The sequence below is a fragment of the Nocardioides sp. LHD-245 genome (assembly GCF_030929495.1).
Classification (GTDB): Bacteria; Actinomycetota; Actinomycetes; order Propionibacteriales; family Nocardioidaceae; genus Nocardioides.
Genome location: NZ_JAVFWN010000013.1, coordinates 1 through 56,735, shown reverse-complemented (window position 1 = coordinate 56,735; position 56,735 = coordinate 1). Strand labels below are relative to the sequence as shown.

Annotated in this window: 52 protein-coding genes and 3 tRNA genes (1 of these 55 running past the window's edge); 15 read left to right on the top strand and 40 right to left on the bottom strand. The window is 70.4% G+C overall.

Translation table 11 applies throughout. The features are described 5' to 3' along the window. The 7 genes from RB608_RS19260 to RB608_RS19230 form a co-directional block, all read left to right on the top strand. A protein-coding gene (locus RB608_RS19260) for an ATP-binding protein (RefSeq protein ID WP_308089668.1) crosses the window boundary here: on the top strand, nucleotides 1-1,717 show its 3' portion. Its footprint begins 320 nt before the window's first position; the window shows 1,717 of its 2,037 coding nt (coding positions 321-2,037); the start codon falls outside the window, past its left edge; it ends in the stop codon at nucleotides 1,715-1,717. Further along, entirely contained in the window at nucleotides 1,714-2,391 is a 678-nt protein-coding gene (locus RB608_RS19255) for a response regulator transcription factor (protein WP_308089667.1), read from the top strand. The genes RB608_RS19260 and RB608_RS19255 overlap by 4 nt, the downstream gene beginning before the upstream one ends. A 161-nt stretch (nucleotides 2,392-2,552) precedes the next feature. Next, a complete protein-coding gene (locus RB608_RS19250; protein WP_308089666.1) occupies nucleotides 2,553-3,266 on the top strand; it encodes a hypothetical protein in 714 nt (237 codons plus the stop codon). Then, nucleotides 3,263-4,765, top strand: a complete 1,503-nt coding sequence (locus RB608_RS19245) for a hypothetical protein (RefSeq protein WP_308089665.1) — start codon at nucleotides 3,263-3,265, stop codon at nucleotides 4,763-4,765. Before RB608_RS19250 ends, RB608_RS19245 begins: the two co-directional genes overlap by 4 nt. Then, a complete protein-coding gene (locus RB608_RS19240) occupies nucleotides 4,765-6,276 on the top strand; it encodes a hypothetical protein (RefSeq protein ID WP_308089664.1) in 1,512 nt (503 codons plus the stop codon). The genes RB608_RS19245 and RB608_RS19240 overlap by 1 nt, the downstream gene beginning before the upstream one ends. A 48-nt stretch (nucleotides 6,277-6,324) precedes the next feature. Beyond that, on the top strand, nucleotides 6,325-8,100 hold the full coding sequence (locus tag RB608_RS19235) for a hypothetical protein (protein WP_308089663.1): 1,776 nt from the start codon (nucleotides 6,325-6,327) through the stop codon (nucleotides 8,098-8,100). Continuing rightward, nucleotides 8,097-8,816, top strand: coding sequence for a hypothetical protein (locus RB608_RS19230; protein ID WP_308089662.1), 720 nt, complete (start codon nucleotides 8,097-8,099; stop codon nucleotides 8,814-8,816). Before RB608_RS19235 ends, RB608_RS19230 begins: the two co-directional genes overlap by 4 nt. A gap of 168 nt (nucleotides 8,817-8,984) precedes the next feature. Here the strand turns inward: RB608_RS19230 and RB608_RS19225 are convergent, their stop codons facing one another. From RB608_RS19225 to rplJ, 15 genes are all read right to left on the bottom strand, one after another. Beyond that, nucleotides 8,985-12,863, bottom strand: a complete 3,879-nt coding sequence (locus RB608_RS19225) for a DNA-directed RNA polymerase subunit beta' (protein ID WP_308089661.1) — start codon at nucleotides 12,861-12,863, stop codon at nucleotides 8,985-8,987. A gap of 89 nt (nucleotides 12,864-12,952) precedes the next feature. Further along, nucleotides 12,953-16,402 (bottom strand): DNA-directed RNA polymerase subunit beta, encoded by a 3,450-nt coding sequence (gene rpoB / locus RB608_RS19220; protein ID WP_392391019.1) that lies wholly within the window; start codon nucleotides 16,400-16,402, stop codon nucleotides 12,953-12,955. 394 nt (nucleotides 16,403-16,796) lie between these two features. Beyond that, the gene (locus RB608_RS19215) at nucleotides 16,797-17,657 is read right to left on the bottom strand and encodes a hypothetical protein (RefSeq protein WP_308089659.1); all 861 of its coding nucleotides are present in this window, start codon (nucleotides 17,655-17,657) and stop codon (nucleotides 16,797-16,799) included. Continuing rightward, nucleotides 17,654-18,397 carry a PT domain-containing protein gene (locus tag RB608_RS19210; RefSeq protein ID WP_308089658.1) on the bottom strand — a complete coding sequence of 248 codons (744 nt, stop codon included), beginning with the start codon at nucleotides 18,395-18,397 and terminating at the stop codon, nucleotides 17,654-17,656. Before RB608_RS19210 ends, RB608_RS19215 begins: the two co-directional genes overlap by 4 nt. A 22-nt stretch (nucleotides 18,398-18,419) precedes the next feature. Further along, entirely contained in the window at nucleotides 18,420-19,694 is a 1,275-nt protein-coding gene (locus RB608_RS19205) for an MlaD family protein (protein ID WP_308089657.1), read from the bottom strand. Nucleotides 19,695-19,720: 26 nt separating this feature from the next. Beyond that, nucleotides 19,721-21,181, bottom strand: coding sequence for an MCE family protein (locus RB608_RS19200; RefSeq protein WP_308089656.1), 1,461 nt, complete (start codon nucleotides 21,179-21,181; stop codon nucleotides 19,721-19,723). Next, nucleotides 21,178-22,326, bottom strand: a complete 1,149-nt coding sequence (locus RB608_RS19195) for an MCE family protein (protein ID WP_308089655.1) — start codon at nucleotides 22,324-22,326, stop codon at nucleotides 21,178-21,180. The genes RB608_RS19200 and RB608_RS19195 overlap by 4 nt, the downstream gene beginning before the upstream one ends. Next, complete coding sequence (locus RB608_RS19190; protein WP_308089654.1) at nucleotides 22,323-23,291, bottom strand: MCE family protein; 969 nt, start codon at nucleotides 23,289-23,291, stop codon at nucleotides 22,323-22,325. The genes RB608_RS19195 and RB608_RS19190 overlap by 4 nt, the downstream gene beginning before the upstream one ends. 16 nt (nucleotides 23,292-23,307) lie before the next feature. Further along, nucleotides 23,308-24,348 carry an MlaD family protein gene (locus tag RB608_RS19185; RefSeq protein ID WP_308089800.1) on the bottom strand — a complete coding sequence of 347 codons (1,041 nt, stop codon included), beginning with the start codon at nucleotides 24,346-24,348 and terminating at the stop codon, nucleotides 23,308-23,310. Then, nucleotides 24,348-25,607: an MCE family protein gene (locus RB608_RS19180; protein WP_308089653.1), complete on the bottom strand. Its 1,260-nt coding sequence runs from the start codon at nucleotides 25,605-25,607 to the stop codon at nucleotides 24,348-24,350. Before RB608_RS19180 ends, RB608_RS19185 begins: the two co-directional genes overlap by 1 nt. A gap of 7 nt (nucleotides 25,608-25,614) precedes the next feature. Beyond that, nucleotides 25,615-26,442: an ABC transporter permease gene (locus RB608_RS19175; protein ID WP_308089652.1), complete on the bottom strand. Its 828-nt coding sequence runs from the start codon at nucleotides 26,440-26,442 to the stop codon at nucleotides 25,615-25,617. A gap of 7 nt (nucleotides 26,443-26,449) precedes the next feature. Next, on the bottom strand, nucleotides 26,450-27,232 hold the full coding sequence (locus RB608_RS19170; RefSeq protein ID WP_282401246.1) for an ABC transporter permease: 783 nt from the start codon (nucleotides 27,230-27,232) through the stop codon (nucleotides 26,450-26,452). A 55-nt stretch (nucleotides 27,233-27,287) separates the two neighbouring features. Further along, the gene (locus RB608_RS19165; protein ID WP_308089651.1) at nucleotides 27,288-28,250 is read right to left on the bottom strand and encodes an ABC transporter ATP-binding protein; all 963 of its coding nucleotides are present in this window, start codon (nucleotides 28,248-28,250) and stop codon (nucleotides 27,288-27,290) included. Between the two features lie 249 nt (nucleotides 28,251-28,499). Further along, a complete protein-coding gene (rplL, locus tag RB608_RS19160; RefSeq protein ID WP_308089650.1) occupies nucleotides 28,500-28,892 on the bottom strand; it encodes a 50S ribosomal protein L7/L12 in 393 nt (130 codons plus the stop codon). Between the two features lie 155 nt (nucleotides 28,893-29,047). Continuing rightward, nucleotides 29,048-29,716 (bottom strand): 50S ribosomal protein L10, encoded by a 669-nt coding sequence (gene rplJ, locus RB608_RS19155; RefSeq protein ID WP_308089649.1) that lies wholly within the window; start codon nucleotides 29,714-29,716, stop codon nucleotides 29,048-29,050. Between the two features lie 267 nt (nucleotides 29,717-29,983). Between rplJ and RB608_RS19150 the strand changes: the two genes are divergently transcribed. Further along, nucleotides 29,984-31,267: an aminotransferase class I/II-fold pyridoxal phosphate-dependent enzyme gene (locus RB608_RS19150; protein WP_308089648.1), complete on the top strand. Its 1,284-nt coding sequence runs from the start codon at nucleotides 29,984-29,986 to the stop codon at nucleotides 31,265-31,267. A gap of 21 nt (nucleotides 31,268-31,288) precedes the next feature. On the opposite strand, the gene RB608_RS19145 is transcribed toward RB608_RS19150, so the two are convergent. From RB608_RS19145 to RB608_RS19115, 7 genes are all read right to left on the bottom strand, one after another. After that, a complete protein-coding gene (locus RB608_RS19145; RefSeq protein WP_308089647.1) occupies nucleotides 31,289-31,912 on the bottom strand; it encodes a DUF4232 domain-containing protein in 624 nt (207 codons plus the stop codon). 85 nt (nucleotides 31,913-31,997) lie between these two features. Next, on the bottom strand, nucleotides 31,998-32,711 hold the full coding sequence (rplA, locus tag RB608_RS19140; RefSeq protein WP_308089646.1) for a 50S ribosomal protein L1: 714 nt from the start codon (nucleotides 32,709-32,711) through the stop codon (nucleotides 31,998-32,000). Between the two features lie 63 nt (nucleotides 32,712-32,774). Then, complete coding sequence (rplK, locus tag RB608_RS19135; protein WP_257426648.1) at nucleotides 32,775-33,206, bottom strand: 50S ribosomal protein L11; 432 nt, start codon at nucleotides 33,204-33,206, stop codon at nucleotides 32,775-32,777. A 136-nt stretch (nucleotides 33,207-33,342) separates the two neighbouring features. After that, a complete protein-coding gene (gene nusG / locus RB608_RS19130) occupies nucleotides 33,343-34,194 on the bottom strand; it encodes a transcription termination/antitermination protein NusG (protein WP_308089645.1) in 852 nt (283 codons plus the stop codon). Nucleotides 34,195-34,244: 50 nt separating this feature from the next. Continuing rightward, nucleotides 34,245-34,508 (bottom strand): preprotein translocase subunit SecE, encoded by a 264-nt coding sequence (gene secE, locus RB608_RS19125; RefSeq protein WP_308089644.1) that lies wholly within the window; start codon nucleotides 34,506-34,508, stop codon nucleotides 34,245-34,247. Between the two features lie 59 nt (nucleotides 34,509-34,567). Continuing rightward, nucleotides 34,568-34,640, bottom strand: a tRNA-Trp gene (locus tag RB608_RS19120). Between the two features lie 248 nt (nucleotides 34,641-34,888). Further along, nucleotides 34,889-35,629, bottom strand: a complete 741-nt coding sequence (locus tag RB608_RS19115) for an SDR family oxidoreductase (protein ID WP_308089643.1) — start codon at nucleotides 35,627-35,629, stop codon at nucleotides 34,889-34,891. Between the two features lie 97 nt (nucleotides 35,630-35,726). Between RB608_RS19115 and RB608_RS19110 the strand changes: the two genes are divergently transcribed. Then, nucleotides 35,727-36,335: a helix-turn-helix domain-containing protein gene (locus RB608_RS19110; protein WP_308089642.1), complete on the top strand. Its 609-nt coding sequence runs from the start codon at nucleotides 35,727-35,729 to the stop codon at nucleotides 36,333-36,335. Nucleotides 36,336-36,524: 189 nt separating this feature from the next. On the opposite strand, the gene RB608_RS19105 is transcribed toward RB608_RS19110, so the two are convergent. Beyond that, the gene (locus tag RB608_RS19105; RefSeq protein WP_308089641.1) at nucleotides 36,525-38,831 is read right to left on the bottom strand and encodes a catalase; all 2,307 of its coding nucleotides are present in this window, start codon (nucleotides 38,829-38,831) and stop codon (nucleotides 36,525-36,527) included. A gap of 239 nt (nucleotides 38,832-39,070) precedes the next feature. Between RB608_RS19105 and RB608_RS19100 the strand changes: the two genes are divergently transcribed. Then, entirely contained in the window at nucleotides 39,071-39,487 is a 417-nt protein-coding gene (locus tag RB608_RS19100) for a hypothetical protein (RefSeq protein WP_308089640.1), read from the top strand. Between the two features lie 87 nt (nucleotides 39,488-39,574). After that, nucleotides 39,575-40,246, top strand: coding sequence for a DUF6766 family protein (locus tag RB608_RS19095; protein ID WP_308089639.1), 672 nt, complete (start codon nucleotides 39,575-39,577; stop codon nucleotides 40,244-40,246). Between the two features lie 80 nt (nucleotides 40,247-40,326). Here the strand turns inward: RB608_RS19095 and RB608_RS19090 are convergent, their stop codons facing one another. From RB608_RS19090 to RB608_RS19075, 4 genes are all read right to left on the bottom strand, one after another. Beyond that, a complete protein-coding gene (locus tag RB608_RS19090) occupies nucleotides 40,327-40,818 on the bottom strand; it encodes a CinA family protein (protein ID WP_308089638.1) in 492 nt (163 codons plus the stop codon). Between the two features lie 3 nt (nucleotides 40,819-40,821). Then, the gene (gene nadE, locus RB608_RS19085) at nucleotides 40,822-41,607 is read right to left on the bottom strand and encodes an ammonia-dependent NAD(+) synthetase (RefSeq protein WP_308089637.1); all 786 of its coding nucleotides are present in this window, start codon (nucleotides 41,605-41,607) and stop codon (nucleotides 40,822-40,824) included. A gap of 59 nt (nucleotides 41,608-41,666) precedes the next feature. Beyond that, nucleotides 41,667-43,154, bottom strand: a complete 1,488-nt coding sequence (locus RB608_RS19080) for an FAD-dependent oxidoreductase (RefSeq protein ID WP_308089636.1) — start codon at nucleotides 43,152-43,154, stop codon at nucleotides 41,667-41,669. A gap of 141 nt (nucleotides 43,155-43,295) precedes the next feature. Then, the gene (locus RB608_RS19075) at nucleotides 43,296-43,634 is read right to left on the bottom strand and encodes a PRC-barrel domain-containing protein (RefSeq protein WP_308089635.1); all 339 of its coding nucleotides are present in this window, start codon (nucleotides 43,632-43,634) and stop codon (nucleotides 43,296-43,298) included. 331 nt (nucleotides 43,635-43,965) lie between these two features. On the opposite strand from RB608_RS19075, the gene RB608_RS19070 reads away from it, so the two are divergent. Further along, nucleotides 43,966-44,166, top strand: a complete 201-nt coding sequence (locus RB608_RS19070) for a hypothetical protein (RefSeq protein WP_308089634.1) — start codon at nucleotides 43,966-43,968, stop codon at nucleotides 44,164-44,166. Between the two features lie 148 nt (nucleotides 44,167-44,314). After that, nucleotides 44,315-45,187, top strand: coding sequence for an alpha/beta hydrolase (locus RB608_RS19065; RefSeq protein ID WP_308089633.1), 873 nt, complete (start codon nucleotides 44,315-44,317; stop codon nucleotides 45,185-45,187). A 9-nt stretch (nucleotides 45,188-45,196) separates the two neighbouring features. On the opposite strand, the gene RB608_RS19060 is transcribed toward RB608_RS19065, so the two are convergent. Both RB608_RS19060 and RB608_RS19055 read right to left on the bottom strand, forming a co-directional pair. Continuing rightward, complete coding sequence (locus tag RB608_RS19060; protein WP_308089632.1) at nucleotides 45,197-45,781, bottom strand: hypothetical protein; 585 nt, start codon at nucleotides 45,779-45,781, stop codon at nucleotides 45,197-45,199. Beyond that, on the bottom strand, nucleotides 45,778-46,377 hold the full coding sequence (locus tag RB608_RS19055; protein ID WP_308089631.1) for a sigma-70 family RNA polymerase sigma factor: 600 nt from the start codon (nucleotides 46,375-46,377) through the stop codon (nucleotides 45,778-45,780). Before RB608_RS19055 ends, RB608_RS19060 begins: the two co-directional genes overlap by 4 nt. 141 nt (nucleotides 46,378-46,518) lie before the next feature. Here RB608_RS19055 and RB608_RS19050 point away from each other — a divergent pair, with 141 nt between their 5' ends. Then, nucleotides 46,519-47,538 (top strand): adenosine deaminase, encoded by a 1,020-nt coding sequence (locus tag RB608_RS19050; protein ID WP_308089630.1) that lies wholly within the window; start codon nucleotides 46,519-46,521, stop codon nucleotides 47,536-47,538. Between the two features lie 67 nt (nucleotides 47,539-47,605). Here RB608_RS19050 and RB608_RS19045 read toward each other — a convergent pair whose 3' ends face one another. The 7 genes from RB608_RS19045 to RB608_RS19015 all read right to left on the bottom strand — a co-directional run bounded on the left by RB608_RS19045 (nucleotide 47,606) and on the right by RB608_RS19015 (nucleotide 54,229). Then, the gene (locus RB608_RS19045) at nucleotides 47,606-48,622 is read right to left on the bottom strand and encodes a hypothetical protein (RefSeq protein ID WP_308089629.1); all 1,017 of its coding nucleotides are present in this window, start codon (nucleotides 48,620-48,622) and stop codon (nucleotides 47,606-47,608) included. Between the two features lie 186 nt (nucleotides 48,623-48,808). Next, a complete protein-coding gene (locus RB608_RS19040) occupies nucleotides 48,809-49,831 on the bottom strand; it encodes a hypothetical protein (protein WP_308089628.1) in 1,023 nt (340 codons plus the stop codon). Nucleotides 49,832-49,939: 108 nt separating this feature from the next. Then, a complete protein-coding gene (locus RB608_RS19035) occupies nucleotides 49,940-51,049 on the bottom strand; it encodes a hypothetical protein (protein ID WP_308089627.1) in 1,110 nt (369 codons plus the stop codon). A 181-nt stretch (nucleotides 51,050-51,230) separates the two neighbouring features. Further along, nucleotides 51,231-52,235, bottom strand: coding sequence for a hypothetical protein (locus RB608_RS19030; RefSeq protein WP_308089626.1), 1,005 nt, complete (start codon nucleotides 52,233-52,235; stop codon nucleotides 51,231-51,233). A 95-nt stretch (nucleotides 52,236-52,330) separates the two neighbouring features. Next, nucleotides 52,331-53,413 (bottom strand): UDP-N-acetylmuramate dehydrogenase, encoded by a 1,083-nt coding sequence (locus RB608_RS19025; RefSeq protein WP_308089625.1) that lies wholly within the window; start codon nucleotides 53,411-53,413, stop codon nucleotides 52,331-52,333. After that, a complete protein-coding gene (locus tag RB608_RS19020; RefSeq protein WP_308089624.1) occupies nucleotides 53,406-53,807 on the bottom strand; it encodes a MaoC/PaaZ C-terminal domain-containing protein in 402 nt (133 codons plus the stop codon). The genes RB608_RS19025 and RB608_RS19020 overlap by 8 nt, the downstream gene beginning before the upstream one ends. Continuing rightward, complete coding sequence (locus tag RB608_RS19015) at nucleotides 53,804-54,229, bottom strand: MaoC family dehydratase N-terminal domain-containing protein (protein ID WP_308089623.1); 426 nt, start codon at nucleotides 54,227-54,229, stop codon at nucleotides 53,804-53,806. The genes RB608_RS19020 and RB608_RS19015 overlap by 4 nt, the downstream gene beginning before the upstream one ends. Between RB608_RS19015 and RB608_RS19010 the strand changes: the two genes are divergently transcribed. After that, nucleotides 54,228-54,551: a hypothetical protein gene (locus RB608_RS19010; protein ID WP_308089622.1), complete on the top strand. Its 324-nt coding sequence runs from the start codon at nucleotides 54,228-54,230 to the stop codon at nucleotides 54,549-54,551. The genes RB608_RS19015 and RB608_RS19010 overlap by 2 nt on opposite strands. A 50-nt stretch (nucleotides 54,552-54,601) precedes the next feature. Here RB608_RS19010 and rpmG read toward each other — a convergent pair whose 3' ends face one another. From rpmG to RB608_RS18990, 4 genes are all read right to left on the bottom strand, one after another. Continuing rightward, a complete protein-coding gene (gene rpmG, locus RB608_RS19005; protein ID WP_028654832.1) occupies nucleotides 54,602-54,772 on the bottom strand; it encodes a 50S ribosomal protein L33 in 171 nt (56 codons plus the stop codon). A gap of 41 nt (nucleotides 54,773-54,813) precedes the next feature. Further along, nucleotides 54,814-54,887 (bottom strand) — tRNA-Met (locus RB608_RS19000). 90 nt (nucleotides 54,888-54,977) lie between these two features. Beyond that, a tRNA-Thr gene (locus tag RB608_RS18995) sits at nucleotides 54,978-55,050 on the bottom strand. A gap of 62 nt (nucleotides 55,051-55,112) precedes the next feature. Next, a complete protein-coding gene (locus RB608_RS18990; protein ID WP_308089621.1) occupies nucleotides 55,113-56,510 on the bottom strand; it encodes an amidase in 1,398 nt (465 codons plus the stop codon). Nucleotides 56,511-56,735 lie beyond the last annotated feature (225 nt).

Sequence of the window (56,735 nt, the reverse complement as noted above, 5' to 3'; positions counted from 1 at the left end):
CGTGGCGGAGCCCGGCCTGCCGGGCGCCGCGGTGGCCGCGCCGATCCTGCTGACCGGGTGGACGACCGCGACGCTGGTCTCGCTGCTGGTGCTGCCCTTCCTGCTCACGCCCGGAGCGCCGACCGGATGGGCCCGGCGGTTCGCCGTCGCGGGTGGGCTCGTGGTGGGCCTGGCCAGCGCTCTGCGGCTGCTCATCCAGACCCCCGGCGCGCCGACCAACCCGCTGTCCGGCGGCGCCGGGCTCGCCGACCTCGCCTACGACGCGGACTCCGCACTCATCCCGATCTACTTCCTCCTCGGCCTGGCCGGCGTGGGCTGGCTGGGTCACCGGCTGCGGACCGGCGACGCCGAGGAGCGGCGCGGCCTGGCGTGGCTGCTCGCCGCCCTGGTGGTCGTCGCGCTCGCGTACATGACCTTCGAGATCGGCATCAGCCTCGCGGGCACCTGGTTCGTCGCGGGCATCGTGCTGCTCTCGATCGCCGAGGTGATGCTGCTCGCGGCGGTGTTCGTGCTGATCCGCCGCCAGCCGTCCTGGCGCGTCGACCTCGCCATCTCCCGGACCCTGGTCGGTCTGCTGCTCACCACGACCCTGGTGGCGGCGTACGTCCTCGCCGTGTGGGCGCTGAGCATGATCGTGCCGTGGGGGGCGGAGTCGACGGGCCTGGTCGCGGTCGCCGCGCTGGCGCTGGCGGTGCTGCCGTTGCGGGACTGGCTCCAGGGGCAGGTCGAGCGGTTGGTCTTCGGATCCGGCGCCGACCCGTCCGCGCTGCTGGAGCGGGTCGCTCACGCGATCGACGCCGGCGATCCGGACAGCCCCCAGCTCAGTGGCCTCGTCGAGGCGCTCCGCAGCGCGCTGCGGCTGGCCAGGGTCGAGGTCAGCCTGCACGACGAGCTGGTCGCCGCCGCGGGCCGTCGTGCCGCGGACGACGACGCGCGTTCGCTGTGCCTCGACCTCCACCCGCGGGGCCGGACGGTCGGCGTCCTGACCGTGGTGCCGCCGCGCGGCGAACGACTCGACCCGCGGACCGTGCGGCTGTTGCGCCAGATCTCCGGACTGGTGGCGGTCGCCGCCCTCCTCGATGAGGCGAACCGGGCCGTGGAGGAGGCCCGCGCCCGCGTGATCGAGGTGCGTCACGAGGAGCGGCGGCTGCTGCGCCGCGAGCTGCACGACGGCCTGGGTCCCGCACTGTCCGGGACCGCACTGGCTCTCGCGGCGGTGCCGGCCACCTCGCAGCTGAGCCCCGACGACGCCGCCCTGCTGCGGCGGTTGGTCGGCGAGCTCAGCCATCGCGCCGACGACGTACGCCAGATGGCCCGCGTGCTCCTGCCTCCCGTGCTCGACGAGGGGCGACTCACCGAGGCGCTGACCCTGCTCGCCGACCGCTACACGATGCCGCGCTTCTCCGTCTCCGTCGAGGCGCCGAACGCCGACCGGCTCGACGGGATCCACCAGATCGTCGTCTACCAGGTGGCGGCGGAGGCGATCCGCAACGCCGCCCGGCATGCGGGCGCACGCCACTGCCGGGTCCACCTCACCCTGCCGGTGCACGGCGGCCTCCGGCTCGAGGTCTCCGACGACGGCCGCGGGATCGAGCGGTCCACACCCCCCGGGGTGGGCATCATGTCCATGCGGGAGCGAGCCGCCGAGCTCGGTGGCACCGTCGAGGTGCGCGCCCGCCAGGAGAAGGGGACCCGCGTGGTCATGACGCTGCCGTGAACGACCTCGAGCCGATCCGCGTGCTGGTCGTCGACGACCACCCCGTCTTCCGGATCGGGATGGCGGCGCTGCTGCGATCGCTGCCGGACGTCGAGGTCGTGGGCGAGGCCGCGGACCGGGCCGAGGCCCTCGCCGTGGCCGAGGAGCACACGCCGCACGTCGTCCTCATGGACCTCGACCTCGGCGGCGACTCGGGCGTCGAGACGACCCGAGAGCTGTGCCGGCGGGATCCGACGCTCGGGGTGCTGGTGATCACCATGCTCGGCGACGACGACTCGCTGTTCGCCTCGATCCGCGCCGGCGCCCGCGGCTTCCTGCTCAAGGGCGCCTCCCCCGACGAGGTGGCCCGGGCGGTCCGCTCGGTCGCCAACGGGGACTTCCTGCTCGGGCCGCAGCTCGCCCAGCGCGGCGCGCTCTACCTCTCCGGTGCCCGCACCCGAGGCACGCTGCCGTTCCCCGAGCTGACCGACCGCGAGCGCGAGGTCGTGGACCTGGTCGCCCGCGGCCACGACAACGCGACCATCGCCCGGCGCCTGGTGCTGAGCAGCAAGACCGTGCGCAACTACGTGTACGGCGTGCTCGCCAAGCTCGACGTACCCGACCGGGGGCAGCTGATCGTCCGTGCCCGGGAGGCCGGTCTGGGCGGCGAGGAGCCCGACCCGGCGCCGCGATGACCCGGCCCAGGAGGCCCGGCGGAGGTGTCCCGGGAGATGTCCCGCGAGGTGTCCCGCGAGATGTCCCGGAGATGTCCTGGCGGGATGTCCCGGACGACGGCCCAGGAGATCGTGACGAGGGGACCTGATACCCGGGCCGTCGGTCCTCCGAGCCTGGGGGTATGAACGAAACCACTCCCCTGTCCCCGTCCGTGCCCGCAGCGTCGGGCACGGAGGGCCGCGCCGGCTTCACCGCCTGGCCGCTGCTCATCTCGCTGTGCGGTGTGCTGGGCGTCATCGCCCTCTTCCTCGAGGGCCGGCCCGACGCCAACGGCAGCGATTTCGACTACCCCGTGACGGCCGAGGACATCCTCGGCCTGGACCACGTCCCGTACCGGCTCTCCGGCGCGGTGGGCTACATCCTCGCGCTGCTCCTGATCGCGGCCGCCGTCATCTGGCGCCATCGCGTCGAGCGTCGCTTCCCCGGCTCCTCGGGTGCGACCGCCGTGTCGTACGGCGTGATCGCCACCGCTGCCCTGGTCACGCTGACCTACGGCTGGCGCGGGGCGGTCGGCAACTACCTCCCGACCGGCGCCGAGGGCGACACCTACGACGCGGCCGGCCTCTACAGCTACTACATCATGACCGACTTCAGTCCCTACATCGCGTTCATCCCGCTGCTCGCCTCGTCGTACGGCCTGGCCTGGATGGCGTTCCGCGAGCGCCTCGTCTCCCGCGGCCTGGGCACCCTGGCGGGTCTCTTCTCCAGCGCGCTGCTGGTGGCTGTGTTCGTCACCGGCGTGCCCGGCCTGCCGGCGATGATCATCGTGGGTCTGATCGTGGCCGGCATCTGGCTGGCCGTCGGCCGCAGCCCGATCACGGCGGCCCAGCCGTGAGGTGCCGTGCCATCGCCGCGGCGGTCGTGGCGACCGCTGCGGCCGCGGCGGCGTCGACCGCCGCGCCGGCACAGGCCGAACCCGGCCTGTGGGACTCCGTCCCGCCCGAGATCCAGCTCGGCATCCCGGCCAGCCCGGGCCAAGGAGCCTGGGCCGGCTGGTACAAGGAACCGGTCACGATGACGGTCAACGCCACGGACAACATCGGGGTCGGCGTCATCGAGTGGACGCGCACCGGAGCGCACGAGGACTCCGGCAAGGTCGGCGGCGCCGGCACCTCCCTGACCTTCACCCAGCAGGGCGTCACCAACGTCGACGTCGTGGCAACCGACTTCGCCGGGCTCGAGGCGGGAGCGGAGTACGGCGTCGGCCTCGACCTGACCGACCCGACCATTGCCTTCGGGGGCAGTGCGGCCAACGGCCAGCCGATCCGGCGGGGCGAGGAACGGCGCCTGGAGATCGGCTGCGCCGACGTGCCCACGGCGATCATCTCCTGCCAGGCCCGCATCGGGCAGGACAGGTTCGGCTTCGGCGAGCCGGTCCCGACCGCCGCCAATGGCACGTACGCGGTCCACGTGACCGCCTTCGACGCCGTCGGACGGTGGACGGAGAAGACCTTCACCTACACCGTGGTCGATCCGCTCCTCCAGGTCACCGGCGACCCCGCCATCGCCGGGAACCCGACGAGCGCCACGGTCGGACAGACCCTCACGGCGACGGGCGGCGCCTTCGCGCCGGCGGCGACCCGCGTCGACTACCACTGGCAGGTGGCGGGACAGCCCGCCGCCGTCGCGCCGACGTACGTCGTGCGGGCCGAGGACGTGGGCAAGCGCATCTCGCTCTACGCCAGCGGCCACCGGGCTGACTACGTGGTGGCGAACACGCGCACGGTCGGGAGCGTACTCGCGACACCCGGCGCCTTCGAGGTGGCCGGCCGACCGACCGTGTCGGGGACGGCACGGGAGAACGAGACCCTCCGCATCGTCCGACCCGCCGTCACACCGGCACCGCAGATCATCGCGAACTACTGGACCATCGACGGCTCGGTGGTGGAGACCGACTCGCCGAGCCTTCCGCTCACCGGGTCCCACGTCGGCAAGACGATCGAGTGCCACCAGACCTACGCGCTGCCCGGGTACGCCGAGGTCCGGGTGCCGTGCGTCTTCGCCGACGGGTCGACCAGCGTCACGGTGGTCGGGATTGCCGCACCGCCGTCGGGCACGGACTCGGCCTGGAGCGTGCTGGTGCCCACCGCCCTCAAGGGCAAGGCGACGGTCGGGAAGAAGCTGCGTGCCGTCCTGCCTCAGCTGTCCGGCCCGGCCGGCGGCTACGCCTACCAGTGGCTGCGCAACGGCAAGCCCATCGCGGGCGCCACCGGGGCGTCGTACAAGGTGCGCAAGGGCGACGCCAAGCGGAAGATCGCCGTGCAGGTGACCGCCTCCACGCCCCACCGTCCCGACGTCGTCTCCGTCTCATCGGCGAAGAAGGTGCGTCGCTGATGAGCCCACGACCCCGGACCCGCCACCTGCTGGCGACGCTCGCCCTGGCCTGTGCCGGGGCGGGCGTCGCCGCCCCGGCACACGCCGACCTGCCACCCGGCGGCGGTGACAACACCCCACCCAAGATCACCGTCACCATTCCCCCCAGCCCCTGGGAAGGCTGGTACCCCGGCCCCGTCGACGTCACCATCTCCGCCACCGACGCCGCCGGCATCGAAGGCCTCTCCTACACCCTCACCGGCGCCCAGACCGGCGGCGACCACTCCGACTTCGAGCCACTGAACCTCACGATCTCCCAGCCGGGAACCACGATGATCACCATCACCGCCACCGACACCAACGGCATCCAAGCCACCGCGAAGTACGGCGTCGGCGTCGACCTCACCGACCCGAGCATCGAGGTCGGCGGGAGCGTCACGGACGGGGGAACCATCCGCCAAGGGCAGGTGCGGACCCTGACCTACGCGTGTGGCGACGCGCCGACCGGCATCGCTTCCTGCGCCGCCACGGGCGGCCTCGTCTCCGGCGGCGCGGTCCCGACCGACACGCTCGGCGCCCACCGGATCACCGTCTCCGCCGTCGACCACGTGGGCCGCAGCCGGACCCGGAGCATCGACTACACGGTCGAGATGCCGCTGCTGGTGATCAACGAATCGCCCGTCATCAAGGGCGCCCCGGCCAGCATCAAGGTCGGCCAGACGCTGGAGGCCACGGCCGGGCTCTGGACCCCGTCCGCGGAGCGGGTCACCTACGTGTGGACGCGCTTCGGCAAGGTCGTCGGCACCGGCCCGACCTACACGCCGACCGCCGCCGACGTCGGCGGCCGGATCTCGCTGCAGGCGACCGGGCACCGCGACGGCTACGCCGACACCACGGTCCCATTCACGACCGGGTTCGTCCTGGTCGAGCGGGGGGACTTCGCGGTCGGTGGACCGACCGTCGTGACCGGCAGCGCCCACGTGGGCGGCACCCTGTCGATGACCAGGCCCACGGTGGAGCCGGCCCCGTCGATCACCAACCTGTGGACGATCGATGGAGAGGAGTACGAGACGGACTCCCCATGGCTCGACCTGACCGCGGAGCATGCCGGCAAGACCATCGGCTGCGTCCAGATCTTCTCCCGGGCGGGGTACGTCGACGCGACCAGCCCGTGCGTCTTCCCCGGCGGTGCCACCAGCGTCGTCGTGCCCGGCCCGACAGCTCCGGGGGCCGGCGGGGGCGCCGGGGGCAGCACGGACGCCGCATGGAGCGTGCTGGCCCCCACCGCCCTCAAGGGCAAGCCGGTGGTCGGCAAGAGACTGCGCGCCGTCCTACCCCAGCTCTCCGGCCCAGCACAGACCTGGACCTACCAGTGGCTGCGCAACGGCAAGCCCATCGCGGGCGCCACCAAGGCGACGTACAAGGTCCGCAAGGCCGACCGGAGGCGGAAGATCACCGTCCGGGTCACCAGCACCAGCCCTACCGGCACGGTCCTCGTCTCCACCGCCACGCCCAAGCGCATCGCCCGCTGAGCGCCACCCGCCCCATCTGATCTCTCGAACGGCCAAGGAAACCCATCCATGAGGCAACGCCTGCTCGCCGCTCTCGCCCTGACCATCGCCACAGCCCTCGCCGTGGCACCCGGTCCGCGCGCCGACGCTCTCGCCGACACCAGCCCACCGGTGATCACGGTCGACATCAGGGCCAGCGACGGCCACGGCCCCTGGATCGGCTGGTACAAGGACTCCGTCTCGGCCGAGCTGAGGGCGACCGATGAGGACGGCATCGGCCGCCTGTCCTACCGGCTCACCGGCGCCCAGACCGGCGAGGGCAGCTCTGCCGGCCCGCCGCTGCCAGTCACCATCTCCGCCGAGGGCCTGACCACCATCGAGATCACCGCGACCGACTTCGCCGGAAAGACCAGCACCCGCAGCTACGGCGTCGGCATCGACCGCACCAACCCCACCGCCACGGCCGCCAACCTCAGTGCGGAGCTGGGAGTGCCCCGCAACGAGAACCGCACCATCGACTACTCCTGCGCCGACCCCGGCGGTCCCACCAGCGCGATCGTCTCCTGCACCGCCGCCCACGACGGCATCCCCTTCACCTCGGGCAGCCGGATCGACACCTCCCAGAGCGGCGCGCACACCCTCGTCGTCACCGCGAGGGACCGGGTCGGCCGCACCGCCCAGCACACCGTCACCTACCAGGTCAGCAGCTACGCCCTCGTCAGTCCCCCCGTGCTCGAGGGCAACCCCACCATCGTCAAGGTCGGCCAGCAGCTCCGTGCCAGCGTCGCGTTCGAGCCCACCCCGGGCTCGATCAACTACGCGTGGTACCTCGATGGCGTTCACGCCTCCAACCAGGCAACCTTCACTCCAAGGGTCGCCGAGCGCGGCAAGCGGATCTCGCTCCGCGTGACCTGCTCGGATGGAAGCCCCGGCTTCGACAACAAGACGAGTCCGCTACCCACAGCAGGCATCCTCATCCAAGACGACCTGCGGGTGGACAAGCAGCCCACCATCGCGGGCGACCCGGCCACCATCCGCGTCGGCTCCGTGCTCCGGGTGACCGATGCCGAGTTCGCCCCCCGTCCCAGCAGCATCGCCTATCGGTGGTACGCCGACGGCCGGCAGGTCGGCACCGGCAAGGAGTACACCGTCCAGTCGGCCGACCTCGGCAAGACCATCGCCATGGACGCCTTCGCCGTCGCCCCCGACCCGAGCTACCTGGACACCGTCAGCGCCCGCGTCGGCTCCGTCAAGGTCGAGCCGCACGTCTTCCAGACCCAGAAGTCGCCTGCGGTCACTGGCACGGTCGACGTCGGCGGCACCCTGACCATCACCGACGGCACCGTCACCCCGACCACCCCACCCGCAGGCAGCCATTGGACCGTCGACGGCGCCGTTGTGGCCACCGGCAACCTGCTCACCCTCACCCGCGCCCACGCCGGAGGCGTCGTGGCCTGCTACCAGGTCTTCACCAGACCCACCTATGCCGATCTCACGCTCCCCTGCATCTTCCCCGGCGGCACCACCACCGTCACCATCCCCGGCACCCGCACCGGCGGCTCCGGCAGCGACGCCGCTTGGACCATCGATACCCCGGCCGCGATCAAGGGCAAGGCCAAGCCCGGCAAGACTCTCCGCGCGGTCCTCCCGCAGGTCTCCACGCCGGCTGCCGGCTACCGCTACCAGTGGCTGCGCAACAACAAGCCCATCAAGAAGGCCACCAGAGCGACGTACCAGATCCGCAAGGCCGACCGCGGACGCAGGATCGCCGTCCGCATCACCGCGATCTCGCCCGGCCGACCCGACCTGGTCTCCCTCAGCCCGGCGAAACGAGTGCCCCGATGACGATCCACCGACGACGTGCGCTGCTGCTTCCTCTCCTGCTCCTGAGCGGTGTGCTCACGACCACGGCAGGCCAACAGAGCGCGGCGGGCGAGGACCTGAAGAACTTCTACTACTACGGCCCCAACCCCTCGGTGCCGGAGGTCCCCTATGTCGGCGAGGCGCTGACGGTCACTCGCGCTGGCCTCCTCCCCGACCCGCAGTACGTCGAGACGCTCTGGACGATCGACGACACCACGCGGGGCGACACGGGCCATCGACTCCTGCTCACCGCGGAGCTGCTCGGGTCCCGGATCTCCTGCGAGCAGTCCTACAGCCATCCGGGCTACCGCTCCGTCACGCTGCCCTGCGCGTTCAACGCAGGCAACGCTGGGCTGCCCTGGGTGATCGTGCAGGCCCGTCCGGGCGGGCCGACCACGCCCACCCCGACCACGCCGACGACCGATTCGGCGTGGATGGCCACGACGGCCGCCGCGCTCAAGGGCAGGGCCGAGGTCGGTGCGAGGCTGCGCGTCATCCTCCCCCAGCTCACCGCACCCGCCAGCACGTACTCCTACCAGTGGCTGCGCAACGGCAAGCCCATCAAGAAGGCCGCCAAGGCGACGTACCGGATCCGCAAGACCGACCGCGGGCGCAAGATCAGCGTCCGAGTCACCGCCGCCGCCCCGCATCTTCCCGACCTCGTCTCGGTCTCACCGGCCAAGCGGGTCCGGCGCTGAACCCCCTCCCCCACAGAGGAATGTCCCGAGAGGAAAGGACAAAGGCCCTCCCGAGCAGAGCTCGGGAGGGCCTTTGGCGTCAGGGCCGGTCATCGACCGGGATCCGATCAAGCAGGTTGATCGGATCCCGGTCGTTGTCCGCGCGCTCCGCGCTCGCGCCGGTTCGACTCAGTTCTGGTAGGAACCGAAGTCGAAGTCGTCCAGCGCCACGGCCTGACCCTGGTTGCCGAACTCGTAGTCGTAGGACTCGTAGCCCGTGACGGCGTACGCCGCGGCGCGCGCCTCCTCGGTCGGCTCGACCCGGATGTTCCGGTACCGCTCCAGACCGGTGCCGGCCGGGATCAGCTTGCCGATGATCACGTTCTCCTTCAGGCCGCGCAGGCTGTCGGAGCGGCCGTTGATCGCGGCGTCGGTGAGTACCCGGGTGGTCTCCTGGAAGGAGGCCGCCGAGAGCCACGACTCGGTCGCGAGCGAGGCCTTGGTGATGCCCATGAGCTCGGGCCGACCCGAGGCCGGCTTGCCGCCCTCGGAGACCACGCGACGGTTCTCCTCCTCGAAGCGGACCCGGTCGACGAGATCGGACGGCAGCAGGTTGGTCTCGCCCGACTCGAGCACCGTGATCCGGCGCAGCATCTGCCGCACGATGATCTCGATGTGCTTGTCGTGGATAGACACACCCTGCGACCGGTAGACCTCCTGGACCTGGTCGACGAGGTGCTGCTGCGTGCGGCGGACGCCGAGGATGCGCAGCACCTCCTTCGGGTCCTCCGTGCCGGCGGTGAACTTGTCGCCCACCTCGACCCGACCGCCGTCCTCGACGAGCAGGCGCGAGCGGCGGGAGACGGGGTACTCCTTGACCTCGCTGCCGTCGTCGGGGGTGACCACGACGATGCGCGCCTTGTCGGTCTCCTCGATCGCCACGCGGCCGGCCGCCTCGGAGATCTGGGCGTGACCCTTGGGGGTGCGCGCCTCGAAGAGCTCCACGACCCGGGGCAGACCCTGCGTGATGTCGTCGGCCGAGGCCACACCACCGGTGTGGAAGGTACGCATCGTCAGCTGCGTGCCGGGCTCACCGATGGACTGCGCCGCGATGATGCCGACGGCCTCACCGATGTCGACGAGCTTGCCGGTGGCCAGCGAACGGCCGTAGCACTTCGCGCAGGTGCCGGTCCGGGCGTCGCAGGTCAGGACCGAGCGGACCGTGACCTCCTCGATGCCGGCCTCGATGAGCTCGGCGATCTTGACGTCGCCGAGGTCGTCGCCCGCACCGGCCAGCACCTCACCCGTGGTCGGGTGGGCGATGTCCTTGGCGGCCGAGCGGGCGTACGCCGCGGTCTCGGCGTTCTCGTCCTTGACCACGACGCCGTTCTCGTCCTTGACGCCGATCACCTTGGGCAGGCCGCGCTCGGTGCCGCAGTCGTCCTCACGGATGATGACGTCCTGCGACACGTCGACCAGGCGACGGGTCAGGTAGCCCGAGTCGGCGGTCCGCAGCGCGGTGTCCGCCAGACCCTTGCGGGCACCGTGGGTGGAGATGAAGTACTCCAGCACGGAGAGACCCTCGCGGAAGTTGGCCTTGATCGGCCGCGGGATGATCTCGCCCTTCGGGTTGGCCACCAGACCACGCATGGCGCCGACCTGGTTGATCTGGTTGAAGTTGCCCGAGGCACCCGAGTGCACCTGCACGTAGATCGGGTTGGTCGGGTTGGCCTCGAAGGTGGCACGCAGGGCCTTGCCGACCTCCTGGCTGGCCTTCGTCCAGATCTCGATGAGCTCCTGGCGGCGCTCCTCGTCGGTGACCAGACCGCGCTCGTACTGCTTCTGGATCTTCGCCGCCGACTCCTCGTGCACGGCCAGGATCTCGGCCTTGTTCGGGGGCGTGATGACGTCGTCGATCGACACGGTGACACCGGAGCGGGTCGCCCAGTGGAAGCCGTTGTCCTTGAGCGCGTCCAGGGACGCCGCGACGACGACCTTGGGGTAGCGCTCGGCGAGGTCGTTGACGATGGAGCCGAGGCGCTTCTTGCCGACCTCCTCGTTGACGTACGGGTAGTCGGCCGGCAGCGCGTCGTTGAAGATCGTGCGGCCCAGGGTGGTCTCGACCAGGGTGGTCACGCCCTCCTCGACGCCCTCGAGCGCGACATCGGTCAGGCGGATGAGCGCCCGGTCCTGCAGCGTGATCTCGCCACGGTCGTAGGCCATGATCGCCTCGGCCGGGGAGGTGAAGGAGCGCAGCCGGGTCTCGCCCTCGATCTCGACCGTCGCCTCGCCACGCTCGGTGGTGAGGAAGAACAGGCCGATGATCATGTCCTGGGTCGGCATGGTCACCGGACGGCCGTCGGACGGCTTGAGGATGTTGTTGGTCGACAGCATCAGGATCCGCGCCTCGGCCTGGGCCTCGGCGGACAGCGGCAGGTGCACGGCCATCTGGTCACCGTCGAAGTCCGCGTTGAACGCGGTGCACACGAGCGGGTGGAGCTGGATGGCCTTGCCCTCGATCAGCTGCGGCTCGAAGGCCTGGATGCCGAGGCGGTGCAGGGTGGGCGCACGGTTGAGCAGCACCGGGTGCTCGGTGATGACCTCTTCGAGGACGTCCCACACGACCGGGCGCGCGCGCTCGACCATCCGCTTGGCGGACTTGATGTTCTGCGCGTGCGAGAGGTCGACGAGCCGCTTCATGACGAACGGCTTGAAGAGCTCGAGCGCCATCTGCTTGGGCAGACCGCACTGGTGCAGCTTGAGCTGCGGACCCGACACGATGACCGAACGACCGGAGTAGTCGACGCGCTTGCCGAGCAGGTTCTGACGGAAGCGACCCTGCTTGCCCTTGAGCATGTCGGACAGCGACTTCAGCGGCCGGTTGCCCGGGCCGGTGACGGGGCGACCACGACGGCCGTTGTCGAACAGCGAGTCGACGGCCTCCTGGAGCATCCGCTTCTCGTTGTTGACGATGATCTCCGGCGCGCCGAGGTCGAGCAGCCGCTTGAGGCGGTTGTTGCGGTTGATGACCCGGCGGTAGAGGTCGTTGAGGTCGGAGGTCGCGAACCGGCCACCGTCGAGCTGCACCATCGGGCGCAGGTCCGGCGGGATGACCGGGACGGCGTCCAGGACCATGCCCTCCGGCTTGTTGCCGGTCTTGCGGAACGCGTCGACGACCTTGAGCCGCTTGAGGGCCCGGACCTTGCGCTGGCCCTTGCCGGTCGCGATGGTCTCGCGCAGGTTCTCGACCTCGGCGGCGATGTCGAAGTCCTGGAGCCGCTTCTGGATCGCCGTGGCGCCCATGTGGCCCTCGAAGTACTTGCCGAACCAGTTCTTCATCTCGCGGTACAGGATCTCGTCGCCCATGAGATCCTGCACCTTGAGGGTCTTGAACGTGTCCCAGACCTCGTCGAGGCGGTCCAGCTCGCGCTGGGCCCGGTCGCGCAGCTGCTTGAGCTCGCGCTCCGCGCCGTCGCGGACCTTGCGGCGCTGGTCGGCCTTGGCACCCTCGGCCTCGAGGGCGGCCAGGTCCTCCTCCAGCTTCTTGGTGCGGTCCTCGAGACCGGCGTCGCGCCGCTTCTCGATGGACTGGCGCTGCAGGCCGATCTTGCCCTCGAGGTCGGACAGGTCGCGGTGGCGCGCGTCCTCGTCGACGGAGGTGATCATGTAGGCCGCGAAGTAGATGACCTTCTCGAGGTCCTTCGGCGCCAGGTCGAGCAGGTAGCCGAGGCGGCTCGGGACACCCTTGAAGTACCAGATGTGGGTCACCGGGGCGGCGAGCTCGATGTGGCCCATCCGCTCGCGGCGCACCTTGGACCGGGTCACCTCGACGCCGCAGCGCTCGCAGATGATGCCCTTGAAGCGGACCCGCTTGTACTTGCCGCAGTAGCACTCCCAGTCCCGGGTGGGACCGAAGATCTTCTCGCAGAAGAGGCCGTCACGCTCCGGCTTGAGCGTGCGGTAGTTGATGGTCTCCGGCTTCTTGACCTCGCCGTGGCTCCACGTCCGGATGTCGTCCGCGGTGGCCAGGCCGATCTGAAGCTGGTCGAAGAAGTTCACGTCGAGCACGATGGCTGCAACCCTTCGTTGGATCTGAGAAAAAGTGAAGTTGGTTGGGGCGGAGGCGAGGCGCGCCCGGGTCGGGCGCGCCTCGCGGCTCACACCTCTTCGACCGAGCTGGGCTCGCGGCGGGACAGGTCGATGCCGAGCTCCTCCGCCGCGCGGAAGACGTCTTCCTCGGCGTCCTTCAACTGGATGGTCGAGCCGTCCTGGGACAGCACCTCCACGTTGAGGCAGAGCGACTGCATCTCCTTGACGAGGACCTTGAACGACTCCGGGATGCCCGAGTCGGGGATGTTCTCGCCCTTCACGATGGCCTCGTAGACCTTGACGCGACCGGGCACGTCGTCGGACTTGATGGTGAGCAGCTCCTGGAGGGCGTAGGCGGCGCCGTACGCCTCCATCGCCCAGACCTCCATCTCGCCGAACCGCTGGCCACCGAACTGGGCCTTACCGCCCAGGGGCTGCTGCGTGATCATCGAGTAGGGGCCGGTCGAGCGCGCGTGGATCTTGTCGTCGACCAGGTGGTGGAGCTTGAGGATGTACATGTAGCCGACCGAGACCGGGGACTGGAACGGCTCGCCGGAACGACCGTCGAAGAGGTTGGCCTTGCCGTCCTCCTTGATCATCCGGTCACCGTCACGGTTCTTGTGCGTGACGCGGAGCAGTCCGGTGATCTCGTCCTCGCGGGCGCCGTCGAAGACCGGCGTGGCCAGCTTCGTGTTCGGCGCGGCCTCGTCGGCACCGATCGAGATCAGGCGCTGGGCCCAGTCCTCGTCGCGCAGGTCGGCGTCGATGTGCCAGCCCTGCTTGCCGAGCCAGCCGAGGTGCAGCTCGAGGATCTGGCCGATGTTCATCCGTCGCGGCACACCCAGCGGGTTGAGCACGACGTCGACCGGCGTGCCGTCCTCCATGAACGGCATGTCCTCGATCGGCAGGATCTTCGCGATGACGCCCTTGTTGCCGTGACGGCCGGCGAGCTTGTCACCCACGGAGATCTTGCGCTTCTGCGCGACGTAGACGCGGACCAGCTGGTTGACGCCCGGCGGGAGCTCGTCGCCCTCCTCGCGGTCGAAGACGCGGACGCCGATGACCGTGCCGGACTCGCCGTGCGGCACCTTCATCGAGGTGTCGCGCACCTCGCGCGCCTTCTCACCGAAGATCGCGCGGAGCAGGCGCTCCTCGGGGGTCAGCTCGGTCTCGCCCTTGGGCGTGACCTTGCCGACCAGGATGTCACCGGTCGAGACCTCGGCGCCGATCCGGATGATGCCGCGCTCGTCGAGGTCGGCGAGCATCTCCTCGCTGACGTTCGGGATGTCGCGGGTGATCTCCTCCGGGCCCAGCTTGGTGTCGCGGGCGTCGACCTCGTGCTCCTCGATGTGGATCGAGGTGAGGACGTCCTCCTGCACCAGACGCTGACTGAGGATGATCGCGTCCTCGTAGTTGTGACCCTCCCACGGCATGAACGCGACGAGCAGGTTGGTGCCCAGCGCCATCTCCGCGTTGTCGGTGCACGGACCGTCGGCGATCGGCGAGCCGACCTCGAGCCGGTCCCCCGCCTCGACCAGCGGGCGCTGGTTGATGCAGGTGCCCTGGTTGGAGCGCTTGAACTTCGCGAGCCGGTACGACGAGTAGGTGCCGTCGTCGTTCATCGTCTCGACGAGGTCGGCGGAGACCTCCTTGACGACACCGGCCTTGTCGGCCACGACCACGTCGCCCGCGTCGACCGCGGCGCGGAACTCGATGCCGGTGCCGACGATCGGGCTGTCGCTCCGGATGAGCGGCACGGCCTGGCGCTGCATGTTGGCGCCCATCAGCGCCCGGTTGGCGTCGTCGTGCTCGAGGAACGGGATCAGGGCCGTCGCGACCGACACCATCTGGCGCGGCGAGACGTCCATGTAGTCGACGTCGTCGGCCGGGACCTCGGCGACCTCACCGTTGCGCTGGCGCACCAGCACGCGGTCCTCGGCGAAGCGGCCCTTGGCGTCGAGCGCCGCGTTGGCCTGCGCGATGACGTAGCGGTCCTCGTCGTCGGCGGTGAGGTAGTCGATCTGGTCGGTGACCACGCCGCTCTCGACCTTGCGGTAGGGCGTCTCGACGAACCCGAACGGGTTGATCCGCCCGTAGGAGGCCAGCGAGCCGATCAGACCGATGTTGGGGCCTTCCGGCGTCTCGATCGGGCACATCCGGCCGTAGTGCGACGGGTGGACGTCACGGACCTCCATGCCGGCGCGGTCACGGGACAGACCACCCGGGCCGAGCGCGGAGAGGCGACGCTTGTGCGTCAGGCCCGCGATCGGGTTGGTCTGGTCCATGAACTGCGAGAGCTGCGAGGTGCCGAAGAACTCCTTCAGCGCAGCGACCACCGGACGGATGTTGATCAGGGACTGCGGCGTGATGGCCTCGACGTCCTGGGTCGTCATCCGCTCGCGGACCACGCGCTCCATCCGGGCCAGGCCGGTGCGGAGCTGGTTCTGGATCAGCTCCCCGACCGTGCGCATGCGGCGGTTGCCGAAGTGGTCGATGTCGTCGGCCAGGACCGGCAGGTCCTTGCCGTCGGCGTCCTTGCGGATCTCGCCGCCGATGGCGGCGACGAACTCGTCGTTGTTGTGCAGCTGGACGATGTACTTGATCGTCGCGACCATGTCCGCGATGGTCATGGTCTGCTGGTCGAACGCCTCGTGCTGCCCGAGCTTCTTGTTGACCTTGTAGCGGCCGACCTTGGCGAGGTCGTAGCGCTTCGGGTTGAAGTAGTAGTTCTTCAGCAGCGTCAGCGCGGCCTCGCGCGTCGGCGGCTCGCCCGGGCGCAGCTTGCGGTAGATGTCGAGCAGCGCGTCGTCAGGACCCTGGGTGTTGTCCTTCTCCTCGGTCAGCTGGATCGACTCGAACTGGCGCAGGTCGGCCATGACGGCCTCGTAGTCGTACTCCTCGCCGGTGTCCTCGGCGATGGCCTGGAGGGCCTTGAGCAGGACCGTGACGTTCTGCTTGCGCTTGCGGTCGAGGCGGACGCCGACCAGGTCGCGCTTGTCGATCTCGAACTCCAGCCACGCGCCGCGGCTCGGGATCAGCTTGGCCGTGAAGATGTCCTTGTCGGACGTCTTGTCGGCCGTGCGCTCGAAGTAGACGCCCGGCGAGCGGACGAGCTGGGACACGACGACCCGCTCGGTGCCGTTGATGACGAAGGTGCCCTTGGGGGTCATCAGGGGGAAGTCGCCCATGAAGACCGTCTGGCCCTTGATCTCACCGGTCTCGTTGTTGGTGAACTCGGCGGAGACGTAGAGCGGGGCGGAGTAGGTGAGGTCCTTCTCCTTGCACTCGTCGACGGTGTACTTCGGGTCGTAGAAGACCGGGTTCTCGAACGAGAGCGACATCGTCTCGGAGAAGTCCTCGATCGGGGAGATCTCCTCGAAGATCTCCTCGAGCCCGGACTTGTGGGTGGCGTCCTGGCCCTCGGCCAGACGTGCATCGATCCGGGACTTGTGAGCCTCGTTGCCGATCAGCCAGTCGAAGCTGTCGGTCTGGAGCGAGAGGAGCCTCGGGAGCGCCATCGGCTCCTGGATCTTCGCGAAAGAGATGCGGGACTTACCGGGGGTGGTGCGCGCGGCCAAGAGTTGTCCTTCGACGGGTTCGACTCTTCGAGAGCGCCCTGACCCACCACGTCATCGGCCACCGGGCAGGCCGAAGCGCATCTGAGGGTAGGCGCAAGGAGCCACGATACACCACATACGAGCGCTCGACAATATCGACTGCGCAACCTCGCACAGCCGGTGAGTGGCTCCGCCGGCCCCGGCGAGGGGACCGGGTGTGATCCGGTCCGCCGATCATGCTGTGCGGACCCGCTCAGGTCAAGCGGCCCCGCCGCGTGCCGGGCCCCGTCGACCATCGACCCGTCGCGTTCGAACGCGCCGGGTCGGCGTCGTTCTCGCGTTCAGATACGACGGGTCAGCCGCAGTCCGAATCGACGCAGATGCCGTCGAGCAGCCAGCCCTGCTCGCTGCCGGAGTCGCGGACCAGCTGCAGCGTCGCCCACATCCGCAGCGTGCTCCGCTCGCCCTCGGCGCGGACGCTGTCCTGCCGGATGAACACCACGACGGAGGCCAGCCTGCCGTCCGCGCTGAGCCTGGTCAGCGCGACGCCGTCGGCCGCGGCCTCGACCACGATCTTCTGCTTCGTGGCCTCGTCGGTCAGCTCCGGCCAGAGCTTGGCCTGCTTGGCCGCGAGCGCCGGAGTGAGGTACTGCGTGACCCGCTCCAGGTCGGCGTCCATGGTCTGGTAGCCGTAGGAGAAGGCCGGTGCGACGATCCGCTCCGCGGCGTTCTCGACCTCGACGGAGGTCTTCTCGAAGCCGAGGTTGCGCTCGGCCACCTCCTTCGCACTCTGGTCGCCACGGGCGCCGGGCAGGAGTGCCAGCGTGACGGCGAGGCCGACCGCGAGCACCGCGGCCACGCCGGCGGCGACCAGGGCGACCGTGCCCGGTGCCCGGCGCGGCGCGAGATCCGACGGCGCGGGATCGGACAGCGCGGGATCGGACGGCGCTGGATCGGCCTCGGCCGGATCGGCGACCGCTGGGACGACGGGGGCGGGTTCGGCGGCCGCGGCCTCGGCGGCGCGCTCGGCGGCCAGCTCGGCGTCGTACGCCGCCCGCTTGTCCGGGGCGAGCAGCACACCGGCGGCGTCGCTGTAGGCGCGGAACCGGCGCTCGGTCGGGTCCAGGTCGGCGATCGCGGCCTTCCACGCGGCGCGGATCTCGTCCTCGGTCGCGCTCTCGTCGACGTCGAGGAGGTCGTAGAGGTTGGTGGTCATCGGCCCTCCCCCGTGCTCGGCGACACATCGTCGGACGGCTGCCGGGACGCCTGCTCGGACGGCTGCTCCGAAGGCTGGCCGGAGGGCTGGCCGGAGGGTTGGCCGCTCGGCTGGCCGGCCGGTGGGCCGCCCTCGGGGATCGAGGCCTCGCCGAAGGACGGCAGCTCGTCGTCGAGGTCGTCGAGGTCGTCGACCAACCAGGTGCCGTCCTGCTTGACCAGCGAGACCTCGTAGCGGAACCGGAGCGGCTCGAACGGGATCCGCTGGGTGCTGTCGGAGGGGTCGGGATAGGAGAACTCGACGACGCCCGCGACCAGCAGCTCGGCCGAGTCGTCGTCGATGCTGGCCACGCCGACGGCGTACGGCGTGCCGACCCGGTCGATCTGGGTCTGCTTGACCGTCTCCTCCGCATAGCCGACGTTCTTGTCGAACACGGTCCGGAACTTGGCCGTCATCAGCTTGCCGACGCCCGCGTAGTCGGGCATCTTGCCCGCGGGGTCGAGCAGGTCCGGGCCGTAGGTGTTGAACCGCTGGACGAAGGTGCGACCGGCGGCCAGCGCCTTCTCGCGATCGCCGGACGCGTCGCGCGGCGGGTCGATGAGGGAGTCGAGCTTCTCGCCGGGGTTCGAGCCGGCACCCTTGTCGACCAGCGTCCACACGCTGACACCGAGCGCGGCCACGACGACGCCGAGCAGCAGCCCGATCACGCTCCAGCGGAGCGTGGCGTTGGATTCCTTCACGCGGCGTGCCTCGGTGGCCGGCTCATCGAGCGGGGTCGAGCAGCGGTTGGAGGTAGAGCCACTTCCACGAGTCCTCTCCCAGCGACGGAGGCGCCACGTTACCCCGCACGCTGGTCGTCTCCTCCGCCTGGCCGGTCACGCCCCAGGTCAGCTCGCCCGTCTCGTCGTCCACCCGGACGCCGATGTCGTAGCCCTGCACGCCCGGCGCGACGCGCGGCAGGTTCTGCGTGCCGCGGGGGTTGCTCTTGGTGATCGGCTCGGTGCACCCGACGTTCTCGGGCATCGGGGCGTTGCCGCGGTCGGACTCCGGGTTGCGGCGGGTCTTGAGGTAGCCGGCGTAGCAGGGCGTGCTGGTCAGGGCGAGCACGAGACCGAAGTGCGCGTCCCAGAACCCGCTGCCGCCCTCCTGCTTGGACCGCTTGCCGACGACGACCTGACCGGCGCCGATGGCGTACGGATAGACGACCAGCAGCTGCTTGAGGGCGTCGAGGTGCTTGACGACGACCTCGCCGGTGGCGACCAGGTTGGCGAGCAGCTCGCTGATCTCGACGCCGTTCTGCTCGAGGAAGGTCCGCAGCTGGGTCGCGGCGACCGAGCCCGAGTCGATGACCTTGCGCAGCGCCGGGTCGGCGCCGGCGAGCGCGGAGCTGAACAGCGACAGCTGCTGGGCGAAGGTCCGCAGCGAGGACTCGGAGGCGACCTGGCCCTGCAGGACGGTGTTGCTGTCCCGGATGAGGGCGGTGGTCAGGTCGAAGTTCTCGTCGGCGGTCTCGATGAACGAGTTGCCGGTGTCGATGATCCGCTGCAGGTCCGGGCCGGTGCCGGCGAAGGCCTGTCCGAGCTCGCTGACGGTCGTCTGCAGCGCCTCGCGGTCGACGCTGGCGACGGTCGACGAGAGGTCCCCGAGCAGCTTCTCGGTGGCGATCGGGGTCGCGACGTCGGTGATCTCCGAACCCTCACGGAGGTAGGGGCCGTCGTCGGTCTGCGGCTGCAGCTCGACGTACTGCTCGCCGACGGCCGAGCGGTTGCCGACCAGGGCGAGGGTGTCGCTGGGGATCTTGTCCCACTTCTTCTCGATGTCGAGGTGGACGTCGACACCCGCCTCGGTCAGCTTCAGCTCGCCGACGGTGCCGACCCCGACACCGCGGTAGGTGACCTCGGCGCCGGTGAAGATGCCGCCGGACTCCGGGTAGTGGGCCGTCACGGTGTAGCTGCGGTCGACGACGAGGCGGTCGAGCTTGGCGTAGCGGGCGCCCACGAAGGAGACGCCGAGCAGCGTGATGAGGGCGAAGACCATCAGTTGGATCCGCGTGCGACGGGTGATCACTGCGCCGGCCTCGCCTTCCGCGCCCGGGGCGCCTGCTCGGTCAGCGGCGCGGCGTACAGGCTGACCAGGTCGGTGTCGTAGGCGTCGTCGAACTCCGACCACATGGTGTCGACGTCGCTGTGCCCGCCCGGGGCGGGACGGCCCAGGCCACCGCCCCCCAGCACGCTGGAGAGCAGGTTCCGGATCGGGTTGCTGCTCGTCGGCGCGCCGCCGGCCGCAGCGCCCTTGTTGCCGCCGCCGAGCAGGTTGCAGAGCAGCTTGACCGCCGAGCAGACGTCGTCGAGGAGGTACTGCGGCAGCAACAGGCACTTCTGGGGGTCCGGCGGCGTCTTCAGGCAGCCCTGCAGCGTCTTCCACGCGCTGTCGCAGAGGTTCTTCAGGTTGACCAGCTGGTCCAGGGGCGAGTCCGGGAGCTCGTTGACGAGCAGGCACGGGAGGTCGGGGAGGTTCAGGTTGCCCACGTCGAGCTGCAGGTCGATCGAGAGATTCACGTAGTCGCCCATGTGGAGGTTGCGGGCGACCTGCGGGTCGCGGCCGACGGACTCGTCGATGAACGGGTAGGTCAGGAACGTGCTGAAGCCCTTGGCGAAGTCGTCACCTGCCTGCGCGATCTGGAAGAGCACCGGGTCGAGCATCTTGAGCGTGTCGATCGTCGCGGCCTTGGTGGTGTTGATGACCCGGACCCCGACGTCGCTGAGCTGGGTGAGCCCGTCGAGCATCGCGACCAGGTCCTCGCGCTGCCGGTCCAGCGAGTCCAGCGCGCTCGGCAGCTCCTCGAGGGCGAGGTCGATGCTGTCCTGGTGCTGCTTGGCCGTGACCGCGAGCCGGTTGACCGACTCGATCGCGTCGACGATGTCCTGCTTGCGCTGGTCGAGCTGGCCCATCAGCGAGGAGACCTGGGTGAGGACCGACTTGGCCGAGTCCTCCCGGCCCTCGAGAGCGAGGTTGAGCTCGGTCGAGATCGTCTTCAGCTGGGCGATCCCGCCGCCGTTGAGGACCAGGCTGAGCGCGCCCAGCACCTCCTCGACCTCCGGGTTGCGGCCGCCGTCCTCGATGACGTCGCCGTCGGAGAGCCGGCCCTGGGCGCCGGTGGCGGGGGCCGCGAGGGAGACGAACTTCTCGCCCAGCAGGCTGGTCTGGCGGATCGACGCGACCGGGTTGTCGGGCAGGTCGACGTCCTTGCGCAGCTCGAGACCCACGACCGCCCGGTAGCCGTCGAGGCGGACCTCGGTGACCTGCCCGACCGCGACGTCGTTGACCTTGACCGACGACTTGGGCACCAGGTCGAGGACGTCGTCGAAGCGGACGCTGACCTGGATCGGGTCCTTGCCCGTGTCGGCACCGCCGGGCAGCGGCAGCTCGTAGACGTCGAAGTCGCAGCCGGTGAGCAGCACCGCGCCGGCCAGCAGGGCGACCAGCGCCCGCATCCGACGGCGGAACCTCGCGCGGTGGTTCATCGGTCCACCTCCACCAGTCCGTTGAGCGTCGGGTCGTAGGCCTGGGCGTACCAGGAGCCGGTGCCGAAGGGCGCACCGCGCGGGAGCAGGGTCTCGATCAGCCCGCAGATGTCGCCCTTGGCGTCGGCGCCCGACACCAGGGCGCAGAGCACGGCGCTCGGGTTGGAGGTCAGCTCGTGCAGGATGTTGCCGAGGTTGGCGTTGGTGTCGAGCGTGCCGTCCTTGGGGTTGTAGGTGTGGTAGAGGTTGGTGATCGCGAGCGGCCCGGCCTGCAGCAGCTCGTCGAGGGCGCCGCGCTGGCGGACCAGCACCTTCGCGACCCGGTTGATGTCACGGATGTTGCGGCCGAGCACCTCGCGGTTGCGCTTCACGAAGCGGGCGACATGGTCGAGCGCCGTACCGAGGTTCGACAGCGCGGTCGTGAGCTCCTGCCGCTCGTCGGCCAGCAGGCTCGACACGTCGCCGAGGGACCTGCTGAAGTCGCGCACCGTGGTGTCGTTGTCGGCCAGCGTCTTGAGGAAGGACTCGAGCTGGCGCGCCGACTCGAAGAGGTCGTCCTTGTTGTTGTCGAGGGTCTCGCTGAGCCGGCCGAAGTCCTTGATCGTCTGGTGGAACTGGGCGCCCTGGCCGCCGAAGTTCTTGGCCGTCTGCTCGAGGAGATCGGTCAGCGCGCCCTCCTTGTTGGCGCCCTCGGGGCCCAGCGCGACGGTCAGCTTGTCGATGCTGCCGTAGATCTCGTCCAGCTCGAGCGGGATCGCGGTCTTGGTCTCGTCGATGACGGTGTTGTCGGCCATCACCCGGTCGCCGTCCTCGAAGGCAGGCGACAGCTGGATGTAGCGGTCGCCGACGACCGAGGGCGACACGATGACGGCGTCGGCGTCGGCCGGAACCTTGAGATCGGAGTCGTAGGCCATGACGACCTTGACCTTGGTGCCCTCGGGCACGACCTCGCGGACCTGACCCACGGGGATCCCGAGGACCCGCACCTCGCTGCCCTCGTAGACCGACACCGCCCGCGGGAAGTAGGCGGTCACCGTCTTGTCGTTGCCCGACCCGCCGAACATCCAGACCAGGCCGGCGACGACCAGCACCCCGATGACGGCCAGCGGGAGCCAGCGGCGCACCTTGCTCACCGAGTCGTTCACGGCGTCACCGTCCCGGGCACCGGCGGCAGGTTGAAGATGTAGGTGTCGAACCACGGCCCGTTGCCGAGCGTGCTGGCGAAGACGCGGTAGAACGGCGCCATCAGGCGGATCGACTCCTCGAGGTTGTCCTCGTTCTTCTTCACGACCTGCAGCACCGAGTCGAGACTGTCGAGCGCCGGCTTGAGGTCGGCGCGGCTGTCCTTGATCAGGCCCGTCAGCGTGGTGCTCAGCGTCGAGGTCGACTCCAACAGCCGGTGGATCTGCGCCTTGCGCTGGATCAGCGCGGTGAACAGCGAGTCGGCGTCCTTCATCAGCGCGACGATGTCCTCGTCGCGCGAGTCGAGCACCGTCGAGACCCGGTTGAGGTTCTTCAGCAGCGAGTTGATCTCGTCGTCGCGCGAGGCCACCGTCTCCGCGAGTGAGGACAGGCCGTCGAGCGCCGCACGGAACTCCTCGGGCGTGTTGCGGGTCAGGTCGGCCAGCGTCGTGAGCGCACCGGCGAGCTGGTCGGTGTCGATGTCGGCGGACGTCTCGGCCAGGCCGGTGAAGGCCTCGACCACGTCGTACGGGGAGCTGGTGCGCTCGACCGGGATGACCGCGCCCTCCGCGAGCTGGCCCGCGCCGGCGGGGTCGAGCGCGAGGTACATCGACCCGAGGATGGTCTTGACCTTGATGTCGGCACGGGTGTCGGTGCCGAAGGGCGTGTCGGTCTTGAGCTTGAACGCCACCTTGACGGAGTTGCCGTCGAGCTCCATCGAGGTCACCTGGCCGACCCGGACCCCGGCGATGCGGACCTCGTCCTTGGGCTTGAGGCCGCCGGCCTCGGAGAAGGACGCGTAGTAGGTGTCTCCGCCGCCGATCAGCGGCAGGTCGTTGGCCCGGAAGGCGGCGACCAGGCCGAGCAGCAGCACGGCGATGCTCACCGCGCCGATGACCACGGGGTTGCGCTCGCGGAAGGGCTTCATGTCAGCGGTCCTCCCCTCATCCGAGCGTGCAGCGGTCGGCGGTCGCACCGTAGGTGGCGCTGACCGGGTTGGGCAGGAGCGGGACCTTGATGGTGGCCTTGAAGTGGCACAGGTAGAAGTTGAACCACGAGCCGTAGGTCGCCGTACGGCCGATCTTGGTGAGCTTGATCGGCAGCACCTGCAGGGCCCGGTCGATCTCCGCGCGGTTCTTGTCCAGCGTGCCGGCGACCTTGCGCAGCTCCTTGATGTCCTTGATGAACGGGTCCTTGATGTCGGTGACGAGCGCGGCGGTCTGCACCGACAGCTCCGAGATCGAGTCGAGGGAGGACAGGATCGCCTCGCGGTCCTCGTTGAGCCCACCGATGAGGGAGCGGAAGCTGTCGATCAGGTTGGTCAGCTGCTTGTCGCGGTCGGCGACGTGGTCGAGGACGTAGTCGAGGTTGGTCAGCAGGTCGCCGATGACCTGGTCGCGGTCGGCGAGGGTCTGGGTGACCGACGCGGTGCTCGACAGCAGGCCCTCGACCGTGCCGCCCTCGCCCTGGAAGACCTGGACGATCTCGTAGGACAGCTTGTTGATGTCGTCGGGCGACAGCGCCTCGAAGAGCGGCTTGAAGCCGTTGAAGAGCACGGTCAGGTCGAGCGCCGGCTTGGTCCGGTCGACCGGGATCGCGTCGTCCTCCCCCAGGCGGCGGCCGCCGTCGCCCTCCTGGGTCAGCGAGATGTAGCGCTGGCCGATCAGGTTGCGGTACTTGACCGTGGCGTGGGTGGCGTCGTCGAGCCGGGTGTCGGCGTCGACCGAGAAGGTCACCCGGGCCCGGTCGGCGTTGATGATCCGGATCTCCTGGACCGTGCCGACCTTGACGCCCGCGATGCGGATGTCGTCGCCCTTGTTGACCCCGGTGGCGTCGACGAAGTCGGCCGCGTAGTCCTTGGTCGCGCCGAAGGAGAGGTTGCCGATCGTGATGATCAGGACGCTCGTCGCGAGGGCCGTCGTCACCATGAACACGACCAGCCGGACGAGGTCGCCACTGGTCTTCTTGTCGAGTCCGCGCAGCATCACGACGACGCACCCCCGGCGAGGAGCGGGCCCGCGAGGAGCACGTTGAGGTCGGTTCCGGCGCCGGCGTACGCCTGGTCGAGCGCGCCGCGCAGGGCGGTCACGTCGTCGGGGCTGCCGGTGTAGTCGGCGTACGCCGGGGCCGGGCGCAGGTTGCCCTTGCCGGTGTCGCCGTTCATGCCGTCGTTGAGGTGCGGCAGCGGCGGGAAGGGGTTCTGCTGGCTCCACGGGATGTCCGGCAGGCCCAGGCAGTCGGGACCGCGGTCCTCCCCGAAGATCGGCGCGTCCGCGGGCGTGTACTTGCGGGGCTGGTCCTGCAGTGTCTCGAGGACGATGTGCAGCTCGAAGCCGCGGAACGCCTCCGCGAGGCGGCCCTGCGCCTTGACGATGCCGGCGGACATGCACGGGATGGTCGGCGCGTAGCGGGCCACGGCACGCAGGGTCTCGGTGGTCAGCTCGCCGGCGCGCTTGAGACGGTCGGCGTTGGCGTCGAGGAAGGACCGCGCGGTGTCGGAGAAGCTGCGGATGTCGCGCAGGGTCGCGGTGAGGGCGGCCTCCCGCTCCTCCAGCGTGCCGGTCGTCTTCACGGTGTCGTCGAGGATCTGGGCCACCTGCGGGAGGATGTCGGCGTAGGTGTCGGAGACCTGCGCGGTCAGCTTCAGGTCCTCGAGCAGGGCCGGGATCTGCGGGTTGATCCGCTTGAGATAGCCGTCGAGCGTCTCGAGGTTCTTGCCGAGCAGCTCGCCCCGTCCCTCGAGGGCGGTCGCCAGTGCGGTCAGCGTCGCGTTCAGCTCGGCCGGTTGCACCGTGCGCAGCAGCGGGTAGAGGTCGGAGAGGACCTCCTCGAGCTCCGTCGAGACCACGGTCCGGTCGATGGTCCCGCCGGCGCGCATCGTCCCCGACGGGCCGGTCTCGGGAACCACCAGCGACACGTACTTCTCACCGAACAGCGTCTTCGGCACGATCGATCCGGTGACATTCGCCGGCACCACGCCGATCTTGTCGGGGTAGATGCCCAGCGTCAGCTCGGCACCGCTGGTGCCGGTCCGAGCCTCGAGCACCTCGCCGACGATCACGCCGCGGACCTTGACGTCGGCCCGGTTGGGCAGCTGGAGACCGATCGACGAGGTCTTGAGGGTGACCCGGTCGTAGTCGGTGAACTTCTTCGTGAACGTGGCGTAGGTCAGCCACACGCCGAGCAGCAACAGCGCGACGAAGACGACGCCGAGCGCCTTGTGGGCCGAGAGGATCCGGTTCATCGCCCGATCACCCCGCCAGCCTGACGGTGGTCGAGGCACCCCAGATGGCCATCGACAGGAACAGGTCGATCACGTTGATCGCCACGATGCTGGTCCGCACCGCGCGCCCCACGGCCACGCCCACGCCCGCGGGTCCTCCCGAGGCGGTGTAGCCGTGGTAGCAGTGGATCAGGATCACGACCACCGCGAACACCAGCACCTTGCCGAAGGACCACAGCACATCACCGGGTGGCAGGAACTGGTTGAAATAGTGGTCGTAGGTGCCCGACGACTGCCCGTAGAACTGGGTGACCACCAGCCTGCTGGCGACGTACGACGACAGCAGGCCCACGACGTAGAGCGGGACGATCGCGATGAGTCCGCCGATCACCCGGGTGGTGACGAGGAACTGCATCGAGGGGATCGCCATCACCTCGACCGCGTCGATCTCCTCGGAGATCCGCATGGCGCCGAGCTGGGCGGTGAACCCGCAGCCGACGGTCGCCGCGAGGGCGATGCCCGCGACCAGCGGGGCGATCTCGCGGGTGTTGAAGTAGGCGGACACGAAGCCGGCGAAGGCGGCGGTGCCGAGCTGGTTGAGCGCGGCGTACCCGGACAGGCCCACCTGGGCGCCGGTGAAGAAGGTCATCCCGATGATGACGCCGACGGTGCCGCCGATGACCGCCAGCGCGCCCGAGCCGAGGGTGACCTCGGCCAGGATCCGCAGGATCTCGCGCGGGTAGCGCTTGACCGAGCGCGGCAGCGCCAGCAGCACCTTGAGATAGAAGGACAGCTCGTGGCCGAGGTTGTCCAGGCCCTTCAGGGGCCGGTCGTAGATCGCCTTGATGCTCGCCATGTCTCCGCTAACCCGTCTTCGGGGGCACGACCTGGAGGTAGATCGTGCTCAGAGTGAAGTTGACGACGAACAGGAGCAGGAAGGTGATGACCACGGACTCGTTGACCGCGTCACCGACGCCCTTCGGGCCGCCACCGGCGTTCATGCCCTTGTAGGACGCGACGATCGCGGCGATCAGACCGAAGACGAGGGCCTTGATCATGCCGATCCACACGTCGGGCAGCTGGGCGAGCGCCGTGAAGCTGGCGAGATAGGCACCGGGGGTGCCGTCCTGCAGGATGACGTTGAAGACGTAGCCGCCGCCGACGCCGACGACGCTGACCATGCCGTTGAGGAAGACCGCGACGAGCATGCACGCGAGCACACGCGGCACCACGAGGCGCTGGATCGGGTCGATGCCCAGCACCATCATCGCGTCGAGCTCCTCGCGGATCTTGCGCGCGCCGAGGTCGGCCGCGATGGCCGACCCACCGGCGCCGGCGATGAGCAGCGCGGTCGCGATGGGGCCGGCCTGCTGGATGACAGCCAGCACCGAGGCGGAGCCCGTGAAGGACTGTGCACCGAACTGCTTGATCAGGCCGCCGACCTGCAACGCGATGACCGCACCGAAGGGGATCGCGACGAGCGCCGTCGGGATGATCGTGACCGAGGCGATGAACCAGGCCTGCTGGATGAACTCGCGGCCCTGGAAGGGACGCCGGAACAGCCCCCGTCCCACGTCCAGCGCGAAGGCGAACAACTTGCCCGCGGTGCCGAGGGGTGCGATCACGCGTGCAGCGGTCAGCGACACCTGGCGCCCCTTTCCATCCTGATCCTGTGTCGACGTCCCTCGGTGTCGTGCTCGTTCAGCTGGCGCTGCTTCCGGATGCGTGCTCCGCCTCGCGGGTGAAGGACCCGGGCGGCGGCGTGATCCCGTTGGCCCGGCACCAGGCCCCCGGGGCGGCCTGCGCCCGCCGCGGGATGCCGTTGGACGGCTCCATCTGCAGCGGGATCGGCGGCAGCGGCGGCAGGTCCATGTCCTTCTCGGCCGCGAGCTGGTCGGCGTCCTTCTCCTCCGACATGCCGATCGGGCCGATCGTCTGGGCGTTGAGGAACTGGCGCACCACCGGCTCGTCGGAGGACAGCAGCATCTCGCGCGGGCCGTACATCGCGAGGTGCTTGTGGTAGAGCAGGCCGATCTGGTCGGGCACCACCCGGACGCTGTGGATGTCGTGGGTCACGATCAGGAAGGTCGCGTCGATCTGGGCGTTGAGATCGACGAACAGCTGGTTGATGAACGACGTGCGCACCGGGTCGAGTCCGGAGTCGGGCTCGTCGATCAGCAGGATCTCGGGGTCGAGCACCAGCGCGCGCGCCAGGCCGGCCCGCTTGCGCATGCCGCCCGAGATCTCGCCGGGGAGCTTCATCTCCGCACCGAGCAGGCCGACCATGTCCATCTTCTCCATGACGATGTCACGGATCTCGGACTCGCTCTTCTTGGTGTGCTCGCGCAGGGGGAAGGCGACGTTGTCGTAGAGGTTCATCGAGCCGAACATCGCGCCGTCCTGGAACAGCACGCCGAACAGCTTGCGGATCTCGTAGAGCTCCTTCTCGGAGCAGCTCGCGATGTCGGTCCCCTCGATCACGATGGAGCCCTCGTCGGGCTTGATCAGGCCGATGAGGGCCTTGAGGAAGACGGACTTGCCGGTGCCCGAGGGGCCGAGCATGACCGAGATCTCGCCCGCCGGCAGGGTGAGCGACACGCCCTTCCAGATGAGCTGCTTCCCGAACTGCTTCGTCAGGTTCGTGACCTGTACGTCGACGCCCATGTCTTGCCCTCTCCCTCGTGCGCTCGCCAGCACCGGCTGCGAAGGAACAACGCTGCCGCGTGGCGCACGTTACGCGGCCTGCGTGGCCTGCGTCACGCCGACCCGACCATCACGACCCGCAAAGTACTGGCGAGTAGGCCTAGCGTCCAACTCGCGAGTAGTGATACGCGACGACACGAAAACGCACGAGGCCGGCAGGGCGGATGCCCTGCCGGCCTCGTGACCGAACGGTGTTCCGTCAGGAACAGGTCACTTCAGGGTGACCGTGGCGCCGGCGCCCTCGAGGGACTCCTTGGCCTTGTCGGCGGTCTCCTTGTTGACCTTCTCGAGGATCGCCTTCGGGGCGCCCTCGACGAGGTCCTTCGCCTCCTTGAGGCCGAGGGAGGTCAGCGCGCGGACCTCCTTGATGACGTTGATCTTCTTGTCACCAGCGGCCTCGAGGATGACGTCGAACTCGTCCTGCGCAGCGGCCTCGTCGCCACCAGCGGCGGCACCGCCGGCGGCGGGAGCGGCGGCAACGGCGACCGGGGCGGCGGCGGTGACGCCGAAGGTCTCCTCGAACTGCTTCACGAACTCGGAGAGCTCGATGAGGGTCATCTCCTTGAACGCGTCGAGGAGCTCGTCGGTGGTGAGCTTCGCCATGGTGGCGTCTCCTTCTTGATGCTTGTGGCCCGCGGCTGGCGCCGTGGTCCGGGTTTCAGGTGGTGGGTTACGTCAGCCTGGATGCTGACTACGTCAGCTACCCTCAATCGCCTCGGCGGACGAGCAAACTCGTCTGCGCTCGGCTCGATCGGGTCTCAGGCGTCGGTCGGCTCGGCGGCCTCGTCGGCAGCAGCCTCGGTCGACTCCTCGGCCGGAGCCTCGGTGGTCTCGTCGGCGGCTGCCTCCTCGGCGACCGGAGCCTCCTCGGCGGCGGCCGGCGTACCAGCACCACCTGCGAGGATCGAGGGGTCCTCCTGGGCCTTCGCCTCCAGGGCGCCGGCGAGCCGGGCAGCCTGGGCGAGCGGGGCGTTGAGGAGGTAGACGGCCTGGCTGAGCGAAGCGAGCATCGCGCCCGCGAGCTTGCCCAGGAGCACCTCGCGCGACTCGAGATCGGCCAGCTTGGCGATCTCCTTCGCGTCGAGGAGCGCGCCGTCGAGAACGCCACCCTTGATCACAAGGGCGGGGTTCGCCTTGGCAAAGTCACGCAGACCCTTCGCCGCCTCGACGACGTCGCCCTTGATGAAGGCGATCGCGGTCGGGCCGGTCAGCAGGTCGTCGAAGCCTTCGATGCCCGCCTCGTTGGCGGCCAGCTTGGCCAGCGTGTTCTTGACCACGGCGTAGTTGGCGTTCGCACCGAGGGAGCGGCGAAGGTCCTGCAGCTCCTTGACGGTGAGACCGCGGTACTCGGTCAGCACAGCGCCAGCGGACTCGCTGAAGGACTCAGCGATCTCCGCGACGGCGGCCTGCTTGTCTGCCCGCGCCATGGGTCTCCTTCCGGATGGGGACCGCCGCACTCGTCCGGGAAAGACGAACGCCCCGAGCGCAGGCGCTCAGGGCGTGGACTCCGCGGGCCGAACCCGCGTCGTTGCTGCTCTGATCCCCTGCGCAGGCCGTCCACTCTCGCGGAGCCTTCGGTCCGGACTGGTAGTCCGGACAACCGGCGGTCTTAAGGTTTCGAGGAGCAACGGTACGGCGCCCGACCGTCCCGGGCCAAATCGCGAGCCGTCGAAGTCGTGCGGCACGATGGTCCCGTGACCACCACCGCGACGCCGCTGTCCGCCCTCTCCGCCGACGACCTCGCCGCGCGCCTGACGACCGTGCGCGCCGCCTACGACGAGCTGAAGTCCCGCGGTCTCACGCTCGACCTGACCCGCGGCAAGCCGTCGGCCGACCAGCTGGACCTCGCCAACGAGCTCCTCGACCTGCCGTCGTCGTACCGCGACCGCTCCGGCGCCGACGTGCGCAACTACGGCGGCCTCGACGGCCTTCCCGAGATGCGGGAGATCTTCGCCGACCTGCTCGGCGTCGACGCCTCGGCCGTCGTCGCGGGCGGCAACTCGAGCCTGACGATGATGCACCAGGTGTTGACCTCCCTGTTGCTCAAGGGCGGCCCCGACTCGCCCCGGCCGTGGATCGAGGAGCCGGTGGTGAAGTTCGTCTGCGCCGTGCCCGGCTACGACCGCCACTTCACGATGCTCGCCGAGCTCGGCATCGAGATGGTGACCGTGCCGATGAACGCCGACGGCCCCGACGTGGCCGCGGTCCGGGCGCTGGTCGCCGACGACCCCGCCGTCAAGGGCATGTGGATCGTGCCGACGTACTCGAACCCGACCGGTGCCGTCTGCTCCCCCGAGGTCGCCGCCGAGTTGATGGCGATGCCGACGGCGGCGCCGGACTTCCGGATCCTGTGGGACAACGCGTACGCCGTGCACCACCTCACCGAGGAGGAGACCAAGAGCGCCGACGCCCTCGGTCTCGCCTCCGCCTCCGGCCACCCGAACCGGCCGATCGTCTTCGCCTCGACCTCCAAGATGAGCTACGCCGGTGCCGGGGTCTCGGCGCTCGCCGCCTCCCCCGAGAACCGGGCGTGGTACCTCCAGCGCCTCGGCTTCGCGGCCATCGGCCCCGACAAGGTCAACCACCTGCGACACGTGGAGTTCTTCAAGGACGCCGACGGCGTGCGCGCCCACATGCGCAAGCACCGCGCCCTGCTCGCACCCAAGTTCGCGGCCGTCGAGGAGGCCCTGTCCACGCGGCTCTCGGGTCTCGGCATCGCCGAGTGGACGGTCCCGACGGGCGGCTACTTCGTGAACCTCGACGTCGTCGACGGTACGGCGGCGCGCGTGGTGCAGCTCGCCAAGGACGCCGGCATCGTGCTGACCCCCGCCGGCTCGGCCTTCCCGCACGGCAACGACCCCTACGACCGCAACATCCGCCTCGCGCCGTCCTTCCCCGTGCTGGACGAGGTCCGAGGCGCCATGGCCGGCGTCGCGCTGTGCGTCGAGCTCGCCGCCCTGGAGAAGCTCAGCGCCTGACCGGCACGGCGAGCGGGTCCGCTACGGCTTCTCCGGGCGGACGGGCTCGTCGCGGGACCGCGGCGTGCGGCTCGCCTCCTCCGCGGTCAGCGCCGTGAACGGCGCGAGCCGCAGCGTGGTGAGCGGGCCGATGTCGAGCGGGTCCGTCTCCTCGGTGTCACCGACCAGGCGGGCCGGGACGGACACCGGCGGCTGGTCCGCGGCCAGCTGCAGGACCAGCAGCGACGCATGCTCGGAGTCCGCGCCGGCCAGCTCGCCAGTCCACTCCAGAGCGCTTCCGGCCGCAGCGCCCGGCGCCAGCTCGACCGGGGTGGCGGCGGGCGTGTTCGCCTGCTCGACCGCCGGCTCGAAGGTCGACCCGTTCGCGCCGCGCGCGCCGATCCCCGGCGCGCCCTCGAGCCGGCACGGCCGGTCGGAGAGGTTGCGGACCGTGATCCGGGTGTAGCGGTGGCCCAGCGCGACGTCGTAGCCCTCGAGGGTGACGGCGACCTGCTCGGGCCCGCAGCTGCCGGGTCCACCCGCGGTGGCTCGGGTGCGCAGCAGGGACGCGAGGTCGTCGGCAGGTCGGGGTTCCGGGTCCGCCGGCGCGCCGGAGCAGCCCGTCGCGGCCACGAGCAGCAAGACGGACCCGAGGAGACGCTTCACGACGGCCACCCTAGGAGGCGGGGAAATGCGCGACGCCCACCGTCCCCGGGGGAGCGGCGGGCGTCGTACCGAACTGGTGCCTGGATCAGGCGTCGTCCTCGACCGCGACGTTCTTGATGCGGTTGGGGTCGACCTGGACGCCGGGGCCCATGGTCGTGGAGACGGTGACCTTCTTCAGGTAGCGGCCCTTGGAGCTGGACGGCTTGAGTCGCAGCACCTCCTCGAGGGCGGCGGCGTAGTTCTCGGCGAGCTGCTGCTCGGTGAAGGACGCCTTGCCCACGATGAAGTGGAGGTTGGCGTGGCGGTCGACGCGGAACTCGATCTTGCCGCCCTTGATGTCGGAGACGGCCTTGGCCGGGTCCGGCGTCACGGTGCCGACCTTCGGGTTCGGCATGAGGCCACGGGGGCCGAGCACGCGGCCGAGGCGGCCGACCTTGCCCATCAGGTCCGGGGTGGCGACCACGGCGTCGAAGTCGGTCCAGCCGCCGGCGACCTTGTCGATCAGCTCGTCGCTGCCGACGAAGTCGGCGCCGGCCTCGCGGGCTGCGTCGGCCTTGTCACCGTTGGCGAACACGAGGACGCGAGCGGTCTTGCCGGTGCCGTGGGGCAGGTTGACGGTGCCGCGGACCATCTGGTCGGCCTTGCGCGGGTCGACACCCAGGCGCATGACGACGTCGACGGTCTCGTCGAACTTCTTCTTGCTGGCGGCCTTGGCGATCTTGATCGCGGCCAGCGGCGCGTGGAGCTCGTTCTTGTCGAACGTCTCCGCCGCCGCGCGGTAGGTCTTGCTGCGCTGCATGGTGGTTCCTTAGTTAGAAGAGGAGGTGTGGTCAGCGGGCCAGCGCGGCCCTTCCACGGTTTGTCAGGCCTCGACGGTGACGCCCATGGAGCGGGCGGTACCCTCCACGATCTTCATCGCGGCGTCGATGTCGTTGGCGTTGAGGTCGGGGAGCTTCGTCGTCGCGATCTCGCGCACCTGGTCCTTGGTCAGCTTGCCGACCTTCTCCTTGTGCGGGACGCCCGAGCCCTTCTTGAGGCCGGCGGCCTTCTTGATCAGCTCCGCGGCCGGCGGCGTCTTCGTGATGAAGTCGAACGACCGGTCCTCGTAGATGGTGATCTCGACGGGGATCACGTTGCCGCGCATGGACTCGGTCTGGGCGTTGTACGCCTTGCAGAAGTCCATGATGTTGACGCCGTGCGGACCGAGCGCCGTACCGACCGGCGGCGCCGGAGTGGCCGAGCCGGCCTGCAGCTGCACCTTGACCAGTGCGGCGATCTTCTTCTTGGGAGGCATTCCTCTATCTCTTTCTTCTCGTGGTCATGACGAGACGTACGTCGTGCGTCTCTGCCACCTGCGTCGCCGGGTCACGGTGCGGCCGTGGCCCGGGCAACCCAGACATTCTTCCGCGCCGAGGCGCGGAGGGCGAAATTCAGACCCGCTGGATCTGCGAGAACGACAGCTCGACCGGGGTCTCGCGGCCGAAGATCTCGACGAGCGCCTTGACCCGCTGGGCCTCGGCGTTGATCTCGGTGATCGTCGCGTGCAGCGTGGCGAACGCGCCGTCGACGATGAGGACCGAGTCATTGACGCCGAAGTCGGCGACCTCGATCGGCTTCTTGGCCGGGGTGACGGCGGAACCGCCGCCGGTCGCCGCGGCGGCCTCCGCCTCGGCGGCAGCCGCGGTGACGACAGCCGGGGCGAGCATCTTCTCGACCTCGTCCATGCTCAGCGGCACCGGCTGGTGGCTGTGGCCGACGAAGCCGGTGACCGACGGGGTGTGCCGCACGGCGGCCCAGGACTCGTCGGTGAGGTCCATCCGGACCAGGACGTAGCCGGGGAGAACGGTGCGCTTGACCATCTTGCGCTGGCCGTTCTTGATCTCGGCGACCTCCTCGGTGGGGACCACGATCTCGTGGATGTAGTCCTCCATGTTGAGGGAGTGGATCCGGTTCTCGAGGTTCTGCTTCACCCGGTTCTCCATGCCGGAGTAGGTGTGCACCACGAACCAGTCGCCGGGCTTGGCCCACAGCTCGCGGCGGAAGGCCTCGAGCGGGTCCTCGGCGGAGGCCTCGGCCGGTTCGTCGTCAGCGTCCTCGGCGTCGTCCTCGGCCGGCTCGTCGTCAGCGTCGTCCTCGTCGGTCTGCTCGACCTCGTCGGCCGCGAGGCTCTCCTCCAGCTCGGTGTCCTCGGGCTCCTCGACGTCGGCGACGTCGTGGGCCGTCTCGGCGAGCGCCTCGTCAGCCTGGGCCGGGTCGTACTGCTCGGACACGTGCTGCTCCATCAGTTGTCGAAAAAAGATCAGTTGTCAGCCGGCGCGGTCCCGCGCCGGACTCAGATGTCGTCGGCCCCGGTGAAGATCTCGAACGCGAGCTTTCCGAGCGCGAGGTCCAGGACCGAGACGAGGGCGATCATGATCAGGACGAAGACCATCACGACGACGAAGTAGGTGCCGAGCTGCTCCCGGGTCGGGTAGACGACCTTCCGGAGCTCGGCGACCACCTGCCGGTAGAAGGTCACCGGGCCGGTGCGGGTCTCAGACTGCTTGCCGCCCGAGGGGTCCTTGCGGCCCCCACGGACTGCCGGAGCATCCGCCACGCTGCTCACCTTCTCTTCGTCAGCGCCGACCGTCCGGCCGGCTGGTCGTCATCTCTTTGCAGGGCACGAGGGACTTGAACCCCCAACCTTCGGTTTTGGAGACCGATGCTCTGCCAGTTGAGCTAGTGCCCTCCGAAGGTCCCGCCGTCAGTGTGCCAACCGCCCCAAGGGCGCGACTCACCATGTGGCAGAACCACCAAGCGGGGAGTCTACGGGTTCGGCCCCGGCCGCGTCGAACCGGCACCCACCAGGATCAGCCGCCGAGCAGCCGGGGCGAGATCGTCGAGACCGTCGATCCGACCGTCGAGGAGGTCGGGCCCCGGCGGGCAGGCTCACCCTCGGCGACGGCCCGTACCCGGATCCCGTTGCGAGATCGCCGCTCAGGCATTCGCACCACCATCGACGACCACGGCCGTGCCATTGATGAAGGCGCCGCCGGGCCCGGCGAGATGGGCGACGGTCGCGGCGATCTCCTCGGCCGCCGCGTAGCGTCCCAAGGGGACCAGCGCGCGCTCGCTGTCCGCGTGCTCGGCGTCGGCGGGGTTCATCTCGGTGTTCGTCGACCCCGGATGAACGAGGGCGGCGGTGATCCCCCGCGGCCCGAGATCGCGCGCAAGGCCGTTGGTGAGGCCCACGAGCGCGGACTTGCTCATCGCGTACAGCGCGAAGCCCGGCGCCGGCACGCGCACCGCGAGATTGCTGCCGATGCTGATGATCCGCCCGCCCTCGCGCATGTGGGGAAGGGCGGCCTGCACCGCGACGAAGACCGCCTGCACGTGCACAGCCATCGTCTGCGCGTAATCGTCGAGCGTGAGCTCATCGATCGGTCCGTGGCGAAGCAGCCCCGCATTGTTGACGAGGACGTCGATGCTGCCCAGCACACCGGCCGCCTGCGCGACCGCGTCCCGGACCTGGACCGGATCGCCCAGGTCGGCCCGGATGGCGTGCGCGGTCCCTCCCGCGGCCCTGATCGCCCGGAGGACATCCTCGGCACGGTCTCTCGCCGACTGGTAGGTCAGTGCCACCGCGGCGCCTTCCGTCGCCAGCCGCGTCGCGATCGCCGCGCCTATCCCCCTGCTCCCGCCGGTGACCAGTGCGGTCCGACCCTCGAGCGTCTTCATGAATCCTCCGTTGTGTCCGGCGTCGGCGATATATGTAGCAGTCACTACAGAATACCTCACCTCATGGAAGGATGGGACGCGGAGTGAGGAGGACCGGATGGCGAGGGCGGGTCGGCCGCGCACGTTCGATCGAACGGCGGCCCTGCACGCGGCGATGGAGCTGTTCTGGCGACACGGATACGAGGGCGTGTCGATGAAGATGATCGAGACACGTCTCGGTCTAGCGCCGACGAGCGTGTACGCGGCGTTCGGATCCAAGGAAGCGCTCTTCGAGGAGGCCGTGGAACTGTACGACCCGGACGGCGACACCCTCACGGATCGTGCGCTGGGACTGACCGGGATCCGGGATTCGATCGAGGCCCTCCTGCGGGACAACGCCGAGGCCTATGTCGATCCGACGACGCCCGCGGGGTGCATGCTCGTGCTCGCGGCGGTGAACCTCGGCGCCGGCCACGACCAGGTGGGCGAGCGACTCGCCAGGCGCCGGCATCGCGACGCCGAGAAGATCCGACGGCGCATCGAACGCGCTCGCGCGGAGGGCGAGCTCCCCCTGGGCCTGGACGTCGACCGGGCGGCCGCCCTCCTGGTCACGATCCTGCACGGACTGTCCATCCAGGCCAGGGACGGCTACCGCCGCGACCAGGTCCTGGGGATCGTCGATGCCGCGATGCTGGGCTGGGACGCTCTGGTCCGCGCCGCGTCATGAGCGCTACCGCTCAGCGCGTGACGATCGGCTCGTGCCGCCCGGCGGCGGCGGAGAAGGGCGTACGTCGCCGCGGCGCCGACTCAGTCGACGCCCACCAGGGGCTGAGCCTCGCCTGTCAGATCCCCCTAGCGGGCAGGGCCACGTGGCCGGCGCCGTGCCGAGCCAGTGCACGGGCCCGACCTGGCACGCTCATCGTGTGTCACCAGGAGTGACGAACCGCTCCCAGACACGGTGCGCGCCGAGCAGTTCGAGGAGGTCGGCGACCACCTCGGAGGCAGCGGCGCCCGCGACGACGCCGGGCTCGTCACCGGCGAGCCCGATCTCCGGCAGCGCCGTCACGCCGTCGCCGGCGGCAGCGATCGCCTTGGCGTGCCGGAAGCACTCCTGGACGAGCAGGAGAACCCGCGGGTCGAGAGTGGCTGCCGGCTCTCCTGCCTTGGTGTCACGCACCGCCAGGGCATCAGGTGCCGGCGGCGGGCAGCCGAGCATCAGCACCGCGTCGAACTCCACCGAGCGGGTCGCACCGAACGTCCGCTGGACGCTCGTTCCGTCGCTCAGCGCACCGCCGTGCGCGGCAACGACCAGGGGCACGGCGTCGGCCGCGACGACCGCGTCGATGGCAGCGCGCAGGTCGGCGGTCGCCTGTTCGGACTCCTCCCCCACGACCAGCCCGACGGTACGTCCCGCGACGGGCCAGGCGGCCCCGAGTTGAGAGAGGGAGGGGCTGGGCGCGGCCTCGGCGAGCTCGACGGTCGGATCCGGCGCAGACAGCCCCAACCCGGTCGCGACCTTGGCGCAGAGCTCCGGATCGATGTTGGCGAGCGCCCGCAGCTGTCGCTCCCTGATCGTCTGCTCATAGCAACGGGACAGCTCGAAGGTGTAGGCGAGCACGATGTGCTCCTGCTCCACCGGGGTCATGCTCGTCCAGAACAGTCGGGCCTGGCTGAAGTGGTCGTCGAACGACGGCGGCGCCACTCGCCCCTTCACCCCCGCGGCGACCGGCGCCGGGACGTCGACGAAGGCGTGGTCACGCGTAGCGCCGCCGGCGAAGAACGGACAGCCGCCGTCCAGCGAGTTGGGCTTGTACGGCGCCGTCCCCGCGTGCACCGCGTGCTGGTGGAAGCCGTCGCGGAACATGTCGTTGACGGGCGCATGGGGACGGTTGATCGGGATCTGGTTGTAGTTCGGCCCACCGAGTCGCAGCAGCTGCGTGTCGACGTACGAGAACAGCCGTGCTTGCAGCAGTGGGTCGTCGGTGACGTCGATACCGGGCACCAGGTTGCCGACGTGGAAGGCGACCTGCTCGGTCTCGGCGAAGTAGTTGGCCGGGTTCGCGGTCAGGGTGAGCAGCCCGACCGCCTGCACCGGCGCGAGCTCCTCCGGCACGAGCTTGGTCGGATCGAGCAGGTCGATGCCCGCGAAGGTCTGCTCGGGGGTGTCGGGGAAGACCTGCATGCCCAGCTCCCACTGCGGATAGGCGCCGGACTCGATCGCGTCCGCGAGATCGCGGCGGTGGAAGTCGGGGTCGAGCCCGCCGAGCATCTGGGCCTCCTCCCAGGTCAGCGAATGAACGCCGAGCCGGGGCTTCCAGTGCAGCTTGACCAGGACGGTCTCACCGTCGGCGTTGGACGTCCGGAAGGTGTGTACGCCGAAGCCCTCCATCATCCGATAGGAGCGCGGGATGCCGCGGTCGGACATGTTCCAGAGTGTGTGGTGCTGCGCCTCGGTGTGCAGGGAGACGAAGTCCCAGAACGTGTCATGGGCGCTCTGGGCCTGGGGGATCTCCCGATCCGGGTGCGGCTTCCCGGCGTGGATGACGTCCGGGAACTTGATGCCGTCCTGGATGAAGAAGACCGGGATGTTGTTGCCGACCAGGTCGAAGTTGCCCTCGGAGGTGTAGAACTTCGTCGCGAACCCCCGGGTGTCCCGCGCAGTGTCCATCGATCCCCGCGACCCGAGCACGGTCGAGAAGCGCACGAACACCGGCGTCTCGACGTGGCGCGCGAGGAACGCGGCCTTGCAGACAGGCTTGGCGTTGCCGTACCCGATGAAGACGCCGTGGGCGCCGGCTCCCCGGGCGTGCACGACCCGCTCGGGAATCCGCTCGTGGTCGAAGTGCGTGATCTTCTCCCGCAGATGGTGGTCTTGCAGCAGGGTCGGGCCGCGCTCGCCCGCCTTGAGGGAGTGATCGGTGTCGCGGAGCCGGGCGCCCGTCGACGTGGTGAGGAACCGCCCCTGCTGCGCGACGTCGGCCGGCGCTTCGCGTGTCTCCGCGCCCGTCGCCGTACGCCGCTCCGGACCCGCCTGGTCCGGCTTGAGCGGCAGCGGGTCGGCCGGTCTCGTGGGCTCCTTCAGCGGAGGCGGCTTCGGCGCCGGAGCGCCAGGAGCATCCGGCCGATCGCCCTCGGCCCAGGCCATGGCCGCCTCCGCTGCCTGTGTGACCGTGCTCTTCACGGCCTTCCTGATCACCCGCGCCGCTGCGCCCGCATCCGCCATCGTTGCCTCCCTGGGTAGGGGCTGCAGGTACCCGCCCGGGTGGGGATGATCCCGACGCCGGCCATCGGCGGGAGCTCCGACCGCGAGTCGGACGGGGCGGAGGCCGACGAACGCATGGGAGACCCGTCGGGCCCCACCGCGCTGCGCGCCGGAGCCACCGGTGCGCCTTCCTTGCTTGAAGTTGCCGCGAACGGGCACCGGCGGAGACGTCGAGGCGCCGCTGGAGAAGGAGGCATCGAGTGAGCACGGGACGGACACGAGGGGCCGTGGCGGTCGGGACGATCACCGGGGCCGTCCTCGGCCTCGCGGGCTGCGGCATGGCCGACGATGGGAGCGCCGCCGATCGCGCCTCGCACTTCTACGCCGCGGTGGCTGCCGGCGACGGCGCCACCGCATGCGCCGACCTCGCGGTCGACGCGCGCGAGACCCTCGCGGAGCAGGAGGGCGAGCCGTGCCCGGAGGCCGTCCTCGCGCAGGACCTGCCGGCCCCGTCCGGGGCCGGTACCGCACGCACCTACGGCTCGATGGCCCAGGTCCAGTACCGCGACGAGACGGTCTTCCTGTCCCGTTTCCCAGACGGCTGGCGCGTCATCGCGGCCGGGTGCCCGCCGGTCGACGGGGACCAGCCGCACCGCTGCTCGGTGGAGGTGGGTTGACGTGCGGGCCATCTTCGTCGCCTACCTCGGCGTGATCGTCCTCGGCCTGGCCTACTTCCTCGCCATCGGACTGGGGAGGTGGTGACGGTGCGCCGACTCAAGGAGCACTCGCTGGGCCTGTTCTTCGGTGTCCTCTTCGTCGCCGCCCTCATTGGCCAGGCGTTCGCCGGCTGGCACGCCTTCAACGCCCAGCAGGCGGCCGACGGCCTCGGCACCCTGTCCTTGGGCCGCTATCTGACGTCGTCCGACTTCGCCGTCGACGTCAGCGAGAACTGGCAGAGCGAGTACCTCCAGTTCCTCTTCTACATCGCCGCCACCGTGTGGCTGCTCCAACGCGGCTCCCCCGAGTCCAAGGAGCTCGACAACGCCGGCCTCGAGTCCGACGAGGCCCAGAAGGTCGGACCGTACGCCGACGAACGATCCCCTCGCTGGGCCGCGGTCGGCGGCATCCGCACGACGATCCTCTCGTGGTCGCTCACCCTGACGATGGGCACGATCTTCCTCCTCTCCTGGCTGGCGCAGTCCATCGCCGGTCAGGTCGCCCGCAACGAGGAGCGGCTCGCGTCGCTGCAGGACCCGATCGGCTGGACCGACTACGTCCTCTCGGCCGACTTCTGGTCACGAACCCTGCAGAACTGGCAGTCGGAGTTCCTCGCGGTCGGCTCCATGGCGGTCCTGGCGATCTACCTGCGCCAGCGCGGCTCACCGGAGAGCAAGCCGGTCGGGGAGGCGCACAGCGCGACCGGGGTCGAGGGCTGAGCGCGCGGGACCGGCCGCTCGGAGGCGTCCTCGACGTTCGAGTGCTCCCCGATCGAGGACGTCGGCGACATGGCCGAGCGCTATGGGCCGGCCGGTGAGCTCAGGTGCGCCAGCAGCTGCGCGATCGCAGCCGCCACGGTCCGGTTCAGCACGGTGGGCGGGTCACCGTCGAACCGGTAGCAGGTGACCCGGGTTCGCCCGTCGATGCCCGTAGCGATGAAGACCGTGCCGGCCGGGTGTCCCTCCTCCTCTCCCGGCCCGCCGACCCCGGTGACCGCGACGGCTGCGTCGGCGCCGAGCAGCGTGCTCACACCGAGGACCATCTCCTCGGCGCAGAGCGCGGTGACGACCGGGCCCTCGGTGACACCGAGAAGGTCGAACTTCACCTGGCTCATGTAGGACACGACACCGCCGGCGAACCAGGAGGCCGCATCCTCGCCCCGGGCCAACGCGTTCGCGATCGCGCCCGCGGTGAGGGACTCCGCGCACGCGACGGTGAGCGACCGTCCGCGCGCCCGCGCGGCGATCTGCTCGACCAGACCGTTGATCTCGTCGGACTGTTGTGCGACCACGACTCAGGGCCCCGGCGGGAGACGACGCTTGTGGGTGGTACGCCGGTAGGCGTCCTCGATCACGCTCTTCGCGCGGTCGCTGACCTCCTCGCCCAGCAGGTAGGCGTCGATCTCGGCGTAGGTCACGCCGTACGCGACCTCGTCAGGCAGGGCAGGTCGCAGCTCCTCCAGATCCGCGGTCGGCACCTTCTCGACGAGGTGAGCGGGCGCGCCGAGCTCACGACCGATGGCGAGGACCCGTGACTTCGTCAGGCCCAGCAGCGGGCCCACGTCGAACGCACCGTCGCCGTACTTGGTGAAGAAGCCCATCACCGCCTCCGCCGCCTGGTCGGTGCCGACCACCAGGCTGCCGAGGCGACCGGCCACGGCGTACTGTGCCGCCATCCGCTGCCGGGCCTTGATATTGCCCTTGACGAAGTCGGCGACCTCGACCGTCACGTCGTCGGCGCTGAGCGCGTGATGCAGCGCGTCGACCGCGGGCTTGATGTCGACCGTCAGGGTCGACGTCGGCTCGACGAACGCCACCGCCGCTGCGGCATCGGCCTCGTCGCCCTGGGTTCCGTAGGGCAGCCGCATCGCCGTGAACGATCGGCCGGTGCGGGCGCAAGCCAGGCTGGCGAGACGACCGGCCACGGTGGAGTCGACTCCGCCGCTGATCCCCAGGACGTAGCCGGAGGCGCCGGCACGTTCGAGGTAGTCGACCAGGAACCCGATCCGGCGCTCGGTCTCGGTGGCCGCGTCGAACTCGTCGGCGACGCGGAGCTCGGCCCGGATGGTCCGCTGATCCACGGACTCCGGCTCGAAACGCCTGACGCCGGCCGCGCCGGCCGCGCCGGCCTCACGTCGCGTCACTGGATCACCCCGAACCGGAGTCGACGAGTGGCGGGACCCTCGATGACGCTGCCGTCGGCGGTGAATCGGGACCCGTGCAGGGCACAGTCCCAGGACTCCTCGACCTCGTTCCACGCCAGCGGTCCCCCGAGGTGGGTACAGACCGGCAACAGCCCGCAGACCGACCTGGCCTGCATGTGCTCCTCCTCACCCTCATCCCCCGATCGCCGCCCGACCAGGTTGCGGAGGTGGCCGCCGATCATCGCCTGCCCCGACTGCGCGTTCACGCGAGCCCAGACCAGGGCTGAGGTCACCGAAGGTCGTGCCTCCGTCACCGACGGCCCCGTCGCTCGGCTCGGGCCCGGCGAGTCCTGTCCGAGGATCTCATCGGCGATCTGCCGGGCCGCGGCCACGCCGTTGGTCAGACCCCACTTGTTGTAGCCGGTCGCCACGAAGGCCGCTCCTCCGCTCAGCGGCAGCCGGCCGACGAGTGGCAGGCCCGTATGGGAGCGGTAGTCCTGCGCCGACCACGCGTGCGTCTCCTGCGCGGCAGGGAAGTGGACCGCCGTCCATGCGCGCAGCTCGGCGAGGTGAGCCGGCGTGTCCCGGGTGCGGCCGACGGGGTGCCCGGCGCCGCCGATCAGCAGGATCGGACCGTCCGCATCGGACCAGCCGCGCACGGACCGGGTGGAGGCTCCCGATGACGCACCGGCCGAGAGGTACATGGCCTCCGGCGGGGCCGGGTGCCGGCACGCCAGCACGTAGGACCGCAGCGCCTCGAGCCGAGTGAAGTGCAGTCCGCGGTCGAGCACCGGCGCACCTGTCGCCAGCACGACGTTCACCGCGGACACCTCCTGCCGGCCCTTGCCGTCCGTCGCGACCTCCGCCACGATCCGGCCGCCCTTGGTTCGCAGGCCGGTGAGCCGACAGCCCTCCACAAGTCGTGCTCCCCGTTGACGCATCGTCGCCGTCATCGCGACCACGACCGGCCACGGGTCGATCTGCGCCTGACCCGGCAACGTGACGCCGCTGCGGGACGGAAAGGGGACGTCGAGGGACCGCGACCACTTCACGGGAAGGCCGAGGGCCCGCGCGGCGTCGTACTCGTCCCGGACGCGGTCCACCTCATCCTCTGTCGCCGCGTAGGTGACCGCGTCACGACTCTCGAAGCGGACGTCGTGCTCCGCGCAGAAGCCTTCGAGCCATTCCATCGCCCGCCTGTTGGTGACGACGTACCTCTCCACCTCCGACCGACGTCGGCGCTCCATCAGACCGGACAACATGGTGCCCTGCAGCAGGCTGACCTTGCCGGTGGTGCGTCCGGTCGTGCCGCCCCCGACCCGGTGAGCGTCCACGAGGAGCACCTGACGGCCCGCGGAGACGAGCAGCAGCGCGGTCACCAGACCGGTGAGCCCGCCACCGACGATCAGGTCGTCGACCCGCCCGTCTTCGGGCAGCGGATCCTCGTACCTGGGGCGGTCACGGTCCAGCCACACAGAGGTCATGCCTTCTCCCGTACCCACCCGACGGCTCCCGAGCCGCGGCAGGGCCCGGCGCCGCACCGGCGCATGCCACCGCGCGGGGTGCCGCCACCGGAAACACCCGGGTTCACCGGTGACGACCGCCGGGCAGCGCAGAGGGCCAACTCACCAGGAGTACGGTCCGTAGTAGTCGGAGTGCTGCTCCCGCGACTCGTCGTTCCAGCGCTCGGCCTCGTAGTCCGGAGCAGACTTGATCTGTTCCTTGGTCATGTTGACCATCACCGACTGGTCGTCGTGGTCGACGCCGGTGACGGCGCCAGCCGGGACCAGTCGCTTCTTGCCGAAGATCCACGGACCGGTATCGACCACCACGTGCGACGATCCGACCTCGTTCGTCGCCTTGTCGATCTTGCCGATCGACCCGTCGGTCGCCTCGACGCCGTAGCCGACGAGGTCGCCGCCCTCCAGCCACGAGGTCTCTCGGTAGCTCCACACGTTGCTCATCTGACATCCTCTCCTCTCGTTGGGTCCCCCCGCGGTACCCGGCCGAGGCAGCCGGAGACGCCACGATGCTCCGTTCGACTGGGAGGGATGACGGCCGCTGTCGTCGGTTGGATGGCGCCATCCATCTCCGACGTCCCATCCGTCCGGCGTCGGTGCCGAGACGGCACCGGCCGGTGCCACGAAGACGGGCTCCCACCCCCGGCCGGGAGCATGGACTTCCCCGCCTCGTCGGCGTAACGTCCCGAACCAACTGAGAGTCCTCGGATGCCGTCAAGCAACGGCGGCAGCCCTTCTCCGTCGAACATCGCTCCGTCCGAAAGCCGGCGAACGCATGACGCCCCTTTCCGTACCAGCCCCCGACCCCAGGCCTGCGGATCTCGGAGACGGCCTGGAGGTGCTGCTGCTCGAGTGCCTTCAGTGCGGTCGCAGGACCCGCCATATCAAGGGCCGGGCGACCTATGGCGTGCGCAACGACCTACTCGTGCAGTGGTGGCACTGCACCGTGTGCACCGAGGGCGAGACCATCGCCTAGATGTTCGGGGACCGAGCGAGCCGTGATGCGTACCGGCACACGGTCGCCTGGACAGGTGGTCCCGCGGGCACCGATGAGTCCGCGCGCGACCGGTGGTCCACCATCACGTGGCCGTCCCCGGCCCGGGACACAGCCCTGGAGGAGCACCATGCGGACGACGACCGTCGAGGCGAACGGCGTCACGCTCGGCATCGAGCACTTCGGCGACGAGGCGGCGCCGCTCCTGCTGTGCGCGGGCGGCACGACCATGCTCTCGTGGCCCGACGAGCTCTGCGCGGCTCTCGGCCGGGGCGGACGGCACGTCGTGCGGTACGACCTCCGCGACGCCGGCGCATCGGTCACTACCGACCCGGACGCGCCGGCGTACACGCTGCGGGACCTGGCCGCCGACGCGGCCGCCCTCGCCCGCGCGCTCGACCACCGCTCCGCGCATCTGGCCGGCATCGGCGTCGGCGGGATGGTCGCCCAGGTCGCCGCGCTGGACCACCCGGACGCCTTCGGCGCCCTCACTCTCGTCGGCACCCGGCCCGTCGCCCCCGGACCGGTCGACGACGACCTCCCCGATCACGACGCGGCCACGATGGGCCGCCTCTTCTCGCAGCCGATGCCCGACTGGTCCGACCGCGAGGCGGTGGCGGAGTTCGCCGCCGCAGGCGCCGCGATCCTCGGCGACGATCCCGTCGCCGCCCGGGCGATCGCCGCACGGATCTGGGACCGTACGCCGAGCGCGGAGTCTGCCGTGCGGATGGCCAACCAGCTGGGCACGGTGTTCGCCCACCTCGACTGCGCTCCGCGCTGGCGCGAGCGCCTGCCCGAGCTCGCGCTGCCGACCCTGGTCGTCCACGGTCGTCGCGACCCGTTCTTCCCCGTCGGCAACGGCGAGGCACTCGCCGGCGAGATCCCCGGTGCGCGGCTGCTCGTCCTCGACCAGGCCTCGACGGCGATCCCCGCCTCCGCCGTCACCCCGGTCGCGGCGGCGATGCTCGCTCTCGGGAGCGGCGCGACACCCGACGGGAACTGACGCCCGCGGTCAGCAGACGGGCTGCTCCCACTGGATCCCGATCGAGGCCCAGCCGAGGTCCTCACCGGCCAGCTGGATCCGCAGCGGGGACTCGGCGGCGATGGCGGAGGCGGGCAGCCGGAAGGTGACGCCGTCACCGTCCGTCTCGACGGCAATGGCACCGCACGGCGCCCCGCCCGGCGCCGCACCGGCGCCGTGGGACTCGAGGCTCGGGCCGCTGTCCGTGCCCGACGCCGCTGCGTCACCCGCATCTCCCGAAGGCGGGATCGGCGGTGCGTCGGGGAACGGCTCGGCGTCGTACGAGACGTCGGCGTCCACCCCGTGCTCGGCGAGGGCCCGCTCGAGGCCGTCGGCGTCCTTCAGGCTGGAGATGGTGACGACGACGTCGCCGTTGCGGTCCTCGTGGACCGCGAACGCCGGGTCGGGCTGCAGCAGCACGGCACCGGTGGCGGCCGATCCGGCGGCGAGGATGCCCGCCCCGACGGCGGCGAGGCGGCGCCGACCCGTGCGGACGGGTACGACGTCGCGCTCGGCGACGTGCCGGCGGAGCTCGGTGAGCAGGGCCTGCTCGAAGGGGTCGAGGGTGCGGGTCATGACGGGACCTCCGGTGAGAGTGCGGCCTCCACAGCGGGCTGCGGGGGCAGCAGATGGGACTGGACCAGGCGCCGGCTGCGGTGCAGCCGGACCCGCGCGGTGGCCGGCTTCACCCCCAGCACGGCAGCCGCGTCGGCGACGGGCAGGCCCTCGACGGCGACCAGCTCCATGAGCGCGCGGTCGCGTGGACGCAGGGCGCGCAGGGCGTCGTACAGACGCCGGGTCTCGCGCTCGGCGTCGATCCGCTCCTCGATCCTGGCCAGGCTGTCCGGATCGAGCAGCCGCCGGCCCGCGATCTTGCGGACCGCGGCCCGCTGCCGGCCCTGGCGCCGGAACTCGGCGGCCACGACGTTGCGGGCGACGCCGGTCAGCCAGGCGGCCGGGTTGCCCCGGTCGGGACGGTAGCCACTCGCGCCGTCCACGGCCGCGACGAAGACGTCGGCGGTGAGGTCCGCCGCGAGGTGCGGGTCGTCGACCCGGCGCGCGACGAAGCGCTGCACCAGATCGAGATGGTCGCGGTAGAACGCCTCGAAGGCGTCCGCGTCATGGCCGATGCGGCGGACCGGGTCCGGGTCATCGGCTCGTTCCTGGTTCATGCCCTCTCTTGGTCCCCGGGGCCTTCGACGTTACAACCGGAGACCCGGTGGGCAGGGCCTCCGCCCTGTCGCCCGGCCCCACGGTGGGTGGCCGGGCCCGGTGATCGGACGGGCTGGGGATGCGAGCCCTAGGATGACGCCGTGCGGGATCTCAAGGCGTTGCCCAAGGCGCACCTCCACCTGCACTTCACCGGCTCCATGCGGCACTCGACCCTGCTCGAGCTGGCCGCGCGCGACCGGATCCATCTCCCCGACGCGCTCGCCGAGGACTGGCCGCCGCAGCTGACCGCGGCCGACGAGAAGGGCTGGTTCCGCTTCCAGCGCCTCTACGACGTCGCCCGGTCCGTGCTGCGCACCGAGGCCGACGTCCGCCGGCTGGTCCTCGAGGCCGCCGAGGACGACGTCGCCGACGGCGGGCGCTGGCTGGAGATCCAGGTCGACCCCAGCGGGTACGCCGCCCGCTTCGGCGGCATCACCGCGTTCACCGACCTGGTGCTCGACGCGGTCCGCGACGCCTCCGCCCGCACCGGGCTCGGCATCGCCGTCATCATCGCCGCCAACCGCACCCGCCATCCGCTCGACGCGAGGACCCTGGCCCGGCTGGCCAGCCAGTACGTCGACCGCGGGGTCGTCGGGTTCGGTCTGTCCAATGACGAACGTCGCGGCCGCACCGCCGACTTCGCCGGCGCCTTCTCGATCGCCGAGCGGGCGGGCCTGCTGCTCGCGCCCCACGGCGGCGAGCTGCGCGGGCCCGAGCACATCCGACTCTGCCTCGACGCGCTGCACGCGGGGCGGCTCGGGCACGGCGTACGCGCGGCCGAGGACGCGGACCTCCTCGCCCGCATCGTCGACGCCGGAGTCGCCCTGGAGGTCTGCCCGGTCTCCAACGTCGCTCTGGGCGTCTACTCCGACCTCACGTCCGTGCCACTGCCCACGCTGCTGGAGGCGGGCGCGACGGTCGCCCTGGGCGCCGACGACCCGTTGCTCTTCGGCTCGCGCCTCGCGGGGCAGTACGCGACGATGCGCGCCGCCCACGAGCTCACCGACGACCAGCTCGCCGAGTTGGCACGGATGTCCTTCCGCGCCAGCCGCGCACCCAAGGACGTCGTCGACGCCGGACTGGTCGAGATCGAGCGGTGGCTGGACCAGGCTCCTGCCTGAGCCGTGACGCACCGCGGGCCCGGCCGATGTCGACCGGGCCCGCCGCGTTCAGGCGTGAGTCAGCGGATCAGGAGCAGGCCAGGTACGACCTGGTCACCGTCACCTTCTTGCCGTTCTTCAGCGTGATCGTCGCGACCACCTCGGCAGCCGCCGCGGGAGCAGCCGGCAGCACGAGGGTGCGCTTCTTCAGCTTCTTGCCCTTGAACTTCGCGACCTTCGCACCGTTCACCGTGATCACGACCTGCTTGGCCTTCTTCTTGGCCTTCTTCGTGATCGCCGCGGCCACGTTGCCCGTCGCGCAGTCACGCGCACCGAACTGGGCGTAGCCCTTGCCCTTGCCGGTGGGCTCCGTAGCCGTGCCGACCGGCTTCAACTCGATCTTGAAGGTCGCCGAGTAGGACCGGGTCTCCTCATCGGCTCCGTCCGCGTTGGCCTCAGCCATCGACGCGAACTGGAAGTACGCCTCCCCCGCGGAGAGCAACGTGCCGGAACTGGCCGTCCCCCGCTTGGCGGTGACAATCTGGCTGACGCCGTCGGCATTGACGAGCACCATCATCCCGGTCCCCGTGCCGTCGCCCGCCGCGGTCAGCGTCACCCACATCGGCTGAGTCAGAGTGATCTCGCCGCTCGCGCCGCTCTCGGCACGAATGTCGGTATCGCAGTTGGTCGTGGCGCCCTGCGAGATAGCGGACACCGTAGCTTGAGCGGTGCCGGTGATCGTCGTCGACGTCGACCCCGTGAAGGGCGTGGAGGACACCGACGCCGAACCGCTCGCGTTGACGTTGACCTTGTCGGCCGTGTTGGCCGGGTCGGTGTAGGTGCCCGCGGTGCTGCCCGACCTGCTGACAGGCACCCCGTTGTCGCTCCACGGGACGACGTCGTCGAGGTCCACCACGCCCGCCTCCTCGCAGTAGACCCAATCATCGACGTCGTTGTAGTAGCCCGAGTCGGAGTGCACCCTGACGCCGACCTCCGGGTCGGCCACCACGGCGTGGGCCGGCACCGGCACGCTGGCCAGGCCGGTGGCCGCCAAGGCCCCCAGGGTGAGTCCGACAGCACCGCGCCGGACGAGAAGTCGCTTCATCAATAGCTCCTCGAGAAGAGGTTCGACGGTGCCTCGGTCCAGCACCGTCTGGGAGTCAACCGGCGACGCTAGTGCGCCCGACGACACCACGGCCGCGGCTTCGTCCTTTCTTTACTTCCGGCTGCCGGACGCGACAGTGGGCCCGACCGATCGGCCGGACCCACGGTCGTCGAAGCGGTCAGGTGATCAGGAGCAGGCCTGGTAGGACCGGCGGACGGTCGCCTTCTTGCCACTCTTCAGCTTGATCCGGACCACGACCTCGGCAGGAGCCGCCTTCGCGGCGGGGAGAACGATGGTGCGCGGCTTCAGTTTCTTGCCCCTGAGCTTGGCGGCCTTGGCGCCGTTGACGCTGATCGTGACCTGCTTGGCCTTCTTCTTCGCCTTCTTGGTGAGGTCGACCGCGACATTGCCGGTGGCGCAGTCCCGGGCACCGAGGGCGACGACGCCCTTGCTCTTGCCGGACACGGGCGAGGCCGCGCCGCCGGGGCCTGCGGGCGCCGGCGTGGCACCGACCGGCGTGAGCTCGATGGTGAATGAGCCGGCGTAGCTGCGGGCGCCGACCATGTCGTCGTTGTCCGCCTGCGCCTGCGCCTGGATCTGAACGTAGACCGGTCCCGCGGGCAGCAGCGCCGACACCGACCCCTTGCTGTGCGGCCCCACGACCAGTGCCACGACGCCGTCCTGCATGTCGCCCACCATCGCCTGCGCGGCGCCGGTTCCGTCTCCGCTCCCGCTGATCGTCGCCCACATCGGCTGGGGGAGCTCGAACGCTGCCTCGGCCCCCGGTCGGGCGTTCACGTCGGCGCTGCAGGCCCCATCCTCGAGCTCGGCCTGCGCCGAGGCCGAGGCCGCGACGCTGGCCTTGATGGTGACCGGACCGGCGCCGATCGGCGTCATCGACGCGGTGACCTGGCCCGACCCGGACAGCTCGGTCACGTCGGTCTCGTCGTCGGTGTGGGTCACCGTCGCCTCGGCGGTCCACGACTGCGACACCGGGACCCCGTTGTCGACGAGCTCGATGCCGCCCGGATGGCTCGGCTCCGAGATGTCGCAGACCTCCGGATCCCACCTGCTGAAGTCGACGGCAGCCCGGACCTCGGCGTACTCGACGGCCGCTCCTGCCGGCGTCGGGAGGGCGCTGAGTCCGGTGACGGCCAGGGCTCCGGCGGCGAGGCCGAGCGCGCTGCGCCGGACGAGAGGGTTCTTCACGGGGTGCTCCTCGAGATCGGGGGGTCGACGCCCGCCCAACGGCAGCGGGCCCGGTCCGTTAGGACCAGGCCCGCTCCGACGCCGAATGTCGCCCGGCGAATCACCCGCTCACTTGCAGGGCAGGTACGACCTCGTGGCCTGCATCCGGCGGCCGTTGGCCAGGACGAGCTTGACCTTGACCTTGGTCACGCCCGACGCCGAGGTCGGCAGGACGACCGTCCTGGCCTTCGGCTTCTTGCCCTTGAGGCCCTTGCCCTTGAGCACGGCGGCCTTCGCCCCGTCGACCTTGAACTTCACGCGCTTGGCCTTCTTCACGGTCTTCTTGCTGAGCGCGACCGTCACATTGCCGTTGGTGCAGTCGCGCTCGCCGAACTGGACCAGCGGTGCTCCCTTGCCGGTGACGGCCGACGCCGTGCCGGCGGGCTTCAGCTCGACCTTGAAGTTCCCCGTGTACGACGCGCTGCCGTCGTACGCCGTGATCAAGTCGAACTCATCGGGTCCCTCGTCGCTCGGCTGGTCCACCTCAGCGACGGCAGTGGCGAGGAACACCACGCCGTACTGGCCAGGCGGCAGCAGCGTCGACGAGACGGCCGAGCCGCGGTTGCCGGCCGACACCATCAGGCCGTCACCACCGAATCCGAGACCGAGGTAGCCCCCCAACCAGCCACCCATTCCCTCGGCGGTCCCGATGCCGACATAGCTGCCGCCGGCGGCACGGCCCTGACGCTGACCGTGGCCGGTGGCGGTCAAGGTCACCCACATCGGCTGGGTGAGCGTGAACAGGCCCGCGGCGGCGGACTGGGCGTGAGCATCGACGTCGCACACCGTCTCAGGGTTGCTCGCACGAGCAGAGGCCGACGCCGAGGCGGAGCCGGTGATGGTGGCCGGACCACTGCCGAGGGGCGATGCGGTGATCGAGGCGCTGGTGGAGGTCGACGCGTCGACCGTGTCCGTGTCGCCCTCACCGGCCGTGAAATTGGAGGACGCGGAGGTGTTCTTCGAGACCGGAACGTTGTTGTCGGACCACGGCACGCCATCGAGCTCCGAGGACCCCACGTCGGTGCCGTCGCAGTTCCAGCTCGAGACGCCGTACTGCCCGCCGACCTGGCCCTCTTCGACGGCGGCGCGCGCAGGCGACGGGACACTGGCCAGTCCGACCGCGGCAAGGGATCCGAGCGCGAGTGCCGCGACGCTGCGCCGGACGAGATGGTTCTTCATGGGGGAGCTCCTCGAGAAGGCACGACGGCGCACGGGAGCGGCAGCCGCCTACTGAGCGCAGACTAGAGCCACCTCGGACCTCTCGGCGAGAGTTCGCCAGGATTGTCGCCCTGGAGGTCACCCGGTCGGTCACCCGGGCAGCCGTCGGCGCGGGCCCGGCCAGCGGCCGGGCCCGCCCCGCTCACGAGCAGGCCAGGTACGACCGGGTGACGGTCGCCTTCTTGCCGTTCTTCAGCACGACCTTCGCCGTCACGGTGGCCGCGGCACCGCCCGCGGCGGGAAGGGCGAGCGTCTTGGGCTTGAGCTTCTTGCCCTTGAGCTTCGCGACCTTGGCGCCGTTGGCCTTGATCAGCACGCTGCGCGCCTTCTTCTTGGCCTTCTTCGTGACGGCGGCTGCGATGTTGCCGGTGGCGCAGTCGCGGGCGCCGAACTGGACATAGCCGGCGGCCTTGCCGCTCGGCGCACCGGCCGCGCCGACCGGCTGCAGGTCGATGCGGAAGGTGCCGGAGTAGGCCTTGCTCTCCTCCCGCGAACCGGTCGCATAGACATCGGCGTAGACCTCGAAGTCGACGTAAACGTCACCCGGGACCAACAAGACGGTGGTGCTTCCGGAGCCGCGGTTGCCCAGCTCGATCCCGGTGCCGCTCGTCTCGTCGCGGATGTAGATCGAGCCGGTGCCGGTGCCGTTGCCCGATCCCGACACCGTGGCCCACATCGGCTGGGTGAGGGTGAAGGAACCGCTCGCGCCGCGCCGGCCATTGCCGCTCACGGCGCAACCGGTGGAGGCCAATGTCGACGTTGCACTCGCCGTGACGTCCGCCGAACCGGTGATGGTGGCGGGGGCTGCGCCGCCCGAGATGGGGCCGGCGGCCACGGTGGCCGTGCCCGACGTCTGCACGACCACCTTGTCGGTCGCGGCATCGGTCCGTGTGTAGGTCGTGGTGCTGCTGTAGCTCTTGGTCACGGGCACGCCGTTGTCGACCCACTCGGCATTGTCGCTGCCGCTCACAGGCGTCGGAGTGGTGCACGACGGTCCACCCTCGGACTCGTAGGTGTAGAAGGATCCACCCACCGACCCGTACTCGATGGCGGCATCGGCGGGATTCGCGACAGCGGTCAGGCCGGCGGTGGCGAGACCGACGAGGGCGAAGGACGCGGCGGTACGCCGCAGGGCAGGACTGGTCACGGACTCTCCTCGAGATGCGAACGAAGCGGACGCCCCACGGCATCGCGCTCCCCCTACTTACCAGGCCGCGCGACCCGTCAAACCAGACGGGTCGCTCAGAGCGCGCAGCCGACGAGCACCGGCTCGTTGACCAGCTCGATCCCGAACCGGTCCAGCACCCCGGCGCGCACCTCGCGGGCCAGGTCGAGGAGCGCGGCGGTGGACGCGCCGCCGCGGTTGGTCAGCGCCAGGGTGTGCTTCGTCGACAGCGACACCCGTGCGTCCGGCCGGTCGAGGCCGAAGCCCTTCTCGAACCCGGCATGCTCGATCAGCCACGCGGCGCTGGTCTTCACGCGCCCGTCCGGCTGCGGGTACGACGGCGCGCCGTCCGGCACCTGGCCAGGATCGACGAACGGGTTGGTGAAGAACGAGCCGGCGCTCCACGTGTCGTGATCGGCGGCGTCGAGGACCATGCCCTTGCCACGGCGCAGCCCCAGCACCGCCTCGCGTACGGCGGCCAGCGGGGCGCGCTCCCCCACGGCGACATCGAGGGTGCGGGCGAGCTCGGCGTACCCGACGGGGGCCGACAGGTCGCCGCGGTCGAGACGGAAGGTGACGTCGAGGACGAGATGGCGCCGGGGGTCGGTCTTGAACCGCGAGTGCCGGTAGGAGAAGCGGCAGTCCTCTCCGGAGAAGGTCCGCTCGCCGCGGAGCATCCGGTCCCAGACGCGGACCGCGGTGATCGTCTGCGCGACCTCCTGGCCGTAGGCGCCGACGTTCTGGATCGGGGTGGCACCGGTGGTGCCGGGGATGCCGGAGAGCGCCTCCACGCCGACCCAGCCCTCGGCGGCGGCGCGCGCGACGAAGGCGTCCCACGGCTCCCCGGCCGCCACGGTCACCGCCACCGACGTTTCACCTACCGAATTTGTCGTCAGATCGCGCTGATCACGACGAATTCGGTCGTTGAACCGTTCCCCCACCCGGACTCCCCCGCCGGTGAGGTGGACGACGGTGCCGGCGAAGCCCTCGTCGGCGACGACCAGGTTGCTGCCGCCGCCGACGACGAGCACGGGCTCGCCCGCCTGGTCGGCCTCGGTGACGGCGGCGACCAGGGCGTCCGCGTCGGGCGCCGCCACATAGCGCCGCGCCGGGCCGCCGAGACGGAGGGTGGTGAGATCCGCCAGGGCGGACTCAGGCACGGACCAGGACCTTGGGTGCGCCGAGCACCTTGGTGCCGTCGACCGTGACCAGCAGGGCGAGGGCGAGCAGGCCGTCGTCGTTGCGCTCTCCGACGGTGCCGGCGACGGTGACCCGCGCCGCCCCCGAGGCGGGTACGACGACGGGCGCGACGAACTTCGCCCCGAGCTCGACGACCTCGGCGTCTCCCGTCCACTCGCCGACGGCGCGACCGACCAGCGCGAGGGTGTACATGCCGTGGGCGATCACGCCGGGGAGGCCGACCGCGAGCGCGATCTCCTCGTCCTGGTGGATCGGGTTGTGGTCACCGCTGGCCGCGGCGTAGGCGACCAGGTCGGCGCGGGTGATCTCGAAGGTGAGCGGCTCCAGCGCGGCGCCCGGGGTCAGGGTGGTCATGCGGCACCTCCGCGGTGGACGAGGGTGGCGGTCGCCGTACAGACGACGGCGCCGGCGGCGTCGGTGATCTCGCTGGAGGTGCTCACGATGTCGTTGCCGCCGATGGAGCGCACGCCGGTGACGGTGAGGGTCGCGGTGAGCTCGTCGCCGACGACGACCGGGCGCGCGTAGCGGAACCGCTGGTCGCCGTGCACGATCCGGGACAGCTCGACCTGCTCGGCGGCCAGGAAGTCCTGGAGGGCGGCGAAGGTGACGACGATCGGGTACGTCGGCGGGACCGGCCGGTCGGCACCCTCACCGGCGGCACCCTCACCGGCGGCACCGCCGACGGAGGCGGCGAACGCGGCCACGGACTCCGCGGTCACCGGCACGGGCGAGGTCGGCGGGAAGGCCCGCCCGACCAGGGCGGCGTCGATCGGCATGCAGCGAAGTCTAGGGGGTGCGGTCTCGCAGACTCGCCCCCTGCCGGGCCGGGCCGGGCCGGGCGGAGCGGCAGCGCTCGCCGTCTGGCAGCCGGACCTGCCGAGCTGCCAGCACGCGGTGGGCTGGTCCTCGACCGGCACGTCCTGTGGCTGGCGCAGCACGGCCGTGGCCCGGGGGAAGGTGTGGGTCGTCAGCGAGTCGACGGCGGCGCCGTACTTCCGCAGGGGCGGGCGGCCCGTCGTCCCGGCCCTGGCGCAGTACGACCTACGCGACCTCGCCCGCTGGGAGCCGTCGACCTGCCCCGGCGCGGGAGAAGACTGAAAGCCCGCCTCCCCCAGGGAGACGGGCTTCCAGGAAGCTGCGAACCGGACTCAGCGCGTCTCGCGGTGCGCGGTGTGCTTGCGGCACCGCGGGCAGAACTTCGACAGCTCGATGCGGTCGGGGTCGTTGCGCCGGTTCTTCTTGGTGATGTAGTTGCGCTCCTTGCAGTCCACGCACGCGAGCGTGATCTTGGGGCGAACGTCGCTGCTCTTGCTGGCCACAGGAAGTCCTTCAGTTGCTGGTGGTGGTGCCGGGTACTCGGTAGCGGGAACGGGGATCGAACCCGTGACCTCACGATTATGAGTCGTGCGCTCTAACCGTCTGAGCTATCCCGCCACGTGAGGAGGGCGCCCTCCGCCCGATCCAGTCGAACCAGGCCCGTCCAGTATCCCCTGGGCGGGTCGTGCGGGTGGCGCCCCATCTCAGAGCCCCTTTACGGAATCGAACCGTAGACCTTCTCCTTACCATGGAGACGCTCTGCCGACTGAGCTAAAGGGGCAACGCCGCGAAACGATACACGCGTCGCCGGACGGTGCGAAATCGGCGCCCCGGTCCGGTCCGTCAGCCCTGGATGAGGGCGAACGGACGGGCCTGTTCGAGCTCGTAGGCGAGTTCGATGAGGACCGTCTCCTGGCCCGGGGCGGCCCCGAACATCATGCCCTGCGGCAGCCCCGAGGCGGTGCTCGCGAGCGGCAGGGAGACTGCCGGGGCACCGGTGATGTTCTGCCACGGCGTGAACGCCACCCAGTCGAGCAGCCGGTCCATGATCGTCGTGTAGTCCTGGGTGGGGTCGAGGTGACCGACCTTGGGTGTGGCCATCGCCAGGGTCGGCGTCAGCGCGACGTCGTACCGCTCGTAGTAGGCCGCGGCGTGGACGTTGGCGCGCTTGAGGCGGGTGATCGCGCCGGGGAGGCGGTGCAGGTTGCGGCGAGCGTGCCGGGCGAGGCCGAGGGTCAGGTTGTCGTGCCTGCTCCGGTCCCAGGTGCGTCCGTGGAACGGTCGTCCGGTGGCGAGCATGACCTCGGCGAGCAGCGCCCAGTAGAGCAGGAAGTCGTCGACGAAGCTCGGGGCCACCGGGGCCTCGGTCTCGGTGACGGTGTGGCCGAGATCCTCGAGCAGGCTCGCGGTCTGCTCGGTCAGCGCCCGGGTCTCGGCGTCCGCGCCGCGGCCGACACCACTGGTGTTGAGGGCGATCCGCAGACGTCGCTTGATCGGGCGGGTCAGGTCGCCGATCGGCGGGAGGTCGAGGTTGCGGTAGTGCCGCTCGGCCTCGCGGTAGAACGCTGCGGTGTCGCGCACCGAGCGGGTGAGGACGCCGTCGGAGATGATCCGGATCGGCATGTCGCGGAAGAGCTTGTCCTGCGCGAGCCGTCCCCGGGTCGGCTTGAGGCCGACCAGTCCGTTGACCGCGGCGGGGATCCGGATCGAGCCACCGCCGTCGTTGGCGTGGGCGAGGGGTACGGCGCCCGCGGCGACGAGCGCGCCCGAGCCGGAGCTGGACGCGCCGGCGGTCCGCTCGGTGTCCCACGGCGTGCGGACGGCACCGAGCCGCGGGTGCTCGGCGGAGGCGCTGAATCCGTACTCCGAGAGCTGGCTCTTGCCGAGCGGCACCAGGCCCGTGGCGAGGTGCATGTCGGCGAAGTCGCCGTTGCGCTTGGCCGGACGCGGCTCCCAGGCGTCGGTGCCCGACCGGGTCGGCATGCCGGCCACGTCGACGTTGTCCTTGACCAGCGTGGGGACGCCGGACAGGAACCCCGGCCGCGGGTCGCGGGCCTCGGCGCGGGCCCGGTCGAAGGCGGTGTACGCCATCGCGTTGAGGTCGCCGTTGACGGCCTCGACCCGGGCGATCGCGGCCTCGACGGCCTCCTGGGCGGAGACCTTGCCGGCCGCGAGGTGTTCGGCCAGGCCGACCGCGTCGAGGTCGCCGAGGGCATCGTCGGTGAAGGCGTGCACGCGCATGCAGGGGAACCTAGCCGCTTCTGCCGCCCCCTGGCGTCCGACCAGGGTCGGAGGTTCGGGGTCTGGGGGGGTTCGGTTCAACTACCGGATTTGTCGTCTACCCGCGGGCAAGGTCAAGCGGTCTAAGCAACTCCTAGGCTGCTGCCGGTTTGGTCAGCAGCCGGTCCAGCGCTTGGGCTGGGGTCTGCATGTCAAGAGTAGGGCGTGGCCGGGCGTTGAGGCTGG

Excerpts from the sequence above, each read along its gene's own strand:
- rplA (WP_308089646.1), bottom strand. The coding sequence starts at position 32,711 with ATGCAGCGCAGCAAGACCTACCGCGCGGCGGCGGAGACGTTCGACAAG.
- RB608_RS19250 (WP_308089666.1), top strand. The coding sequence starts at position 2,553 with ATGAACGAAACCACTCCCCTGTCCCCGTCCGTGCCCGCAGCGTCGGGC.
- RB608_RS19070 (WP_308089634.1), top strand. The coding sequence starts at position 43,966 with ATGACGCCCCTTTCCGTACCAGCCCCCGACCCCAGGCCTGCGGATCTC.
- RB608_RS19205 (WP_308089657.1), bottom strand. The coding sequence starts at position 19,694 with ATGGTCTTCGCCCTCATCACGCTGCTCGGCGTCTCCTTCGTGGGCGCC.
- RB608_RS19010 (WP_308089622.1), top strand. The coding sequence starts at position 54,228 with ATGCAGCGAAGTCTAGGGGGTGCGGTCTCGCAGACTCGCCCCCTGCCG.
- RB608_RS18990 (WP_308089621.1), bottom strand. The coding sequence starts at position 56,510 with ATGCGCGTGCACGCCTTCACCGACGATGCCCTCGGCGACCTCGACGCG.
- rplL (WP_308089650.1), bottom strand. The coding sequence starts at position 28,892 with ATGGCGAAGCTCACCACCGACGAGCTCCTCGACGCGTTCAAGGAGATG.
- RB608_RS19165 (WP_308089651.1), bottom strand. The coding sequence starts at position 28,250 with ATGGGCGTCGACGTACAGGTCACGAACCTGACGAAGCAGTTCGGGAAG.
- rpoB (WP_392391019.1), bottom strand. The coding sequence starts at position 16,402 with ATGGCGCTCCCGAGGCTCCTCTCGCTCCAGACCGACAGCTTCGACTGG.
- nusG (WP_308089645.1), bottom strand. The coding sequence starts at position 34,194 with ATGGAGCAGCACGTGTCCGAGCAGTACGACCCGGCCCAGGCTGACGAG.
- RB608_RS19055 (WP_308089631.1), bottom strand. The coding sequence starts at position 46,377 with ATGAACCAGGAACGAGCCGATGACCCGGACCCGGTCCGCCGCATCGGC.
- RB608_RS19110 (WP_308089642.1), top strand. The coding sequence starts at position 35,727 with ATGGCGAGGGCGGGTCGGCCGCGCACGTTCGATCGAACGGCGGCCCTG.
- RB608_RS19075 (WP_308089635.1), bottom strand. The coding sequence starts at position 43,634 with ATGAGCAACGTGTGGAGCTACCGAGAGACCTCGTGGCTGGAGGGCGGC.
- RB608_RS19235 (WP_308089663.1), top strand. The coding sequence starts at position 6,325 with ATGAGGCAACGCCTGCTCGCCGCTCTCGCCCTGACCATCGCCACAGCC.
- rplJ (WP_308089649.1), bottom strand. The coding sequence starts at position 29,716 with ATGGCGCGGGCAGACAAGCAGGCCGCCGTCGCGGAGATCGCTGAGTCC.
- RB608_RS19190 (WP_308089654.1), bottom strand. The coding sequence starts at position 23,291 with ATGAAGCCCTTCCGCGAGCGCAACCCCGTGGTCATCGGCGCGGTGAGC.
- RB608_RS19215 (WP_308089659.1), bottom strand. The coding sequence starts at position 17,657 with ATGACCACCAACCTCTACGACCTCCTCGACGTCGACGAGAGCGCGACC.
- RB608_RS19060 (WP_308089632.1), bottom strand. The coding sequence starts at position 45,781 with ATGACCCGCACCCTCGACCCCTTCGAGCAGGCCCTGCTCACCGAGCTC.
- RB608_RS19035 (WP_308089627.1), bottom strand. The coding sequence starts at position 51,049 with ATGAAGAACCATCTCGTCCGGCGCAGCGTCGCGGCACTCGCGCTCGGA.
- RB608_RS19015 (WP_308089623.1), bottom strand. The coding sequence starts at position 54,229 with ATGCCGATCGACGCCGCCCTGGTCGGGCGGGCCTTCCCGCCGACCTCG.
- RB608_RS19200 (WP_308089656.1), bottom strand. The coding sequence starts at position 21,181 with ATGAACCACCGCGCGAGGTTCCGCCGTCGGATGCGGGCGCTGGTCGCC.
- RB608_RS19230 (WP_308089662.1), top strand. The coding sequence starts at position 8,097 with ATGACGATCCACCGACGACGTGCGCTGCTGCTTCCTCTCCTGCTCCTG.
- RB608_RS19240 (WP_308089664.1), top strand. The coding sequence starts at position 4,765 with ATGAGCCCACGACCCCGGACCCGCCACCTGCTGGCGACGCTCGCCCTG.
- rplK (WP_257426648.1), bottom strand. The coding sequence starts at position 33,206 with ATGCCTCCCAAGAAGAAGATCGCCGCACTGGTCAAGGTGCAGCTGCAG.
- RB608_RS19115 (WP_308089643.1), bottom strand. The coding sequence starts at position 35,629 with ATGAAGACGCTCGAGGGTCGGACCGCACTGGTCACCGGCGGGAGCAGG.
- RB608_RS19065 (WP_308089633.1), top strand. The coding sequence starts at position 44,315 with ATGCGGACGACGACCGTCGAGGCGAACGGCGTCACGCTCGGCATCGAG.
- RB608_RS19105 (WP_308089641.1), bottom strand. The coding sequence starts at position 38,831 with ATGGCGGATGCGGGCGCAGCGGCGCGGGTGATCAGGAAGGCCGTGAAG.
- RB608_RS19080 (WP_308089636.1), bottom strand. The coding sequence starts at position 43,154 with ATGACCTCTGTGTGGCTGGACCGTGACCGCCCCAGGTACGAGGATCCG.
- RB608_RS19180 (WP_308089653.1), bottom strand. The coding sequence starts at position 25,607 with ATGAACCGGATCCTCTCGGCCCACAAGGCGCTCGGCGTCGTCTTCGTC.
- RB608_RS19175 (WP_308089652.1), bottom strand. The coding sequence starts at position 26,442 with ATGGCGAGCATCAAGGCGATCTACGACCGGCCCCTGAAGGGCCTGGAC.
- RB608_RS19020 (WP_308089624.1), bottom strand. The coding sequence starts at position 53,807 with ATGACCACCCTGACCCCGGGCGCCGCGCTGGAGCCGCTCACCTTCGAG.
- RB608_RS19045 (WP_308089629.1), bottom strand. The coding sequence starts at position 48,622 with ATGAAGCGACTTCTCGTCCGGCGCGGTGCTGTCGGACTCACCCTGGGG.
- RB608_RS19185 (WP_308089800.1), bottom strand. The coding sequence starts at position 24,348 with ATGCTGCGCGGACTCGACAAGAAGACCAGTGGCGACCTCGTCCGGCTG.